Origin of the sequence: Streptomyces sp. NPDC002701 (genome assembly GCF_042889045.1) — a bacterium.
Taxonomy (GTDB): domain Bacteria; phylum Actinomycetota; class Actinomycetes; order Streptomycetales; family Streptomycetaceae; genus Streptomyces.
Genome location: NZ_JBIAQL010000003.1, coordinates 745,935 through 802,926 on the forward strand (window position 1 = coordinate 745,935; position 56,992 = coordinate 802,926).

The following is a 56,992-nucleotide window of genomic DNA, read 5'->3' on the forward strand; positions in this document are numbered from 1 at the left end:
TGGAAGAGCCGCAGGCGTACGCCGTAGCGGTGGGCGACGTCACGCAGCCGGCGCTGGGCGCGGTGGATCTCCCACTGGGAGGTGGTGATGCCACCGAACTTGGAGGAGTCGGAGTAGCCGAGCATGACCTCCTGCACGTCGCCGCGCAGGGCCACGAGCCGCCGGTAGGACGGGTCGGACAGCATGTCCTCAAGGATGGTGTCGGCGGCCTTGAGCTCGTCGGTGGTCTCCAGGAGCGGCACGATGCCGATCTTCGCCCAGCCGGCGTGCAGGTCGAGCAGTCCGGCCTCGCGGGCCAGCACGGCGGCGGCGAACACGTCGTCGGCGCCCTGGCACATCGAGATGATGTACGACTCGATGACCTCGGGCCCGAACACCTTGAGGGCCTTCTTGACGGTCTCGAAGACGCCGAGGGTCTTGGATCCCTCGGCGTCCAGCGGTGCGGGGGTCGGGCCGAGGGGCCGGCGGGAGCGCAGTTCCTTGGCGAGGAGCTTGTGCCGGTACTCGCGCGGCATGTCCTCGTAGCGCCAGGACTCCTCGCCGAGCCGGTCGAAGAGCTGCCCGAGCGCGTGGTGGTGGGCGTCGGCGTGCTCGCGTACGTCCATGGTGGCGAGCTGGAGGCCGAAGGCGGCGAGCGTGCGGATCGTACGGTTCATGCGGCCGTCGGCGAAGAGGGCGCCGCGGTGCTCGCGCAGGGAGGTCTGGATGAGCGTGAGGTCCTGCAGCAGTTCGGCGGTGCCGAGGTAGTCGCGGCCGTCCTCGTGCGGGATGTTCTTCGCCAGGCGCTGCTTGGTGTTCTCCAGCTTCTGCCGGATGCAGGTGGCCTTGAGCCGGTAGGGCTCCTCGGCGTTGAGGCGCTTGTAGCGGGGGCTGATCTCGGGCAGCCGCTCCAGGTCGCTCCGGAGTGAGGCGAGCAGCTCTTCCGTGGCGCCCGTGTAGCGGATCGAGTTGGACAGGAAGCCGCGCAGTTCGTCGATCAGTTCGAGCGCGTCGTTGATGCCGTGCTCGTGCTGGAGGATCAGGACGTCCCAGGTGACCTGCGGGGTCACGTTCGGGTTGCCGTCGCGGTCGCCGCCGATCCAGGTGCCGAAGGTGAGGGGGCGGGTGTCGTCGGGGAGCTGGACGCCGACGCGCTCCAGTTCCGCGGTGAGGTCCTCCAGGACGTCTCCGACGGCGCCTGCGTGCAGTTCGTCGAGGTAGTAGATGGCGTTGCGGGCCTCGTCGGCCGGTTCGGGGCGGACGACGCGCAGTTCGTCGGTCTGCCAGACCAGGTCGATGTTCTCGGCCAGACGGGTGTCGTAGCGGCGCCGGTCGGCTTCGATGACCGGGGTCTCCAGCAGGGCGGCGATACGGCGCAGCTTGTTCAGGACCGAGCGTCTGGCCGCCTCGGTGGGGTGCGCGGTGAAGACGGGGCGGACGTTGAGGTGCTGGACGGTGGCGCGCAGGTGCTCGGGGTCGGCGTCCTTGAGGCGGTCCGCCGTCCGGGCGAGGAGGCCGCCCTCGGCGGCGCGGCGGGCGCGCAGTTCGCGGCCGCGGTGCACCTGCTCGGTGACGTTGGCCAGGTGGAAGTAGGTGGAGAAGGCGCGGACCAGCTTGGCCGCGGTCTCCAGTTCGGTGCCGCGCAGTAGCTCGGCGGCGGCCTCGCCGTCCTCCCGGGTGAGGCGGCGGACCTTCTCGACCAGTTCGAGAAGCTCGGGGCCCTCCTGCCGTACGAGGGTCTCGCCCAGCAGGTCGCCGAGGCGGCGGATGTCGGCGCGCAGCTCACTGCCGGTTGTCGTCTGGTCGTCGGCACTGCTCACAGGTGCGGCTCCTTGCAGTGTTGAAGCTCGTCTGGAGGGGAACCCGTCAGCCCGAGGCGGCACGTACCGCGTCAGCGGCTGGGCATCCGGGAATGAAACGGAGCGGACCGCGCTGTCCGACCGAGACCAAGGATAGGTGTCCATCGGGACGCGCAGTCTCTCGGGCTCTTGCCCCGGAGGAACGCGCTGCCATACTTACGACGCCGTAGGTTACGGAACCGTAAGCGCCGTTTCCGGCTACCCCTAGCAACGGTTACCGGCCACACCCACACTCCTCGACCCCACAGGGGACGCCCCATGTCCACAAGCTCCGATGTGATCGACGACGCCCCGGAGGCGCGCGACAACGACCCCGCCGTCCCCTCCGCGACCGCCCCCTCCGCCACGCTGGGCGGCGAGAAGAAGCGGTCGATCGAGCAGGTCACCCTCCTCCTGTTCATCACCGTGCCGTTCCTGGCCGTCCTGGGGGCGGTTCCGCTGGCCTGGGGCTGGGGTGTGAGCTGGCTGGACCTCGGTCTGCTGGTGTTCTTCTACTTCCTGGGCTGCCACGGGATCACGATCGGATTCCACCGCTACTTCACGCACGGTGCCTTCAAGGCGAAGCGGCCGTTGCGCATCGCGCTCGCGATCGCCGGCTCCATGGCCGTGGAGGGGCCGCTGGTCCGCTGGGTGGCGGACCACCGCAAGCACCACAAGTTCTCCGACGCGGAGGGCGACCCCCACTCGCCGTGGCGTTTCGGGGAGACGGTCCCGGCGCTGATGAAGGGCCTGTGGTGGGCGCACATCGCGTGGATGTTCGACGAGGAGCAGACACCGCAGGAGAAGTACGCGCCGGACCTGATCAAGGACCGGGCGCTGCGGACGATCTCCCGGCAGTTCCTCCTGTGGGCGGGCCTGTCCATCGCGCTCCCCGCGGTGATCGGCGGCCTGGTGACGATGTCCTGGTGGGGCGCGTTCACCGGCTTCTTCTGGGGTTCCCTCGTCCGCGTGGCACTGCTGCACCACGTGACCTGGTCGATCAACTCGATCTGCCACGCGGTGGGCAAGCGGCCCTTCAAGTCGCGCGACCGTTCGGGCAACGTGTGGTGGCTGGCCGTGCTGTCGTGCGGCGAGTCCTGGCACAACCTGCACCATGCGGACCCGACGTCGGCGCGGCACGGGGTGGAGCGGGGTCAGGTCGACTCCTCGGCGCGGCTGATCCGCTGGTTCGAGCGGTTCGGCTGGGCGCATGACGTGCGCTGGCCGTCACGCTCACGTATCGATTCCCGGCGCAACCCGGACGGGAAGGGCGCCCGGCGGGGGGCGGAGACCGCCGAGGCTGCATGATGGACGGTGTGGCCGACTCCAGCACACCCAGCAATGACAAGCCGCGGCGCGTCCGCCGCACCCGGATGACCGGTGCGGAACGACGGGCCCAGTTGCTGGAGATCGGCCGCACCCTCTTCGCCCAGAAGGGTTTCGAGGCGACGTCGGTGGAGGAGATCGCGGCGAAGGCCGGGGTCTCCAAGCCGGTCGTCTACGAGCACTTCGGCGGCAAGGAAGGTCTGTACGCGGTCGTGGTGGACCGCGAGATGCGCCGTCTCCTGGACGGAGTGACGAGCTCGCTGACGGCCGGTCACCCCCGGGAGCTCTGCGAGCAGGCGGCGTTCGCCCTCCTCGACTACATCGAGGAGTACACGGACGGCTTCCGCATCCTGGTCCGCGACTCCCCGATCCCCCAGTCCACGGGCACGTTCGCGTCCCTCATCTCGGACATCGCCACGCAGGTGGAGGACATCCTGGGCCGCGAGTTCAGGCGCCGCGGCTTCGACTCGAAGCTCGCCCCGCTGTACGCGCAGGCCCTGGTCGGCATGGTCGCCCTCACCGGCCAGTGGTGGCTGGACGTCCGCCGCCCCAAGAAGGCCGAGGTGGCGGCCCACCTGGTCAACCTGGCCTGGCACGGCCTGGACGGCCTGGAGGCGAAGCCCCGGCTGATAGGCCGCCGGAAGAGCTGACGCACCGGCCACGGCATCGGCCTCGTGGTGCTCAACCGCTCTTCCGCGCCACCACGAACAGCCGGCGGAACGGCAGGACCGTGCCGTACGGGGCTGTCGGGTAGGCCGTGCGGAGCAGGTCGCGGTACTCCGCGGTGAACGCCTCCGAGGCTTCCGGGTCGTCGGCGAGCGCGGTCAGGACGGGGCGCATCCCCGTGCCCCTGGACCAGTCGAGAACCGGGTCCTCGCCGGTCAGGAGCTGCATGTACGTCGTCTCCCAGACGTCGACCGCGCAGCCGAGCCGTGCCAGCCGGTCCAGGTAGACCAGCGGGTCGTGGACCGAGTCCGGGCGGCGCAGGACTCCGGCGAGGCGCTCCTTCCACCGTGCGGAGGCGGCCAGTTCGCGCATCAGCGCGTGCAGCGGCGCGTCGATGGTGTGGGGCACCTGGAAGGCGAAGGTGCCGCCCGGCGCCACCGCGTCGAGCCAGGAGCCGAAGGCTTCGAGGTGGCCCGGCACCCACTGGAGCGCCGCGTTCGAGACGATCAGGTCGTACGTCTCCGCCGGTGCCCAGCCCGTGAGGTCCGCGTGGGCGAAGTCCAGGCGTCCGCCACCGGCCGTCGGCCCGGCGTGCTCCCCGGTCCGGACCAGCATCTCCGGGGAGTTGTCGTACCCGGTGACGTGCGCGGCCGGCCACCGCTCGGTCAGCTGGACGGTGACGTTGCCGGGTCCGCAGCCCAGATCGGCGATGCGGGCGGGGTCGCCGGGCAGCGCGGGAACGCGGGCGAGCAGGTCGGCGAAGGGACGGGCGCGGTGCTCCGCGTGGCGCAGATACTGGCCCGGGTCCCAGGTCGGAGTGGTGGCGGCGGACATCGGGGGCCTCCTGGAGGTCGGAGCGGGCTGGACTCCACCCCCACACCTTCACACCACAACTCTCTCGACGTCAAGAGACTTCACATCAAGAGACTTCATGTCGACACAACCACTACACTGATCGCCATGGAGGACGAGGTCGATCGGCTGGTCGCAGCATGGCGCCGGGAGCGCCCCGACCTCGACGTGGAACCGCTCGAGGTGCTCAGCCGCGTGAGCAGGCTCGCCCGGCACCTGGATCGCGCCCGCCGCATCGCGTTCGCCGAGCACGCCCTGGAACCCTGGGAGTTCGACGTGCTCACCTCGCTGAGGCGCGCCGGGGCCCCGTACCAGCTCTCCCCCGGGCAGCTCCTCACCCAGACCCTCGTCACCTCGGGCACGATGACGAACCGTATCGACCGGCTCGCGAAGAAGGGCCTGGTCGAGCGGCTCCCCGACCCCAGCGACCGGCGCGGCGTACTCGTGCGCCTCACCGAGGAGGGCCGCGACCGCGCCGACCAGGCCCTCGCCGGACTCCTGGACCAGGAGCGGGCGATCCTCGCGGAGCTCAGCCGGGCCCAGCGGGGCGAACTGGCGGCGCTGCTACGCCAGTTGACCGCCCCGTTCGACAACATCCCCGGTTAGGTCGACCGGCCCGACCCCGGCGCGGCGGGCGAGCGCCACGGCCGCGAGGGTCGAGTGCACGCCCAGTTTCCCCAGCACGTTCTGCATATGGGTGCGGACCGTGTGCGGGGAGAGGAACAGCCGCTCCGCGACGGCCTTGCGCCCGAGTCCGGCCACCATGCAGCGCAGCACCTCACGCTCGCGCGGCGTCAGCGACTCCACCAGCCGTTCGCTCTCGGTGCGGTGCTTGCGGGCGGCGGTCAGCTCGCGCAGCACGCCGGTGAGGAGCGCGGGCGGCAGATGCGTCTCGTCCCGCAGCACTCCGCGGATGACCGTCAGCAGCCGGGACAGTGAGCAGTCCTTGGCGACCCAGCCCGAGGCTCCCGCCTGCAGGGCGAGCGCCGCCCGCCGCGGATCGTCCTTCTCGGCGAGGACGACGGTACGGACGCCGGGCTGGCCCGAACGGACACCCGCCACCAGCGAGATGCCGTCGACCAGACCTTCTTCGTTGTTGTCGTGGACGGGCACGGCCGGGCGGGCGCCCGGCACGTTGCCGCCGAGGTCGGCGTCGACGAGCAGCACGTCAAATCTGCGGCCTTCCGCGACCGCCCGCTCCAGGCAGCGCAGCGCGGCAGGACCACTGCCGGCCGCGGACACGTCGACGTCGGGCTCGGCGGCCAGGGCGGCGGCGAGCGACTCGGCGAAGATACGGTGGTCGTCGACGACCAGAACACGGATGCGAACCACTGAAACCCCCACTGGTCGGGGGACGGACCGGCGCGGGTACGGCGCCCGAGGTGATCCCGAGCCTGCTGTCAGCTCGGAAAACGGGGTGCCGCAGCCGCACGGCCGCCGCCGTGCTGAAACTGCTACCCCCACTTCGGGCGTCGTACCCGACTGTCTCGCCCCCTGATCAGCACCGGCCCCCACCGGTGCTGTTCATCAGAGTACGGCTGGGCGGCTGGAGCGGAAGGTGATTTGCAGAACTGATTGGCCAGCACGTTTATGGTGAGCCGTATGTTTCGTATTGAGACAGAAGTCGACAAAGAGCGTAGCCAATTTCTGCGGTCCCGGCTGCGGGAGGCCAATACGGCGGCTTCTCCCGTGCTGCGCTCGCTGCGGGGAACCCCTGGTGAACGGGAGGTTCCGCTGCAGGTCTGGGCGTCGACGGAGGGCGGTGAGCTCGCGGGGGGCCTGATCGGGCACACCTGGGGGACGTGGCTGCATGTCGCCTGCCTGTGGGTCGACGAACGCCACCGCGGGTCGGGGCTGGGTTCGCATCTGCTGTCCCGGGCGGAGCGGCTGGCCGCGGCGTCGCGGGGCTGCCGTGCCGTTCGGCTGGAGACGTGGGACTTCCAGGCGCCGGACTTCTACCGCAAGCAGGGGTACGAGGTGGTGTGTGCGATCCCCGACTATCCGCCGGGGATCACGGAGTACACGCTGACGAAACGTCTGCCGTGACCGGGGGTTTTCTCGCCCCCGCCGCCCCTTCCCATTCCCGTCACTACTCGGGGGCGCTGCCCCCGAACCCCCGGTCCTCAAACGCCGGACGGGCTGCATTTCCAGCCCGTCCGGCGTTTGAGGACGAGCGCGCAGCGCGACCGCGGGGTCTGGGGGCGCAGCCCCCAGGGACGGGACGGGAAGGGGCGGCGGGGGCGAAACCAACCCCCGTCAGAGCACTCGCCGGGCGCCTTCCGAAGGGACCGCCGGGAACACCCGCGGCGCCGTGTACCCGGCCGCCGCGAACGCCTCCTCCACCGCCTTCGCGACCGTCCCGGCGTCCGCGGTCTCGACCAGGACGACCGCCGAGCCCCCGAAACCGCCGCCCGTCATCCGCGCCCCCAGCGCCCCCGCGGCGTTCGCCGTGGCGACCGCGAGGTCCAGTTCCGGGCAGGAGATCCGCAGGTCGTCACGGAGCGAGGCGTGGCCGGCCGTCAGGACGGGGCCGATCCCCCGGATGTCCCCCGCGTCGAGGAGCGCGATGACCTCCTCGACCCGGTGGTCGTCGGAGACCACGTGCCGTACGTACCGCCGCACCCGCTCGTCCGACAGGCGGTCGAGCGCCGCGTCGAGGTCCTCGTACGGGAGGTCACGCAGGAAGGGGACGCCGAGCTGCCGCGCGCCCTCCTCGCAGCCCTCGCGCCGCTCCGCGTACGCCCCGTCGCCCAGCGCGTGCTTGACCCGGCTGTCGACGACGAGGAGCTGGAGTCCCTGGGCGGGGAGGTCGAAGGGGACCTGGCGGATCGACAGGTCGCGGCAGTCGAGGTGCAGGGCGTGGCCCTCGGTGCAGCAGGCGGACGCCGTCTGGTCCATGACCCCGCAGGGCACGCCCACGAAGTCGTTCTCCGCGCGCTGGGCGACCCGGGCCAGTTCGGGCCCGGTGAGGCCGAGTGCGTACAGGTCGTTCAGGGCGAGGGCCGTCACCACTTCCAGGGCGGCCGAGGAGGACAGGCCGGCGCCCGTCGGGACCGTCGAGGCGAGGTGGATGTCCGCACCGGTGACGGCGTGCCCTGCCTCGCGCAGCACCCAGACGACTCCGGCGGGGTACGCGGCCCAGCTGGTGTTCGTCAGCGGCGCGAGGCCGTCGACGTGCAGCTCGACGACCGGGCCCTCGATGTCGGCCGAGTGGAGGCGCAGGACGCCGTCGTCGCGGCGCGAGACCGCCGCCACCGCCGTGTGCGGCAGCGCGAGCGGCATGACGAAGCCCTCGTTGAAGTCGGTGTACTCACCGATCAGGTTGACCCGGCCGGGCGCCGCCCAGATCCCGTCGGGCGGCGTCCCGTACAGCCTCTCGAACCCGCCACGGACCTGCTCGGCCGCTTCTTCCGCCCCCACTAGTGCCCCTCCGCCTTCACGCTGTCCGGCGCGGTGTCCCGCGCGATGTTCTGGGCGAACTCCCACGCGTCCGCGACGATTCCCGCGAGGTCCGCGCGGGACGGCTGCCAGCCCAGCCGGTCGCGGGCCGTGGCGGCGGAGGCGACCAGGACCGCCGGGTCGCCGGCCCGGCGCGGGGCCGCGACCTCGGGGATCGGGTGCCCGGTCACCCGGCGGACGGTCTCGATCACCTCGCGGACCGAGAAGCCGTTGCCGTTGCCGAGGTTGCAGATCAGGTGCTCGCCGGGCCGCGCGGCGGCGACCGCCAGCAGGTGCGCCTCGGCGAGGTCCGCCACGTGGATGTAGTCGCGGACGCAGGTGCCGTCCGGCGTCGGGTAGTCGTCGCCGTAGACGGAGATGGCCTCGCGGCGGCCCTGGGCGACCTGGAGGACGAGCGGGATGAGGTGCGACTCGGGGTCGTGCCGCTCGCCGCTGGTGCCGTACGCGCCCGCCACGTTGAAGTAGCGCAGCGAGACGGCGGCGAGCCCGTGTGCGGCCGCCTCACCCGTGATCATGTGGTCGACGGCCAGCTTCGAGGCGCCGTAGGGGTTGGTGGGGAGCGTCGGCGCGGACTCGACGATGGGGGTCGTCTCCGGCTCGCCGTACGTCGCCGCGGTGGAGGAGAAGACCAGCCGGCGGACGCCCGCCTCGCGCATGGCGGCGAGCAGGGCCATCGTGCCGCCGACGTTGTTGTCCCAGTACTTCTCGGGCTTCACGACCGACTCGCCGACCTGCGAGAACGCCGCGAAGTGCAGCACGGCGTCGTACGAGGGGTCGAGCCACTTGGCCGCGTCGCGGATGTCGCCCTCGATGAAGGCGGCGCCCGCGGGGACGCCCTCGCGGAAGCCGGTGGAGAGGTTGTCGAGGACGGTCACCTCGTGGCCCGCCTCCAGCAGGTGCTGGGCGACCACGCTGCCCACATAACCCGCACCGCCGGTGACCAGGTACTTACCGCTCATCAACTTGCTACCTCTCGCAGTCGCTGGGCCGCGGTCTCCGGCGGCACGTCGTTGATGAACACGTTCATGCCGGACTCGGAACCCGCGAGGAACTTCAGCTTGCCGGACGTCCGGCGGATGGTGAAAAGCTCGAGGTGGAGCGCGAAGTCCTCGCGCACCACGCCGTCGAACTCCTCCAGCGTGCCGAACGGTGCCTGGTGCCAGGCGGAGATGTACGGCGTCGCCGGCTCATCCTCGCCGAAGATCCGGTCGAAGCGCCTCAACAGTTCCAGATAGACCTGGGGGAACTCTGTGCGCGCGTCCTCGTCCAGGCCCAGCAGGTCCGGCACGCGGCGCCGCGGATACAGGTGCACCTCGTAGGGCCAGTGCGCCGAGTACGGCACGAACGCCACCCAGTGGCCGGTCTCCAGGACGACCCGCTCGCCGGCCAGCTCCCTCTCCAGCACGGAGTCGAAGAGGTTCTCCCCGCCGGTGGCCTCCTTGTGCGCCGCCAGCGAACGGAGCATCAGGGCCGTTCGAGGCGTCGTGAAGGGGTAGGCGTAGATCTGCCCGTGCGGGTGACCGAGTGTCACCCCGATCTCGGCACCGCGGTTCTCGAAACAGAACACCTGCTCCACGGAGGGGAGATGCGACAGCTCGGCCGTGCGGTCGGTCCACGCCTCCAGGACCAGGCCCGCCTGTTCCTCCGTCAGGTCGGCGAAGGACGCGTCGTGGTCCGAGGTGAAGCAGACGACCTCGCACCGTCCGCTGTCCCCGGCGAGCGAGGGGAAGCGGTTCTCGAAGACCGCGACGTCGTACGAGGAGTCCGGGATCTCGCTGAGCCGGTCGCCCTCGGACGGGCACAGCGGGCACTCACCGGCCGGCGGGTGGTAGGTGCGGCCCTGGCGGTGCGAGGCGATGGCCACCGCGTCACCGAGCAGCGGGTCGCGCCGTACCTCCGAAGTGGTGACCGTGCGGTCGAGCGGGCGCCGGTCCACCGCGTCGCGCACCGAGTCGTCGCGCGAGTCGTAGTAGATGAGCTCACGACCGTCGGCCAGCCGGGTCGAGGTCTTCTTCACGCCGGACTCCCCATCCCTAACCCGATCAAACCAGGAAACAGAACCAAACACATCAAACCACAAATCCCCACGCACGTCATCACCACAACCAAACAAAGACCACCAAGATGACGATCATCCACACGAAGTGAGCGCAGATGCAGACCCCCACACATCCAGCCTCCGCGTCGCCCGCGTACCTGGCCGCGGAACTGCGGCTCCCCACCAACTGGCTCGACTACACGATCCTGGCCATCTACTTCGTCGTCGTGCTCGGCATCGGCTTCGCGGCCCGCCGCTCGGTGAAGACCAGCCTCGACTTCTTCCTCTCCGGGCGCTCGCTGCCCGCCTGGGTGACCGGGCTCGCCTTCGTCGCCGCCAACCTCGGCGCGACCGAGATCCTCGGCATGGCCGCCAACAGTGCCCAGTACGGCGTGTACACCGTGCACTGGTACTGGATCGGTGCCATCCCCGCCATGGTCTTCCTGGGCCTGGTGATGATGCCGTTCTACTACGGGTCGAAGGTCAGGTCCGTCCCCGAGTTCCTGCTGCTGCGCTTCGACAAGTCGGCGCACCTGCTCAGCTCGGTGCTGTTCGCCTTCGCGGCGGTCCTCATCGCCGGCGTGAACCTCTACGCGCTGGCCATCGTCGTCGAGGCGCTGCTCGGCTGGCCCGAGTGGGTGTCGATCGTCGTCGCGGGCGCCTTCGTGCTCGGCTACATCACCCTCGGCGGCCTGTCGTCCGCGATCTACAACGAGGTGCTGCAGTTCTTCGTCATCCTCGCCGCGCTCATCCCGCTCACGGTGCTCGGCCTGATCAAGGTCGGCGGCTGGGACGGCCTGACCGACTCGCTCACCGCGAGCCACGGCGGTGACTTCACCACCGCGTGGGGCGGCACCGGCATCGGCAGCGACAACCCGCTCGGCGCCAACTGGCTCACCATCGTCCTGGGCCTCGGCTTCGTGCTCTCCTTCGGCTACTGGACGACCAACTTCGCCGAGGTGCAGCGCGCCCTGTCCGCGAAGAACCTGTCGGCGGCCCAGCGCACCCCGCTCATCGCCGCGTTCCCGAAGATCTTCATCGTCTTCCTGGTGATGATCCCCGGTCTCGTCGCCGCCGTGCTCGTACCGAAGATCGGGACGGCCGGCTCCGACCTCCAGTACAACGACGCGATCCCGTACCTGATGGAGGACCTGCTCCCCAACGGTGTCCTCGGCATCGCGGTGACGGGTCTGCTGGCGGCCTTCATGGCGGGCATGGCGGCCAACATCTCGTCCTTCAACACCGTCTTCACCAACGACATCTGGGGCAAGTACGTGAAGCGGGACGAGGAGGACGCGTACTACGTGCGCTTCGGCCGTCTCATCACGGCGATCGGCGTGCTGGCGTCCATCGGCACGGCGTTCCTGGCCTCCTCGTTCTCGAACATCATGAGCTACCTCCAGACGCTGTTCTCCTTCTTCAACGTGCCGATGTTCGTCGTCTTCATCGTCGGCATGTTCTGGCGGCGCGCGTCCATGAAGTCCGGGTTCTGGGGGCTGCTGGCCGGCACCACGGCCGCGATGGTGAACTACTTCGTCCTCTACAAGCAGGACATCATCGGCATCCCCTCCGACCAGGGCGCCAACTTCGTCTCCGCGATCGCCGGGTTCGTGGCCGGTGCGGTGGTCATGGTCGCCGTGTCGCTGTTCACCGCGCCGAAGCCGGCCGAGGAGCTGCGGGGGCTGGTGTACGGGACGAGCTCGCCCGGCATGGAGGAACCGGCCGGCGAGGGCGACGACGCCTGGTACCGCAAGCCGGCCCTGCTCGGCTGGGGCGCCGTCATCCTGGCCGCCGCCTGCTACATCCCCTTCTCCTTCTGACCCTTTCTCCTTCTGACGACCGGAGGGCTGATCACCCATGTCGGCACATCCCGAACGCCCCGACCGACCCGACCGCCCCGGACACAGCGGGCCCGGCGGGGACTCCGAGAGCGACGTCCAACGCGAGGTCACCGAACTGCAGGGCAGGTCGGCCACCGCGGCCCGGCTCTTCGACATCCGCCGGATCATCGGCGCTCTCTTCGTGGTCTACGGAATCATCGTGACGATCGCCGGGATCACCGCGTCCGACGCCGACATCGACAAGGCGGAGGGCGTCAACATCAACCTGTGGACGGGCCTGAGCATGCTGGCCCTCGGCCTGTTCTTCCTCGTCTGGCTGTGGCTGCGGCCCGTGGCACCGCCCACCCCGGCCGACGACACGACCGGGCCGCCGGCCTGACCCGGCGGCCGGCGGACGACGTGGGGAGAACCCCCGCCGACGTATGAGGACGACCGGATGGCCGGCCGGTACGCGCGTTCCTACGGTTGACGCATGCCGATCACCCGCAACAGCACCGCGCGTACCGGCCGCCCGCCCCCGCAGTGGGGGCATCACGGACCTCGTCGGCCACGCGCTCTGCGCCGCCCGGTGAAGCCGCCGCGGGACGGCGACCCGGGTGCGTCCTAGACCTCCGGCCCCGCGCCCGGCACCGGGTGCGGGGACACCGGTCCCGCCCGGTCGAGCAGACCCGTCCGGGCCGCCAGCGCCGCGGCCTCCAGGCGGGAGCCCACGCCCAGCTTCATCAGCACCCGCTGCACGTGGGTGCGCGCGGTGCTCGGCGCTATGCCCATGCCGGCCGCGATGAGCCGGGTGTCCTCGCCGTCGGCCACCCGCACCAGCACCTCGACCTCCCGGGGCGTCAGCATCTGGAGCAGCCGCTGTCCCTCGTCGTCGGGCTGCGCGGCCGGGTTGAGGAGTTCGCTGAAGGCGCCCTGGAGGAGCTGCGGTGCCACCGCGGCCTCCCCCGCGCGGGCCTTCATGATGGCCCGCTCGACACCCTCTATCCGCTCGTCGTGCCGTACGTAGCCGGAAGCGCCCGAGGCGAAGGCGGCGGCGATCCCACGCGGGTTGGGGACCGGTCCGAGGACCAGCACCGCGACCTGCGGACGCTCCCGTTTGATCTTCACCACCGGGTCGAAGATGCCCGGTTCGGCAGGCGTGGCCGTGCCGATCAGGCACACCTCCGGCGCCCTCGTGATCACCAGCTCCGCCGCTCCCGCGGCGGGCGCGGCCGCGGCCAGCACGCGGTGCCCGCGCAGTTTCAAGGCCGAGGCGAGCGCCTCGGCGAGCAGTCGGTGGTCGTCGACCACCATGAGCCGCACTCCCATCGAGCCCAACCCCCCAGTCCCCCCAAGGTTCTACTGGTACCCCATGGACAGGAGCCCCCCGGCTCTCCATCCCCCGGAAGCTACACGCTTGTTCGACGTTGCGCTCCCCCTACCGGAGAGAAGTGCCCCGGATTTCCGAAATTCCTCGCATTCGCGAGCGATGGGGGGTACGAGAACGGCCCCGCCCCTGAGCAGGGACGGAGCCGTGATCGACGGACGAACGCTTGACCGCCGTACTACCCGGGGCCGGTCGCCCGGCCCGAACGGTCGCGTCCGGTCATTCGGCGCCGAAACCGATCGCCGTGTAGTCCTTCTCGTCCTTCGAGTACGGCGCGCTGACCAAGTCCTCGGCGAGGAAGAGCCGGCCGCCGGAGTAGAGCATCTCCGACGTCTTGGGCACCATCCCGCTGATCGCGTTGCGGACCTGGTCGGTGGCCGGGGTCTCCAGGAGCTTGGTCTCCTTGAACGACGTGCCGTCGATGGAGACGACCTGCGAACCCTTGTCGTACGGGCCGTTCTTGAAGGCGATGATGTCGGTGCCGTCCATCCGGATCGGGAAGATCTCGTAGCCGTCGCCCGCGTCGGCGCGGTCACTGGTGGACTTGCCGGTGGCCAGCGAGAACGACACGATCTCGTTGACGCGGCTGTACTGCTCGGCACCCTCGTGCTGCTTGGTCGGCACGTACAGCTTGTCGTTGCCGACCGCGATCGACTTGCAGTCGTGGACCTTGTTCACCCCGCAGTCGTGCTCGTACTTGCCGTCCTCGAGCGTGATCTTCGTCCGCAGCTTGCCGCTGTCGTCCAGCGAGAAGACGTCGGTCGCGCCGGACGCGGTGATCTCACCGGAGTCCACGCCGAAGACGACCGGCTTGGTGGAGATGACCTTGGCGTTGTCGATGCCCGTGGGGAGCTTGTAGCTCCACTTGACGGTGCCCGTCTTCGGGTCGAGCAGCTGGACCTCGTACTTCTCGTTGCCGTAGTCGCCGCACTTGCGGACCGCGACCAGCTGCTCGCCGCCCGCGTAACCGACGTCCTCGCAGGTGTCGACCTTCGGCTGCCACAGGATCTTGCCGTCGGTGATGTCGAAGGCGGCGCCGCCGTTGAGGCCGGAGCCCGCCGCGACCGTGGTGCCGGTGATGCTGACCTCCTTGAAGGCGGCCTTCTCACCGCCGCCCGGGGCCACCGACTTCGTCCAGAGCGCCTTACCGGTGTTCACGTTGAAAGCGGTGACCTCGGTGCACTCGGGGTACGGGTCGGCCTTGGTGCGCGGGGCGTCCTCGGCGACCACCACGGCGACGCCGTCCTTGGTGACCTCGGGGGAACCGGCGCAGGTCAGACCGGTCAGCGGCAGGGACCAGGACTCCTTGCCGGTGTCCGGGTCATGGCCGACGACCTTGCGGACGCCCGCCTTGGCGTACACCTTGTCGGTCAGCCAGGAGCCCTCCACGCTCCAGACCTCCTTCTTGGGGACCTCCGGGGCGGGCAGCTGGAAGAGGACCTTCGCGCTGGTGCTGGCCGGGACCTTCTCCGAGCCGCCGCCTCCGCCGGCGTCCTCGCCGCCGCCGTCACCGTCCTTGCCCTCGGTGCCGCCGGGGCCCGCGGAGGTGTCCTTGTCGTCGTCCTTGCCGGACGAGTTCGCGTACAGGACACCGCCGCCGACGATCAGCGCGATCGCCACCACGGCCGCGACGATGATCGCCACCTGCGCGTTGCCCTTGCGCCCGCCCTGCGGGACCTGCGGCTGCATCGGCATGGTGTTCGGCTGCGGATAGCCGTACGGAGGCTGCTGCCCCGGGTAGCCGTAGCCCGTCTGGGGCTGCTGGCCCGGGTAGCCGTACCCCGGCTGGCCCTGCGGCTGCGGGGCTCCGGGGGTCTGCGGGTAGCCGTACGGCTGCTGCGGCGGGCCCGGCGGAGGCGTGCCGGGCGGGCCCGCCGGGGGCGGGGTCTGCGGTGTCTGCGGGTAGCCGTAGCCCGGCTGGGGCTGCTGGGGAGGCCCGGCCGGCGGACCGGCGGGCGGCGTGGGCGGCGGCGTGGGCGGGCCGAACCCGCCCGGAGGCGGGTCCTGCGGGGCGCCGAAACCGCCACCCTGGGGCGGCTGGCTGGGCGGGGGCGGCGGCTGGCTCATGGCGTGAGTACCTCTGATGCGAAGGGGACGGAGGTCGGGTGGAGGTGCGCGGGGCGGGGGCGGTGAGCGGTAGAAGGAGCGGGCCGCGTCACTTGCCGTAGGCCAGCATCAACTTCTCCTTGGACTGGTCGTTGCCCGTCAGCCGGGTGGTGGAGAGGTAGAAGCGCCCGTCCACGTAGGCGACGGCCTTCGAGAAGAAACCGTTCTCCACTTCCGCGGCGCCCTGCGGGTTCTGCAGCAGCGTCTTCGGCGTGTGCGCGCCGCCGCCGGTCGGGACCGAGACGACCCGCCCGCCCGCGTCGTAGGAGGGCCGCACGTACGCGATGAGGTTCGTGCCGTCCATCCGCAGCGGCATCATCGAGTCGTCCGCCGGGGACTTGGTGCGCCACTTCTCCTTGCCGGTCTCCAGGCTGATCGCGACGATCTCGTTGGCGCCGCTCTTCGCCTCGGTCGGCAGGTAGAGGGTGTTGGCGTCGGCGGCCACGCCGTCGCAGCCCAGCAGGTCACGCGAGAGGATCGCCCAGCCGCAGTCCGGCGCGAACGACTCGTCGACGTCGACCTGCGAGCGGGCCGTGCCGTCGTTCTTCAGCGCGGTGACGTTCCACTGCTTCTTGTCCGCGTTGGTGAGATAGAGGACGACGGGGTCGACGGAGTACGCCCGCTCGACGCGCCAGCCCTTGGGAATCTTCTTCGTCCACTTGACCTTGCCGGTCGCCGGGTCGAGCTCCTGCACCTCGTCGTGCTCGTCGTCGCCGCCGGCACCGCAGGAGGCGACGGAGAGCAGCTTGGCGCCACCGGCGAACGCCGACGGGAAGCAGGCGGTGCCGTACTTCTTCTTGTCGAAGAGCTTGTCGCCGCTGGCCGTGTCGTAGCCGACGCCGGACATCGAGCGGCCGACCATCAGCGTGTCCCCGGCGATGTTCAGGCTGAGGCTGAGGGAGCTGTCGAACAGGTCCCCCTTCGGGATCTCCTTGGTCCAGCCCTTCTTGCCGGTGGCGAGGTCGATCTCCACGACCTGGTTGCACTCGGCGGCGTCCTTGGAGCCTTCCTTGTACGCCACGAAGACCTTGTCGTCGGACGTCTTCTGGGCGGACGCGGCACAGATCGGCTGCGGGAACGTGATCGCGGGCCAGCTCACCCCGCCGTTGGCGACGTCGTAGGCGAAGACCTGCTTGTACGCGGCCTTCACGGCGACCTTGTCCGTGATCCACATACCGGGGGCGTCGGCGCCGGAAGCGGGCGCGTCGGGTGCCTCCTTGTACCAGAGCACCTTCGACTCGCCCGCCTGGCGGCCCTCGTTGAGGTCCTCGGAGCCGGCGTTGCCGTCGCCCTCGCCGTCACCGGGGTTGACCGGCGCGTCGGAGCCGGAGGGCTTGGCGTCCTGGCTCGCGTCGGCGACAGGCTGCTTCTCCCCGTCGTCACCGCCGCTGGTGACGGCCCACACGGTGCCGCCGATGACCAGCACCGCCGCCAGCGCCGCACCGATGATCACGGCGGGCCTGCCCTTGAACGGGCTGCCCGAGCCGCCACCCGGCGGGACACCGGGCCCGCCCGGGTACTGCGGCTGCGCCGGGTACCCGTAGCCGGGCTGCGGGCCGTACGGCCCCGGCTGCTGCGGCTGGCCGTACGGACCGGGCTGGGCGTACGGGCCGGGCTGCTGGGCGTAGGGACCGGGCTGGCCGTACGGGCCCGGCTGCTGGGGCTGGCCGTACGGACCGGGCTGCTGCGGATACCCGTAACCGGGTCCGGCCGGGGGCGGCGGGGTGCCGGGGGCGCCCTGCGGGGGCGGCGGGGTGCCGGGTGCCGCGCTCTGCGGGGACGCCGGGGCCTGGGCGGGCGGTGGCGGCATGGCTCCCCGCGGGTCCTGCGGGGGGCCGAAGCCGCCCTGCGGTGACGGGTCCTGCGGTGCTCCGGACCCGCCCTGCTGCGACGGCTCCTTGGGCGGCTGAGTCATCAGCGCGTCCCCCCTCTTCACTGATTTTTAGCCATGCCCTGCAGTACACACCGCGCCTGGCGATGCACTCACAGTGGTGGTCAGAAGACCTGAGACTGTTCCCAGACGGCTCTTTCTATCACCCTGCGGCGCTCGAACACGGGGCCGGATCTCTCCTTGTTCCCAAGGGAGAACCGGCCCGTGATGCCCTCGTTACGCTCCTTCACCCGCTCTTCACGCGTCGTCGGCGAGCTCCAGCCAGCGCATTTCCAACTCCTCGCGTTCGCTGGCCAGTTCGCGCAGCTCGCTGTCCAGTTTCGCCACTTTCCCGAAGTCCGTGGCGTTATCGGCGATCTGCGTGTGCAGCTTGCCCTCCTTCTCGGAGAGCTTGTCCAGCTGCCGTTCGATCTTCTGCAGTTCCTTCTTCGCCGCGCGGCTGTCCCTGGCCGACGCGGCGGTGGAGGAAGGGCTCTTCTCGGTCACGGAGGCCGGAGCCGAGGCCGCGGCGGCCTCCTCCATCGCGTGCCGCCGCTCCAGGTACTCGTCGATGCCGCGCGGCAGCATCCGCAGGGTCGCGTCGCCGAGGAGCGCGAACACCCGGTCGGTGGTCCGCTCGATGAAGAACCGGTCGTGGGAGATCACGATCATGGAGCCGGGCCAGCCGTCGAGGAGGTCCTCCAGCTGGGTGAGGGTCTCGATGTCGAGGTCGTTCGTCGGCTCGTCGAGGAAGAGGACGTTCGGCTCGTCCATCAGCAGCCGCAGCAGTTGCAGCCGGCGGCGCTCACCGCCGGACAGGTCACCGACGGGCGTCCACTGCTTCTCCTTGTTGAAGCCGAAGGTCTCGCAGAGCTGGCCCGCGGTCATCTCGCGGCCCTTGCCGAGGTCGACCCGGTCGCGGACCGCCTGGACGGCCTGCAGCACCCGCAGATTCGGGTCGAGTTCGGCGACCTCCTGGGAGAGGTAGGCGAGCTTGACGGTCTTCCCGGTGACGATCCGGCCGGCGGCGGGCTGCCGGTCGCCCTCGGAACGGGCGGCCTCCGCCATGGCCCGCAGCAGGGAGGTCTTGCCCGCGCCGTTCACCCCGACCAGACCGATCCGGTCGCCGGGACCGAGCTGCCAGGTCAGGTGCTTGAGGAGCACCTTCGGCCCGGCCTGCACGGTGACGTCCTCCAACTCGAAGACAGTCTTGCCGAGCCGGGTGGAGGCGAACTTCATCAGCTCGCTGCTGTCCCGGGGCGGCGGCACGTCCGCGATCAGCTCGTTGGCGGCCTCCACGCGGAACCGCGGCTTGGACGTCCGGGCCGGGGCGCCGCGGCGCAGCCAGGCCAGCTCCTTGCGGACCAGGTTCTGCCGCTTGACCTCCTCGGTCGCGGCGATGCGCTCCCGCTCGGCGCGTGCGAAGACGTAGTCGGTGTAGCCGCCCTCGTACTCGTACACGTCGCCCTTCTGCACGTCCCACATGCGGGTGCAGACCTGGTCGAGGAACCAGCGGTCGTGGGTGACGCAGACGAGCGCGGACCGCCGCTCGCGCAGATGCTTCGCGAGCCAGGCGATGCCTTCCACGTCGAGGTGGTTGGTGGGCTCGTCGAGGACGATCAGGTCCTGCTCCTCGATGAGCAGCTTGGCCAGCGCGATGCGGCGCCGCTCACCGCCGGACAGCGGCCCGATCACGGTGTCGAGCCCCTGCGGGAAGCCGGGCAGGTCGAGCCCGCCGAACAGGCCCGTGAGCACGTCCCTGATCTTGGCGTTGCCCGCCCACTCGTGGTCGGCCATGTCCCGGATGACCTCGTGCCGGACGGTGGCCGCGGGGTCGAGGGAGTCGTGCTGGGTGAGCACGCCGACGTTCAGGCCGCCCGAGTGCGTGACGCGCCCGGTGTCGGCCTCCTCCAGCTTGGCGAGCATCCGGATCAGCGTGGTCTTGCCGTCACCGTTGCGGCCGACCACCCCGATCCTGTCCCCTTCGGACACGCCGAGGGAGACTCCGTCGAGCAGCGCACGGGTTCCGTACACCTTGCTGACTGCCTCGACATTGACCAGATTGACGGCCATCGCACTCCTGACAAGGGGGATCGATCGACCTTCCAGGGTAGCCGCCCGCAGGGGTGCTCCTTCCGCCCGCCCGCCCGCCCGCCCGCAAGAAGGTTTCAGGGGCGCGGGGAACGGCGCGATCTTTCAGGGGCGCGGGGAACTGCGCGACCAGCCCCCACCCACCCGCACCCGACACTCCGCACCCGCACCCGAACCCGTCACAGCACGACAGCTCCGGGCACAGGCCCCACAGCCACGCGCGCAGCGCGACACGTCCCGGAGTCCACCAGCGCGTCGGCGACCCTCCGCGCGGCCCCCGCGTCCGGGACGAGGAACGCGGTCGTGGGCCCGGACCCCGACACGAGCGACGCCAGCGCCCCGGCCCCGCCGCCGACGGCCAGCGTCGAGGCCAGCGAAGGACGCAGGGACAACGCGGCGGCCTGGAGGTCGTTGGAGACCGCGGCGGCGAGCCCCGCCGCGTCCCCCGCCGCCAACGCCTTCAGCACCTCGTCGGAGGCGGCCGGCTCCGGCACCCGCACTCCCCTGGTGAGCCGGTCGAACTCCCCGTAGACGGCCGGCGTTGACAACCCCCCGTCCGCGACGGCGAACACCCAGTGGAAGGTCCCCCCGACCTCCAGGACCCGCAACTTCTCGCCCCGCCCGGTGCCGAGCGCCGCCCCGCCGACCAGACTGAACGGCACGTCGCTGCCGAGTTCGGCGCAGATCTCCAGGAGCTCGTCCCGCGAGGCCCCCGTACCCCACAGGGCGTCGCAGGCGAGGAGCGCGCCCGCGCCGTCGGCGGAGCCGCCCGCCATGCCACCGGCGACGGGGATGTCCTTGGCGATGTGGAGGTGTACATCGGCCCGGCGCCCGTAACGCGCGGCCAGCTTCTCCACGGCCCTGGCCGCGAGGTTCGTACGGTCCAGGGGCACCCGGGACGCGTCGGGCCCCTCACAGGTCACCCGGAGGGCGTCGGCGGGGGTCACCGTCACCTCGTCGTACAGGCCCACCGCGAGGAAGACGTTGGCCAGGTCGTGGAACCCGTCGGAGCGGGCGCCGCCCACGGCCAGCTGGACGTTGACCTTGGCAGGAACTCGTACCGTGACGCTCACTGCCGCTCCTCCGGGGGTTCGGGGGTCGCCCCACGAGCTGACGCGGCCTCCGCGATCCGTGCGAACTCCTCGACCGTCAGGGCCTCGCCGCGCGCCTGGGGCGAGACACCCGCCGCGACGAGCGCCGCCTCGGCGGCCGGCGCCGAACCGGCCCAGCCGGCCAGCGCCGCCCGCAGGGTCTTGCGCCGCTGGGCGAACGCGGCGTCCACGACGGCGAACACCTCGCGCTGGGAGGCGGTCGTCCTGACCGGCTCCGTGCGGCGGACCAGCGAGACGAGCCCGCTGTCCACGTTCGGCGCGGGCCAGAAGACGTTGCGGCCGATCGACCCGGCGCGCTTGACGTCGGCGTGCCAGTTCGCCTTCACGGAGGGCACGCCGTAGACCTTCGAGCCGGGCGGGGCGGCCAGCCGGTCGGCGACCTCCGCCTGCACCATGACGAGCGTGCGCTCGATGCTGGGGAAGGTGTCGAGCATGTGCAGCAGCACCGGCACGGCGACGTTGTACGGGAGGTTCGCGACGAGGGCCGTCGGGGCGGGGCCCGGCAGTTCGGTCACCCGCATGGCGTCCTCGTGGACGAGCGAGAAGCGCTCGGCGCGGGCCGGCATGCGGGCGGCGATCGTGGCGGGCAGCGCGCCCGCGAGGGCGTCGTCGATCTCGACGGCGACGACGCGGTCGGCCGCCTCCAGGAGGCCCAGGGTCAGGGACCCGAGGCCCGGTCCGACCTCGACGACCACGTCCTCGGGGCGGACGCCGGCGGTCCGGACGATGCGCCGCACGGTGTTGGCGTCGATGACGAAGTTCTGACCGCGCTGCTTGGTGGGCCGTACGCCGAGGGCCTCCGCCAGTTCGCGGATGTCGGCGGGGCCCAGGAGGGCGTCGGAGGTGGGGCTGGTCACGCCCCAAGGGTACGGGTGACCGACCCCACAACCGTTTCATGCCCCCACCGCCCCCGGCCAGGCTGAAGGACTGGGGCGCAGCCCCGTCCTTCAGGGGCGCGGGGAACTGCGCGACCAGCCCCCACCGGCCCGCACCCTCAAACCCGCAGAACCCTTACCCGTGCAGCCGCCCCCCGCAGTGCGGCCACGGACTAGCCCCGCGCCGCACGTACAGCTTCTTCGCGCGATACGTCTGCTCCGCGGCGGACGCCTCCTGCGGGCGTCCCGCCCCGCCGAGGCTGTGCCAGGTCTGGGTGTCGAACTGGTAGAGCCCTCCGTACGTCCCGGACGGGTCGACCGCCCTCGGGCGCCCCCCGGACTCGCAGTGCGCGAGCCCCTGCCAGTTGAGGTGGTCCGCCCCCTGCACGGAGAGGGGCAGCGGCTTCGTGCCCACCTTCACGATCTGGGTGCGCGGCTCGTGCACCACCTCGCTGCGCAGCCGCCGCGGCTTCTGTCCGACGCCGTTGACCGTCCGCAGGGAGTACGTGACGCGCCGCAGCCCGGGCTGCCCCTCCTGCTCCACGACCTCGGTGCCCCGGAACAGCTCGGGGTCCTCGGCCCGCCGTACCTCGAAGGGGATCGACTCCTCGCGGACCTCCTTCGTACCGGTGATCCGCAGGACCGTGACGGTCTGCCCGTCGCGCGGGAAGCTCTCGGCGGGCACGGACGTGGTGTCCTGCGCGTACAGCGTGATCCCGGCCTCCTGGACGGTCTCGCGGACCGTCGCCGCGTTCGTGCGGACCGTCCGTGCCCGCCCGTCCGCCATGACCGTCACCGTCCGCTCGGTACGGACGTCGAGCGCGAGGCCCGCCCGCCCGATCCGCCGGGCCCGCGGCGCCGACACGTACGCGCCCTCCGCCCGTACCCCCAGCTCGCGCAGCGCCTCGTCCACGGTGAGCGCCGTCGTCCACACGTGGCTGCGCTGCCCGTCGAGGGTGAGCCGTACCGGCCGCCCGTACCGCACGGCGATCTCCTCGCCGCTGGACAGGGCTGTTCCGGGGGCGGGGACCACCTCGTCGTGGGCGCCCACCCCGACCCCCTCGTCGGCGAGCAGTTCGCCGACGTCGTCCGCGAAGGTGTGCAGGGTGCGGGGCGTGCCGTCGACGGTCAGCTCGATCGCCTTGTCGTCGGCGACGAACGCGGAGGTGCCGCCCGCGAGGAACGCCACGACCAGTGCCTGCGGGAGCAGTCTGCGGACGTCGGGCCGTTCGGCGCTCCTGCGCCGGCGGGCGGCCCGTCGCGCCTCGACCCGCCCGCCGGGCAGCGGCGTCCCGGTGGCCGGGGCGAGGGGCGTCGCCTGCCGCGGCAGCGTCGGCGCGCCGGAGGGCCAGGGCTCGCCGCAGTGGTCGTGGTCCCGGCCGTGACCGTCCCCGTACACGGGCTCGTGCTCGTACGCGGGCTCGTAGGCGTGCTCGTAGGCGGGTGCGTGCTCGTACGGGGACGCGTACCCGTGCTCGTACGCGGGCCGGTACGTGTCCGGGTGTCCGTGGCCGTACGGCCCGGGGTTCCCGTAGGCCGGGCCGTACGTCTCGTACTGCGAACTGCTCACGACGACACGCTCCAGAAGACCGGTGGAGAGAGGTACGCCCGCGGTGCTCCTTCAGGTGGGGGAGGCGGGTGGCAGGCAGGTGGGCGGACAGAACCTAGCGGAGCGCCGGTCACTCTCCAAAGCGGCACGGACACGCTGGGTGACGAAGTTCTCCCGGCCGGTCCCCGGGGGCGCGTCGCCCGTTACGCCTCAGTAATCGAACGCGCGGGCAGTGTTCGCCGAGAGTGCCGTCGCCAGCGCGTCCTCGTCCATGCCCCGTACGGCGGCCATGGCGCGGACCGTGACCGGAATGAGATACGGGGCGTTGGGCCGTCCGCGGTACGGCACGGGGGTCAGGAAGGGCGCGTCGGTCTCGACGAGGACGAGTTCCAGCGGGGCCACGGCGAGGGCGTCCCGCAGCGGCTGCGCGTTCTTGAAGGTCATGTTCCCGGCGAACGACATGTAGTAGCCGGCGCGGGCGCAGACCTCCGCCATCGCCGCGTCCCCGGAGTAGCAGTGGAAGACGGTCCGCTCGGGCGCGCCCTCCTCCTTCAGGATCCGCAGCACGTCCGCGTGGGCGTCCCGGTCGTGGATGACCAGCGCCCTGCGGTGCCGCTTGGCGATCTCGATGTGGGCGCGGAAGGACCGCTCCTGGGCGTCCTTGCCCTCGGGACCGGTGCGGAAGTAGTCGAGGCCGGTCTCGCCGACCCCCTTGACCTGCGGGAGGGCGGCGAGCCGGTCGATCTCGGCGAGCGCCTCGTCCAGCGCCCCGTCGCCCCCCGCCCGCCGGGCCCTCTGCCGGGACCGGCCTCCCTGGGCCCCAGAGGGCTGGGAGGTGCCCCCAGGGGCACCGTGCACGATGCGCGGCGCCTCGTTCGGGTGGAGGGCGACGGTCGCGTGGACGGCGTCGTACGCGGCGGCCGTCTCGGCGGCCCAGCGCGAACCGGCCAGGTCGCAGCCCACCTGCACGACCGTCGTCACGCCGACCGACGCGGCCTTGGCGAGGCCCTCCTCGACCGTGCCGGTCTGCATGTCGAGATGGGTGTGCGAGTCGGCCACCGGCACCCGCAGGGGGTCCGGCAGCGGCGGGGCTTCGGTGGTGGAAGGCATGCCCCGATCCTACGAAGGGCGCCGGGGCGCCCCCGCGTCAGACCGCCTTGCGGTGGTGGAACGGGTGCAGCAGGTCGGAGAGGTGCCAGTGGTGACGGGCCCTGGGCGCCTCGGGCACCCCCGTGCGCTCCGGCTCCCGCGCCGACGTCTGCTCCGGCACCGCGAGCGCCTCGGCCGTCTTGCGCGGCCGTACGGGCGTCGGCCCGTGCAGCCGGTTCTGCGCCGAGGACACCTGGCCGGCCCGCATGATGCGCACGACGTGGCCGTCGCAGTTCAGGCAGCTGGGCCGGCTCAGCGGCGACGGCACGACCAGGCCGTTTGCGACGTACGTCACGAACTCGGCCCCCTGGGCGTCGAAGTGGTGCTCGATCTCGTACGACTGCTCCCAGCCGTGCCCGCAGCGCATGCAGGCGAAGGAGTACGACTCCTGGACCGTGTCGGCGGCCGTGGTGCGGGGGGCGGGTCCGCCGGTGATGTGACCGGTCTGCCCTGCGATCTCACTCATGCCGGCTCCTCTTGTCCGCTGGACGAGGACGGGTGCGTCCTTCCTCCAGTGGACGCTTCCACCGGGGCGAACGCACCGGACCTGTCGAGAGTTGGAGCCGTCTTGGCCGTTCCTTGCCGGACGGCCCCCGACACCGGGTCCGGGCTTTGCCTTTCACGACAGTCCTTTGCCCGCGCATGGGAGCCGTGCGCTCCCCCGTGACATCGCGCGCTCCCCGCAGGGAGCCGTGTGCTCCCCCGTGGGTCCGGCGCCCGGCCTCAGGGGGCGGCGGGGCGGAAGGCGTTCTTGGCGGCGACGACCGCGTCGAAGACCTCCCGCTTGGGCACCCCCGCGTCGGCGGCGACCGCGGCGATCGCCTCCTTGCGCCGCTCCCCCGCCTCCTCGCGCACCCGCACCCTGCGCACCAGCTCGTCGGCGTCGAGCGACTCGGTGACGTCCGGCGCGCCCTCGACGACGACGGTGATCTCCCCGCGCACGCCCTCGGCGGCCCAGGCGGCCAGCTCCCCGAGGGGCCCCCGCCTGACCTCCTCGTACGTCTTGGTCAGCTCGCGGCAGACGGCGGCCCGCCGGTCGGCGCCGAACACCTCCGCCATCGCGGCGAGGGTGTCGTCGAGCCGGTGCGGCGCCTCGAAGTACACGAGCGTGCGCCGCTCGCCGCCGACCTCCCGCAGCCGGGACAGCCGCTCGCCGGCCTTGCGCGGCAGGAAGCCCTCGAAGCAGAACCGGTCGACGGGCAGCCCGGACAGGGCGAGCGCGGTGAGCACGGCGGACGGTCCCGGCACGGCCGTGACCTTGATGTCCTTCGCCACGGCGGCGGCGACCAGCCGGTAGCCGGGGTCGGACACGGACGGCATCCCGGCGTCCGTCACGAGCAGTACGCGCGCGCCCCCCACCAGCGCCTCGACCAGCTCGGGCGTCCGCGCGGACTCGTTGCCCTCGAAGTACGACACGACCCGCCCGGACGGCTGTACGTCGAGGCCCTGGGTCAGCCGCCGCAGCCGCCGGGTGTCCTCGGCGGCGATGACGTCGGCCCCCGCCAGCTCCGCCGCGAGGCGGGGCGGTGCGTCCGCGATGTCCCCGATGGGCGTGCCGGCGAGTACGAGGGTTCCTGTCACGGTTCCATCCTCGCAGGGCGGCCCGCGGGACTCACACAGACCTGTTCCCTACGATGGCGCGGTGACAAGTACCGCGTCCTCCACGGACACCCGGCAGGGACAGGGCGTCGCAGAGCAGCGGCCGTCGTGGCAGCAGCGGCTGCGCAGGTTCGGCTACCCGGCCGGGCCCCGAGACGACGTCCGCGACCGCCTCGTGCCCGCGTACACCGAGCCAGGCCCGCGTCTGTGGGCGGCGGTCGGGCTCCGCAAGGAGGCCGCCGCGCGCGTCGTCCGCTGGTCGGCGTGGGGCGGCCCGCTGCTGATCACGCTGCTGGCGGGCCTGATGCGGTTCTGGAACCTGGGCAGCCCGAAGGCGGTGATATTCGACGAGACGTACTACGCGAAGGACGCCTGGGCGCTCATCCACCGCGGGTTCGAGGTCAACTGGGCGAAGGACGCCAACGACCTGGTCCTGCAGAGCGGCGGCGACGTCACCATCCCGTCGGAGGCCGCGTACGTCGTGCATCCGCCGGTCGGCAAGTACGTCATCGGGCTCGGCGAGTGGATGTTCGGGTTCACCCCGTTCGGCTGGCGTTTCATGACGGCGCTGCTCGGCACGCTGTCCGTGCTGATGCTGTGCCGGATCGGCCGCCGGCTGTTCCGCTCGACGTTCCTCGGCTGCCTGGCGGGCGCGCTGATGGCCGTGGACGGCCTGCACTTCGTGATGAGCCGCACCGCGCTGCTCGACCAGGTGCTGATGTTCTTCGTCCTCGCGGCCTTCGGCTGCCTGGTCGTCGACCGCGACAAGGCCAGGGAACGTCTCGCCGCGGCCCTGCCGCCGGACGCCGACGGGATCGTCCGCCCCGACGCGGCGGTCGCCGAGAGCACGCGCCTCGGTCTGCGCCCCTGGCGCCTGGCGGCCGGAGTGATGCTGGGACTGGCCTTCGGCACCAAGTGGAACGGCCTGTACATCCTCGTCGCGTTCGGCCTGCTGACGGTCCTGTGGGACGTGGGTTCCCGGCGGGTGGCGGGCGCCCGCCGCCCCTACCTGGCGGTCCTCCGGCGTGACGTGGGCTGGGCCTTCCTGTCCACGGTGCCGGTGGCCGTCGGCACGTACCTCGTGTCGTGGACGGGCTGGTTCCTGTCCGCCACCGACGGCAAGGGCGGCTACTACCGGAACTGGGCCACGGCCGACGGCCGCAGCAGCGACTGGTCCTGGCTGTTCCCCGACTGGTGGCTCAGCCTGTGGCACTACGAGACGCAGGTGTACGACTTCCACGTCGGCCTGCACTCCCCGCACACCTACCAGTCGAACCCGTGGAGCTGGATCGTCACCGGCCGCCCGGTCTCGTACTTCTACGAGTCGCCGCTGCCCGGCAAGGACGGCTGTCCGACGGACGCGGGCGAGAAGTGCGCCCGTGAGGTCCTGGCCCTCGGCACCCCGCTCCTGTGGTGGGCGGCGGCCTTCGCGGTCCTGTACGTCCTGTGGCGCTGGTTCTTCCGCCGGGACTGGCGCGCGGGCGCGATCGCGTGCGGCATCGCGGCGGGCTACCTCCCGTGGTTCTTCTACCAGGAACGCACGATCTTCTTCTTCTACGCGGTCGTCTTCCTCCCGTTCCTGTGCCTGGCGGTGGCGATGCTGGCCGGCGCCCTCCTCGGCCCGCCCGGCTCCACCGAACGCCGCCGTGTGGTCGGCGCGGCGGCGACCGGCGTCCTGGTCCTGCTGATCGCCTGGAACTTCATCTATTTCTGGCCGATCTACACGGGCCAGGCGATCCCCATCGACTCCTGGCGCTCCCGGATGTGGCTGGACACCTGGGTCTAACGATTCGGGGAACACCGTCACCACCCGTCCCCCCTCCCGCATACAGTGCGAGGGATGAGCACCTTTCTGAACGCGTTCAGAACGTGTTCGGGGAGGTTCACGGGAGGGGGGCGCACGATGCGGAACGGGGTCAAGGCCACCATCGTCGGCGGGGTGTTCGCGGTCATGGTGGGGGGCGCCGGGTACGGCGCGTACAACATAGTGGGCGCGGTCAGCGGGGACGAGGGCTCGTCGTCGGCCGGGGCGCGGAGGACCGGGCCGCCGTCCGGCGACGAGGTCCGGGAGACCTCGGAGAAGTTCTTCGCGGCCTGGGAGCGGGGGGACGCCGCCGCGGCCGCGGACCTGACCGACAACGCCGTGGCCGCCAGGGAACTGCTCGTCGCCTACGGGGGCCAGGCGCACATCGGCAGGGTGAAGGTCACGCCGGGGACGGCGGCGGGCCCGCGCGTCCCCTTCTCGGTCTCGGCCACGGTGTCGTACGAGGGGAAGAGCAAGCCGCTCACCTACGAGGGCGAGCTGGCCGTCGTGCGCGGGGAGACCACGGGCCGGGCGCTCGTCGACTGGCGGCCGTCCGTCCTGCATCCGGACCTCAAGACCGGCGACACGCTGGTCACGGGTGAGTCGGCGAGCCCGCCCATCGAGGCGGTGGACCGCGACGGCGTCGTCCTCACCAAGGCGAAGTACCCGTCGCTCGGCCCCGTGCTCGACGCCCTGCGCGACCGGTACGGCGACAAGGCCGGCGGCACCCCCGGTGTCGAGCTGGCGATCCGGCACGCGAGCGAGACCGCGGGCGACACCCCGCTGGTGACGCTCGCCGAGGGCCGGGCCGGGAAGCTGCGTACGACGATCGGCGCGGACGTGCAGGCGGCGGCGGAGAAGGCCGTCGAGGGGTACGCCGAGTCGTCCGTGGTCGCCGTGCGGCCGAGCACCGGCGAGGTGCTGGCGGTCGCGAACCACCGCGAGGACGGGTTCAACGCGGCGTTCCAGGGCAAGGTCGCCCCCGGCTCCACCATGAAGATCATCACTGCGGCGATGCTCATCGACAACGGCGTCACCGCGATGAACGGCCCGGCGCCCTGTCCGGCGACCGCCACCTGGCAGAGCCAGCAGTTCGGGAACCTCACCGGCATGGAGCCGAATGAGGGTGCCACGCTCGCCAACAGCTTCATGCGCTCGTGCAACACGGCGTTCATCAAGCTGATCGACGGCTCCGACGAGCGGCCCCTCACCGACGAGTCGCTCACCACCGAGGCGCAGGAGCGGTTCGGTCTCGGCAAGGACTGGAAGACGGGCATCGTCTCCTTCGACGGGAGCGTCCCCGCCTCCGGCGGTCCGAACCGCGCGGCCAACGCCATCGGCCAGGGCGAGGTCCAGATGAACCCGCTGAACATGGCGTCCGTCACGGCGACCGCGGTCACGGGCACGTTCCGCCAGCCCTACCTCGTGTCGCCGAAGCTGGACGGCCGGCGGCTGGCCACCGCCCGCGGCCTGCCGAGCGGCACCGCGGCGCAGCTGAAGCAGATGATGCGGCTCACCGCGACCAGCGGCACCGGCGCCCGGGCCATGGCCGGCCTCGGCAGCGACATCGGCGCCAAGACCGGCTCCGCCGATGTCGACGGCCAGGAGCTGTCCGACAGCTGGTTCACCGGTTTCCGGGGCGACCTCGCGGCCGCGGCCATGGCGGAGCGCGGCGGACACGGCGGGGACGCGGCGGGTCCGATTGTCGCAGCTGTGCTACGGACAGGTGGCTGAACTCACCCTCACAGGGCGGGACTCTAGGGTGGTGGCTCTCGTTCTCACAGAGAACCGCCGAGGGCGTCGGGGAAGCAGCGAAGGAACGGAAGCCGTGGGGAACAGAAGGCGCGCGCCTGAGCGCGGCAGGACGAAGAAGCCCGCCGTCATCGGCGGGGTGATCGCCGTTGTCGTCGGCGGCGCGGGGCTCGGCGGCTACGCCCTGTACAGCGGTGGATCGGCGGCCGACGCCGGCGCGTCCTCCGAGGCGAAGGCCGTCAGGAGCGGCCCGCTGTCGGCGGCGGAGGTGACGTCCACGGCCACCGCGTTCCTCGCGGCCTGGCAGGGCGGTGACGTGCGGACGGCCGCGGCCGCGACGAACGACACCGCGGCGGCGGCCGCCCTCCTCACCGGCTACGGCAAGGAGGCGTACGTCAAGGACGTGACGCTCACCGCCAGGAAGCGCACCGGTGACACCGTCCCGTTCGCCGTCAAGGGCACGGTCGCCCACAAGGGCCTGTCCAAGCCCCTCGCGTACGAGTCCGAGCTGACCGTCGTGCGCCGCGCCAAGGACGGGAAGCCGCTGGTCGACTGGCACGCGGCGGTCGTGCACCCGGAGCTGGAGGACGGCGACAAGCTGGTCACCGGCGCGGCCGGGACGCCCCCCGTCAAGGCCCTGGACCGGGACGGCGGCGAGCTGACGACCGCCGAGTACCCCTCGCTGGGGACGGTCCTAGACGGCCTGCGGGAGAAGTACGGCAAGAAGGCCGGCGGCAAGGCGGGCGTCGAGCTGCGGGTGATCCGCGCCGGGTCCGAGGACGCCCAGGGCGCCGGGGGCTCGAAGAAGACCAAGGCGTCCGCCGCGGGCAAGAACCCCGACAAGACGCTGCTGGAGCTGAGCGAGGGCACGCCGGGCACGGTCCGTACGACCCTCAGCCCGGGTCTCCAGGCGGCCGCGGAGAAGCAGGTGGCGGCGAAGTCCAAGGCGTCGGCCGTGGTCATCAGGCCGTCGACGGGCGAGATCCTGGCCGTGGCGAACTCGGGGCACGGCTTCAACACCGCGTTCCAGGGCTCCCTGGCCCCCGGCTCGACCATGAAAATCGTCACGGCCTCGCTGCTCATCGACAAGGGGCTCGCGTCGACGGACAAGGAGCACCCCTGCCCCAAGTACTTCACGTACGGCGGCTGGAAGTTCCAGAACGACGACAAGTTCGAGATCAAGGGCGGCACGTTCAAGGCGAGTTTCGCGCGCTCCTGCAACACGGCCTTCATCAGCCAGGCGAAGGAGCTGAGTGACGACGACCTGACCGAGCAGGCCCAGCAGGTGTTCGGTCTCGGTCTGGACAACTGGGCCATCGGGGTGCCGACCTTCGACGGCTCGGTGCCGGTGCAGTCGCAGGCCCAGATGGCGGCGTCGCTGATCGGCCAGGGCGGGGTGCGGATGAACCCGCTGAACATGGCGTCGGTCGTCGCGACGGCCAAGACGGGCACGTTCCACCAGCCCTACCTGGTTTCTCCGACGGTCGACGACCGGACCCTCGCGACGGCGCCCCGCTCCCTGTCGGCCGGCACACGGGCCCAGCTCAAGGAGCTGCTCCAGTACACGGCGGCGGCCGGGACGGCCGCCGAGGCGATGGCGGGGCTCGGCCCCGACTTCGGGGCGAAGACCGGTTCGGCGGAGGTCGACGGCCAGAAGAAGCCCAACGGCTGGTTCACGGCCTGGAAGGGCGACCTGGCGGCCGCCGGCGTGGTCCAGCAGGGCGGCCACGGCGGTGAGACGGCCGGCCCGATCGTGGCGGCACTGCTGAAGGCGGGCAGCTGACCCGGGGCGGGCCCGGCCGGACACCGGCGCGGAACTAGCCGGCCACCGGCGTGGCCGAGTACGTCCGGCGCAGGAAGCGGATCAGGGTCTTCGTGTCGAACTGCACGACGGCCACGCCCGCCGTCGAGTGGAACTCGATGACGGCCTGGACCCGGCCGCACGGCCAGATGCGGACGTCGCCGGCCGCGGCCGGCGCCCGGAGCCCCTGTTCGAGCAGGTCGCGGGCGAAGACCCACTCGTGGTGGCCGGGCAGCATTATGTGCACCAGGCGGGGGTCGTTCTCGGGGTCGTAGCGGAGGGCCACCGGCACGGCGGGCGGGTCCTGCGCCTCGTCCGTCACGATATGGGCGCGCGCGTACTGCTCAACGGCGGACATCGATCGCTCCCTCTTTGTGCTGTTTCTCCTCTAATGTCGCATATTTTCCGATATGCGCTCCCAGATGAGCCGTCGTCGTATTTCGTGGTCACCTCGCTCTTGCAAGCTGTTCGCATTAAGCCACTATCATCGAACGGTTGTCGCCAGTCGGCCTGCCCCCGGAAGCGGAGCCCTCCATGCACGTCCCCGACGGATTCATCAACGCGCCCGTCTCCGTCGCCGCCGGAGTCGTGGCCGCCTCGGCTGTCGCGGTGAGCCTGCGCGGCGCCCGACGTGAACTCGAGGGCGCCTCCCTCTCCGGCGGAGCCGGGAGCGGGTCGGAGCGCACCGCCCCGCTCGCGGGACTGGTCGCCGCGTTCATCTTCGCCGTGCAGATGCTGAACTTCCCGGTCGCGGCCGGCACCAGCGGACATCTGCTCGGAGGCGCGCTCGCCGCGATACTCGTCGGCCCCTTCACCGGGGTCCTCTGTGTCTCGGTCGTGCTCCTCATGCAGGGCATCCTCTTCGCCGACGGCGGCCTCACCGCGCTCGGCGTGAACATCACCGTCATGGCGGTCGTCACCACGGTCGTGGCCTACGCCGTCTTCCGCGGCCTCGTAAAACTCCTGCCCAGGAAGCGTCGGTCCATTACCGTCTCGGCGTTCGTCGCCGCTGTGATCTCCGTCCCTGCCGCCGCCGTGGCCTTCACGCTCGTCTACGCGATCGGCGGCACCACGGACGTCCCGATCGGCCAGGTCTTCACCGCCATGGTCGGCGTCCACGTCCTCATCGGCATCGGCGAGGCCACGATCACCGCCCTGACGGTCGGCGCCGTCATCGCCGTACGGCCGGACCTCGTGTACGGGGCCCGCGGCCTGACCGCGCCGCTGAAGCTGCGGGTCAACGGCGAACTGGTCGACACCCCCGCCGCCGAGCCCGCCCCGGCCGCCGCCCGGTCCCACCGCCGCGTGTGGCTGGCTGGCCTCGCCACCTCGCTCGTCCTCGCCGGCTTCGTCAGCTTCTACGCCTCCGCGAGCCCCGACGGCCTGGAGAAGGTCGCCGCCGACAAGGGCATCGACGCCAAGGCCGAGGACCACGCCGCCGCCGACTCCCCCCTCGCCGACTACGGCGTCGAGGGCCTCACCGACGCCCGTATGTCCGGCGGCCTCGCGGGCGTCATCGGCGTGGGCGTCACGGTCGTCGCGGGCACGGGCGTCTTCTGGGCCGTCCGCAGGCGCCGTACGTCCGAGCCGCAGCCCGGGTCCTCACAGGCCGGTCCCTCCGGGGTCGGTCCTTCCGAGGCCGGGAAATCCGTCTGACATGGGCGCGGGCCACGCACACAAGCTCTACCGGCACGGGCACTCGCCCGTGCACGGTCTGCCGCCGCACACCAAGCTCGTCGCCGTCCTCGCCTTCGTGCTGGTCGTCGTGTCCACCCCGCGCGAGGCGATGTGGGCGTTCGGGCTGTACGCACTGCTGCTGGGAGCCGTGGCGTACGCGGCCCGCGTCCCGGCCGGCTTCGTACTGAGACGCCTCCTGATCGAGGTGCCGTTCGTGGCCTTCGCCGTGCTGATGCCGTTCGTGGCGCAGGGCGAGCGGACCGACGTGCTCGGGGTGTCCCTGAGCGTGAACGGCCTGTGGGGCGCCTGGAACGTGCTCGCCAAGGGCACGCTCGGGGTCGCCGCGTCCGTGCTGCTCGCCTCGACGACGGAACTGCGCGAACTGCTGCTGGGCCTGCAGCGGCTGAAGCTGCCACCGCTCCTCGTACAGATCGCGTCCTTCATGATCCGGTACGGGGACGTCATCGCCGACGAGATGCGGCGGATGCGGATCGCCAGGGAGTCGCGCGGCTTCGAGGCGCGGGGCGTCCGGTCCTGGGGCGTCCTCGCCAGGTCCGCGGGCGCCCTCTTCATCCGCTCCTACGAGCGCGGGGAGCGAGTACACCTCGCCATGGTCAGCCGGGGGTACACCGGTTCGATGCCGGTCATCGACGAGGTGACCGCGTCCCGGGCGCAGTGGTCGTACGCCTTCGCCCTGCCGGTCGCCGCGCTCGTCGTCTGTCTGCTGGGATGGACCCTGTGACCTCGCCCTCGCTTCCCTCCCCGCCCCCGCCGCCCTCCCTCGAAGTGGCCGGGCTGGCCTTCGCCTACCCGGACGGCCATCAGGCCCTGTTCGGGGTGGACTTCGCCGTCGGGCGGGGCGAGCGGGTGGCCCTGCTCGGTCCGAACGGCGCCGGCAAGACGACCCTCGTGCTCCACCTCAACGGCATCCTGACCGGCGGCGCCGGGACCGTGACGGTCGCCGGGCTGCCCGTCGGGAAGCAGCACATGGCACAGATCCGGCGGAAGGTCGGCATCGTCTTCCAGGACCCGGACGACCAGCTCTTCATGCCGAGCGTCCGCGAGGACGTGGCCTTCGGGCCCGCGTCCGCCGGGCTGAAGGGACCCGAGCTGGAGGCGCGGGTGCGCACCGCGCTGGAACGGGTCGGCATGGAAGGCTTCGCCGACCGCCCGCCGCACCACCTCTCCTTCGGCCAGCGGCGCCGGGTGGCGGTCGCGACCGTCCTGGCGATGGAGCCGGAGATCCTCGTCCTGGACGAGCCGTCGTCCAACCTCGACCCCGCCTCGCGGCGCGAACTCGCCGACATCCTGCGCTCGTTGGACGTCACCGTGCTGATGGTCACGCACGACCTGCCGTACGCCCTCGAACTGTGCCCCCGTGCCCTGATCCTCAGCGACGGCGTCATCGCGGCGGACGGCAGGACCGGTGAGCTGCTCTCCGACGACGAGCTGATGCGGGAGCACCGGCTGGAGCTGCCGTTCGGCTTCGACCCGCGCTCGGTGACAATGGGCGCGTGACGCGCGTGACCCGCGCGGCGCACCGTGAACGGCGAGGAGTACGGGCGTGGGTGTGGGCGTGGACGTGAACGGCACAGTGGCCGAGGGCTTCGAGCCGGTCAGGACGGCGTTCGTACGGAACTTCGAGGTGCTCGGGGACCGGGGCGCGGCGGTCGCCGTGTACCGGGACGGGCACAAGGTCGTCGACCTGTGGGCCGGGACGAAGGACATCGACGGGGCCGGTACGGGGTCCGGTGCGCAGTCGGGTACGCAGCCCGGTACGGGGCCCGAGCCGTGGGAGCGCGGTACCGCGCAGATCGTACGGTCGGCGACCAAGGGGGTCGCCGCGGCCGTGCTGCTGCTCCTGCACCAGCGCGGGCAGGTGGATCTGGACGCCCCGGTGGGCGAGTACTGGCCCGAGTTCAAGGCGGCCGGCAAGGAGCGGGTGCTGGTCCGGCACGTGCTCTCGCACCGGGCCGGACTGCCGGTCCTGGACCGGCCGCTGACCGCGGAGGAGTCGCTGGACCCGCTGCGGGGCGCCGAGGCCGTCGTCCGCCAAGCCCCCGTGTGGGAGCCCGGCACCGAGCACGGCTACCACGCCTTGACGTACGGCTGGCTGACGGGTGAGCTGGTGCGGCGGGTCACGGGCGCCGGAATCGGTGACTGGATCGCCGGGGAGATCGCCGGGCCGCTGGGCGCGGACCTGTGGGTCGGGCTGCCGGCGCGGGAGGCGGGGCGGGCCGGCCGGGTGGGCCGGATCGAGACGCCGGAGGCGGACGGCGGCGGGGCGCTGCGGGCGCGTCCGAAGCGGTCGGTGGTGGCGGCGTACGAGGACCCGGACTCGCTGACCCGGCGGGCCTTCGCCGCGATCAGCCCGTTCCCGGACCAGAACGACCCCGCGTACCGGGCGGCCGCGCTCCCCGCGACGAACGGCGTCGCGACGGCGGACGGGCTGGCCCGCTTCTACGCGGCGCTGATCGGCGAGGTCGACGGCGGCGCGCGCCTGTTCACGCCGGAGACGCTGGCGGCGGCCCGCGCCGAGGAGTCCGCCGGACCGGACCGGGTCCTGGTCATCACCACCCGCTTCGGCCTCGGCTACATGCTGCACGGCTCGGCCTCGCCGTTCCTCGGCACCGGTTCCTTCGGTCACCCGGGGCGCGGCGGTTCCCTCGGCTTCGCCGACCCCGGGTCGGGCATCGCCTTCGGCTATGTGACGAACGGCTTCCGCAAGACGGTGACGGCGGATCCACGGGCGCAGGCCCTGGTGCGGGCGGTGCGGACGGCCCTGTCGTCGTCCTGAGGTGTCCCGACCCGTGTGGCCGTGTGGCCGCGTCGTGGGCGGGCTGCGGGGCAGGAGTTCTGCATCCACGGGTGCCCTCAAGGGCCTTCCGTCCGCCGGTGCCCCTTTGTTGTGCTGGTCAGTCAGCTCCTGCCCAGCTGCCGAGGGAGAGATTTCTTTGCAAGGCCACGAAGAGAAGTTGCACAAGGACACTCGGCCTGGCGGTGTCAGAGGGCGGCAGCTCACCTCGCAGGCGCGTTCCACCGCCTCTCCCGTCTCGGCACCCTCCCTGGCCACCGGCGCGGGAGCGGCCGGCCGGAGCCCGGCGTCGGTGCTGGCGTTGCAGCGGTCCGTGGGCAACGCCGCCGTCGTCCAGCTGCTGGCGAACGAGCGGCACACGCACTCCTCGTCGTGCGGGCACTCCACCGTGGACGCGGCGGGACCGGACGTGCAGCGCCGGATGCGCGCACCCGAGCACCACGAGGAGACCGAGCAGCAGCTCCAGGCCGACGCCGTGCGTGAGGTGCTGAAGTCTCCGGGGCGCCCGCTGGACGAACCGACGCTCAACGAGATGCAGGCACGGCACGGCGGCGTGGACTTCTCCTCGGTGCGGGTGCACGACGACATCAGGGCGCAGCGGTCGGCAGCCGCGATCGGGGCCCGCGCGTACACCTCGGGCGAGAACATCGTGCGCGGCAAGGACGGCTTCGACAAGAAGACCCTCGCGCACGAGCTCAAGCACGTCCTCCAGCAGCGCCAGGGCCCGGTGGCGGGGACTCCGACCGGTGGCGGACTGACCCTGAGCAGCAAGAACGACCAGCACGAGCGGGAGGCCGAGGCGTCCTCGAACGAGGTCATGGCCGGACCTGTGCCCGTCCAGTCGGCGCCCGCGAAGGACGGTGCGGGCGTTGAGGCCGGGGCGGGGGCCGGGTCCCTGAACGTGCAGCGGGCCAGGACCAAGGAGGAGTCGCGGGGGTCGCGGAGTTCGGGCAAGCGGAAGGCGGACCGGGAGAAGGGGGAGAGCCCGCCGCGCGAGCGACGCAAGACCCGTGGCAGCGAACGTCCCGCGGCGGATCTGGACCGGCCGATCCTGGCCTTCACCTCCGCGTACACCGGCGATGCCGTCCAGAATCTCGACTACGACGCGAACATCGGGTTCCAGCAGACCGCCACCCTGCACAACCCCGCGAACTCGACGTCGACCGTCGCCGCCAACTACCACTTCTGGCAGGAGGTCTCCGACTCCAGCGTGCAGGTCGTCGAGTCCATGGGCCTGAAGAAGAACAACCGTGTACGCCGGAACTGGCAGGTGGACGGCCCGTACCGGCCGAACTACGACGACTGGAGCATCCACAACGGGGCTCAGGCCATCTCCTTCACCGACTCACCCGGCTTCACCGGTTCCTCGCGCATGTCCCCCGGGTACTTCCTGAAGTCCTACGAGGTCCAGTTCCGCTGGAAGGTCGCCAAGAACACCGGGCAGAGCTTCAGGAACACGACGGCCGGCTGGACCAGCCCCGTCATGACGCACACGGTGACGGCGGCCTTCGATCCCGAGAACCCGCGGGAATCGGCCCATGTCGTCCACCAGGCGGCCGGTGACGCCACGTGGCAGGTCGACCTCTCCGGCACGTAGGAAGCGGGACGGGCGGGCGCGGCGGGGCGCTGCTGGCGCGGCGGAGGCCGCGGCTAGGTGGCGCGGGGGCCTTCCGGCTGCTCGCGGACGTCCGCCAAGGTGCCGCCCGCGTGGTGGATCAGGGTCTTGGGGTCCATCGGGAACACGGCGTACGGGGTGCCGGCCGCGGCCCAGACCGTGTCGTGGTCCAGCAGGGAACGGTCCGCCAGCACGCGGGTCTTGGTGCGGTGTCCGAAGGGGGGTACGCCGCCGATGGCGTAGCCGGTCGTCTCCCTGACCAGGTCCGCGTTGGCCCGGGTGACCTTTTCCGCGCCGAGTTCCTGGCGTACGCGTTCGAGGTCCACGCGGGACGCGCCGTCCATGAGGACGAGGACCGGGACGCCGTCCGCCGCGAAGACGAGGGACTTGCAGATCTCGCTGAGGTCGCAGCCGAGTGCGGCGGCGGCTTCGGCGGCGGTGCGGGTCGAGTCGGGGAAGCGGCGGACCTGTGACCGGAGGTCGTCCAGGCCCAGGGCGTGGAGGGCTTCGGCGAAGCGGGGGTGGGCTGCGGTCGGTTCTTCTGCGGCGGTCATGGAGGGCACGCTAGTCGGTCGCCGTGGGAGGGCACATCCCGATTCCGGGGTGCGGGTGGGTGCGGGTGCGTGCGGGCGCGGGTGCGGGGCCGGGGGCTCGCGTCGTGGGGCGGGGCTGTGCCGGTACGTCGAGTTCGCCGCAGCCGGGCGTACTGCCCTCCGCTGTCATGGTGGGCTGGGTTGGGAAGAGCTACGCGGCGAACTGCGGCGTACCGGCACAGCCCCTCGCGTCGTTCGTCCGCCTTCGCGCCGTGGTGTGGCACGACGGAGCCGGTGAGGGCGCCCGTTCCTACGGGGTCCTCACCGGCTGGTCGTGGGGTCAGGCGTTCACCAGGTGTCGGTCCTCGTCCTTCGGGGTGGTGTCCAGGGACTTGAGGGCCTCGCCCTCCACGTCCACGTTCGGAAGGGCCCGGTCCAGCCACCGCGGAAGCCACCAGGCTTTCCTGCCCAGGAGGGCCAGGACCGCCGGGACGATCGCCATGCGGACCACGAAGGCGTCGAAGAAGACGGCGATCGCGAGGCCGAAGCCGATCATCTTGATCATCGAGTCGCTCGCGCCGATGAAGCCGCCGAAGACCGCCATCATGATGATCGCGGCCGCGACCACGACCCGGGCGCTGTGCCGGAAGCCGGTGACGATCGCCTGGCTCGGGGATTCGCCGTGTACGTACGCCTCGCGCATGCGGGTCACGAGGAACACCTCGTAGTCCATCGCCAGGCCGAAGACCACGCCCACCATGAAGATCGGCATCATCGACATGATCGGGCCGGTCTCCTCGACGCCGATCAGACTTGCCAGCCAGCCCCACTGGAAGACCGCGACCACTGCGCCGAGCGCCGCCAGCACGCTCAGCAGGAAGCCGAGTGCCGCCTTGAGCGGGACCAGGACGGAGCGGAAGACCACGATCAGGAGGAGGAAGGCCAGGCCCACCACCAGGGCCAGGTAGGGCACGAGGGCGTCGTTGAGCTTCTGGGAGAAGTCGATGTTCATCGCCGTGGTGCCGGTGACCAGGACCTGCGCGCCGGTGTCCGCCTTGACGTCGGCGCCTTGGTCGCGGATCGCGTGCACCAGGTCCTCGGTCTGCGTCGAGGACGGCTTGGAGTCCGGGATCACGGTGATGGTCGCGGTGTCGCCGGCCTTGTTGGGCGCCGGCGGGGTGACCGTGACGACGTCCTCAAGACCCTTGATGCCGTCCGCGACCGAGGCGAAGGCCGCCTTGGGGTCGTCGCCGGCCTTGGCGTCGACCACGATCATGAGGGGGCCGTTGAAGCCGGGGCCGAAGCCCTCCGAGAGGGTGTCGTAGGCGCGGCGCTGGGTCGTGGACGTCGGCTGGGAGCCGTCGTCGGGCAGGCCCAGTTCCAGCTGGGTGGCCGGTACGGCGATGACGCCCAGGCCGACCACGCCGAGCAGCAGCACGGCGGCGGGGCGGCGGATGACGAAGCTCGCCCAGCGGGTGCCCATGTTGGGGCGGGCGGTGGAGGGGTCGCCGGCTTCCGTGCCGGTTCCGCGTGCCCGCTTCCTGCCCTTCTCGCCTGCCGGGCGGATCTTCTTGCCCGCGTATCCGAGCATCGCCGGGATCATCGTCAGGGCGATGAGGACGGCGATCACGACCGTGCCGGCCGCGGCGAGGCCCATCTTGGTCAGCATCGGGACGTTGACGACCGCGAGACCGGCCAGGGCGATGACGACGGTGAGGCCCGCGAAGACCACCGCCGAGCCCGCGGTGCCCGTGGCGCGGCCCGCCGCCTCCTCGCGGTCGCGGCCCTCGGCCAGCTCGGCCCGGTAGCGGGAGACGATGAACAGCGCGTAGTCGATGCCGACCGCCAGGCCGATCATCAGCGCGAGCGTCGAGGTGGTGTCGCCGAGGTCGAGCGCGTTGGCGAGCGCGGTGATCGTGGAGACGCCGATACCGACGCCGATGATCGCGGTCAGCAGGGGCAGTCCGGCGGCGACCAGCGAGCCCAGGGTGATGACGAGGACGATCGCGGCGAGGGCGAGGCCGATGATCTCGCCGACCGCGCCCATCTCGGCCCCGGCCTCCAGCGCGTCGCCTCCGACGTCGACGGTCAGCCCGGCGGCCCGGGCGTCGTCGCCGGCCGTCTCCAGGGCCTCCCTGGTCGGATCCGCGAGTTCCATCCCGGGGACGTCGTACCGTACGGACGTGTAGGCGACCGTGCCGTCCCTGCTCACCGCGTTCGTCGTGAACGGGTCGGTGACGGAGACGACCTCGGAACCGTTGCCCAGGGTCTTGACGGTCTTGTCGACGGTCGCCCTGTTGTCGGCGTCCGTCATCTTCTCGCCCTCGGGCGCCTTGAAGACGATGCGACCGGTCGCTCCGTCGGCGCTGGCGCCGGGGAAACGCTCTTCGAGCAGGTCGAAGGCTTTCTGCGCCTCGGTGCCCGGGATGGAGAAGGAGGTGGTGCCCGCGGCGGGCGCGGAGGCCGCGCCGACACCCGCGAGTGTCAGCAGCGCCACCCATATCAGGACGGCGAAGTGCCGTCGCCTGAAGGCGGTCCGGCCGAGTGTGTAGAGGAACGTTGCCACGGGGGCGTACTCCCGATCAGGTCGGTGATGCAGGTGGTGACGGCTGGCGTCGGCGCCGGCATCAGGGCAGGGATCATCGGCCCGACGACGTGAGCGGTCGCGTCAGGAAGGGGTGGTGCGGGGTGGGTCGGGGGGGGACCCTGGGGCGGGCTTGTCTCAGGCGACCAGGGCGGGGAGGACCACTGCGTCGATGTACGAGGACAGGAATGCCTGCGTCGGTGGCTCGTCGTCGATCATCGTGCGGGCCACGAAGGCCCCGATGATCATGTGCAGTACGTAGTCGATCGCCGCGTTGTCCGCACGGACCTCGCCCCGGTCGACGGCGCGCTGCACCACCTGGCGCATCTCTGCCAGCTCCGGTTCGACCAGCCATTCCCGCAGGGCGGTCAGCAGGTCGGGGTTGGCGTGCACCGCCATGCCCAGGGCTCGCATCAGGGCGGAGTTCTGCTCCATCTCGCAGTCGTCCTGGCGGGTGGTCATCGCCTGCAGGTCACCCCGCAGGGAGCCGGTGTCCACGGTGCCCATGTCGACCGGCTTGTGATGCCGGATCGCCCTCGCCACCAGCTCGGCCTTGCCGCCCCACTGGCGGTAGAGCGTGGCCTTGCTGGACCGGGTGCGGGCCGCCACGGCGTCCATGGTCAAGGAGTCGTAACCGACCTCCCGGAGCAGGTCGAGCACGGCGTCGTACAACTCGGCCTCGCGCTCGGGCGTGAGCCGGCTGCGACGCGTCGTTGCTGTCTCAGCCATCCCGTGCACCGCTTCCTCTCGAACGAAACCGTCCCGTACACCAATGAAGATACCCCGAGCGCGAGCGAAACGAAACCGTTTCGTACGTGTGCCACATCACGCGTCTCCCGGGAACCACGAGTTGCCGGGCCCCGGCCACCGGAAAAACATGGGGAGGTGAGCGACGAGCACGAGAACCAGGGCGAGTGCGAGAACCAGGGCGGGTACCGGAACCAGGGCGGGTACGAGCGCGGGTCCGCCGCCTATCTGCGGTTCCCGCACCTCAGCGGTGACCGGCTGTGCTTCGTGGCCGAGGACGACGTCTGGGTGGCCCCCCTCGACCGGGCCGGCCGCGCCTGGCGGCTCACCGCCGACCGTACGAAGGTGAGCCACCCGCGCTTCTCCCCCGACGGGCGGCACCTCGCGTACACGACCTGGCGCAGTCACGTGCCGGAGATCCAGCTCGCGCCCGTCGACGGCGGCCCGGCCCGGCGGCTCACCTACTGGGGCAACGCCGACACCCAGGTCTGCGGCTGGTCGCCCCCCGACCAGGACGGGAACTGCGACATCCTCGCCGTCGCCTCGCACGGCGAACCCTTCTCCTACTTCACCTGGGCCTACAGCGTGCCGGTCGACGGCGGCCCGGGCGGCAAGCTCCCGTGGGGCCCGGTCTCCGACATCGCGGTCGCCGACATCGCGGGCGAACGCAGGACGCTGCTGCTCACCGGCACGCCTCCGCACGAACCCGCCGCCTGGAAGCGCTACCGCGGCGGCGCCACCGGGCGGCTCTGGCTGCACGGGCGGCGCATCCTGGAGGACCTCGGAGGGCACCTGCACTCACCGATGTTCGTCGGCGGGCGGATCGCCTTCCTCTCCGACCACGAGGGCATCGGCAACCTGTACTCGTGCCTGCACGACGGCTCCGGCCTGCGGCGCCACACCGACCACGACTCCTTCTACGCCCGGCACGCGTCCAGCGACGGCAGCCGTGTCGTCTACCAGTGCGCGGGCGAGCTGTGGATCGTCGACGACCTGGCCGCGGACGCCCGGCCCCGCCGGCTCGACGTACGGCTCGGCGGACCGCGGACCGGACGCCGGCCCTACCAGGTGCCGGCCGCCCAGCACGTCGACGGGATCTCCGTGGACAGGACGGGCCGGGCCAGTGCCGTCGTCGTACGCGGCAGCCTGTACTGGCTCACGCACCGCGACGGGCCGGCCCGCACCATCGCGGACACCCCGGGCGTCCGCGTCCGGCTGCCGGAGATGCTCGGACCCGGCGGGCAGGTGGCGTACGTGACGGACGCGGACGGGGAGGACGCCGTCGAGGTCGCCCACCTCCCGCGGGCGACAGGGGAGCGCGGGCCGCGCCGGCTGGCGTCGGGCGCGCTGGGGCGCGTCCTCGAACTCGTCTCCGACCCGAAGGGCGACCGGCTCGCCGTCGCGTCGGACGACGGCAGACTGCTGCTGCTCACCGTGTCCGACCCGGAGGCCGACGAGGCCGGTGGACCCGGCGCGGTCACCGAGCTGGTCCGGTCCGTCAACGGGCCGGTGCGCGACCTCGCCTTCTCGCCGGACGGGACCTGGCTGACCTGGTCGCATCCCGGCATCGGCCGCACGCTCCGCCGGATCAGGATGGCGCGGATCACGGCGGCGGGCGCGCCCGTGGTCGTCGACGTCACCGACGGCCGCTTCGAGGACGAGAACCCGGTCTTCACCTCGGACGGCCGCTTCCTCGCCTTCCTGTCCTGGCGCGGCTTCGACCCGGTGTACGACGTCCACACCGGCGACCTCTCCTTCCCGCTGGGCTGCCGCCCGTACCTGGTGCCGCTGTCCTCGGCGACCCCGTCCCCGTTCGCGTTGACCCCCGAGGGCCGCCCGGCCGCCGGCGGTTCCGACGACGAGGACGCGGGCGCGGGGAACGGCGCGGTGACCGTCGAGACCGAGGGGCTGGAGAGCCGGGTGACGCCCTTCCCCGTCACCGCCTCCAAGTACTCGGCGCTGTACCCGGTCGCCGGCTGCGGCCTCGTCTGGCTGCGCTGGCCGATCTCGGGGGCACTGGGCGAGACGTTCGCGAACCCGGACGACACCAGCGGCCGGCCGACCCTCGAGTACTTCAGCCTCACCAAGGCGAAGAAGTCCGAACTCGTCGAGCACCTGGACTGGTTCGCCCTCAGCGGTGACGGCAGCCGGCTCGTCGTGGTCGACGAGGGGGAGCTGCGGGCCGTGCCGTCCACCGAGTCCGGCGACGGCGACACGACCGTCTGGATCGACCTGCGCCGCATCCTGCACGAGGTCGACCCGGCCGCCGAGTGGCGGCAGGCGTACGCGGAGGCGGGCCGCCTCGTCCAGGCGTACTTCTGGGAGCCCGGCATGTGCGGCGTCGACTGGCAGGGCGTCCTGGACCAGTACCGCCCGCTGGTCGAACGGGTCGCGTCCCCCGACGAGTTCGCGGACCTCCTCCGCGAGGTGCTGGGCGAACTGGGCACCTCGCACGCGTACGTCTCCGCCGCGCGCCGCAACGAGGGTCCGGCGCACTACCAGCGGCCGCAGGGCGTGCTCGGCGCGAACTGCGTACGCAGGGACGGCGGCTGGGTCGTCAAGCGCATCCTGCCCGGCGACTCCAGCGACTCCAAGGCGCGTTCACCGCTGGCCGGTACCGGCATCCGCGAGGGCGCGCGGCTCACGCATGTGGACGGCCGCCCGGTGGATCCCGTCACCGGGCCGTTCCCGCTGCTCGCGGGCGCGGGCGGTACGACGGTGGAGCTGACGTTCACCCCGGCGGCCTCGGCGGAGGATCCCGGGGGTGCGGGGCGGTCGCGCCGGGTGGCGGTGGTCCCGCTCGTCGACGAGCGCCCCCTGCGCTACCAGGACTGGGTGGCCAAACGCCGTGCGGTGGTACGGGAGCTGAGCGGCGGCCGGTGCGGTTACCTGCACATCCCGGACATGGGCGGCTCGGGCTGGGCGCAGTTCAACCGCGACCTGCGCATGGAGGTGTCGCGGCCGGCGCTCATCGTCGACGTGCGCGGCAACGCGGGCGGCAACATCAGCGAGCTGGTCATCGAGAAGCTCACCCGTACGATCATGGGCTGGGACCTGACCCGTAACGCGCAGCCGGTGTCGTACACGTCCAGCGCCCCGCGCGGGCCGGTGGTCGCCCTGGCCGACGAGGCGACCTCGTCGGACGGCGACATGATCACGGCGGCGTTCAGACTGCTCGGTCTCGGGCCGGTGGTGGGGCAGCGCACGTGGGGCGGAGTGGTGGGCATGACCGGCCGGCACTCCCTGGGTGACGGGACGGTCATCACGGTGCCGATGAACGCCGCGTGGTTCGAGGCGTACGGGTTCTCCGTGGAGAACCACGGGGTCGCTCCTGACCTGGAGGTCCTGCGTACGCCGCTGGACTGGGCGGAGGGCCGCCACGCCCAACTGGACGACGCGGTCCGCCTGGCCCTGACCCTCCTCTCCACCCACCCCCCGTCCACCCCACCCCGCACCCCCACCCCACCCACCAACACCCGCCCCGCCCTCCCCCCACGCACATCCCCAGCCTTTTAGGGCCGCGGGAAACTGCGCACCCCTACCAACAGGGCCCACTTGCCTTAGGGGCGCGGGGAACTGCGCGACCAGCCACAACGCACCCGCACCCGCACCCGACACGCAACGCCCCCACGACCACGGCAACAAAGAAACGCGGGGCGCCCCAGAGAAGAAAGGGCACCCCACGTCACTTCCGGCCAAGGCCGAACACAAGCGCCGGCTCAGACCTCGAACTCGTCCAACCGCTCCCGCACACCCTGCTGCCGCTGCGCACCCTCAGGCGCCCGCCGCTCAGCACGCTCAGAGCGCTCGGCGCGCTCACCACGCTCAGGACGCTCCGACCGCTCGGGCCGCTCACGCTCCGGCCGCTCCGAGCGCTCCGGCCGCTCACGGTCGGGCCGCTCGGGCATCCGCCCGCGCTCACTCGCGTCGTCGCGACGCTCACCGAACTTCTGCTTCGCGTTGCGCTGAAGTTCGTCGGACTTGTCCTGGAACTGGTCCTTGATGGCCATGAGGTTCACTCCCGTTTGTGGGTGAGGGGATCGGGCCTCGACCAGCGTGACACGCCCGGACATAATGCGCATTTCGCACAGTTACGATCGGTGACGCACCGTGTCCCCGGCCAGGTCGGCCACCGTGTCACCCCCCGTGCCGCGCCCACTCTCGTCGGCCGCACCACCGGCCCCGACGAGCCCCGTCCCCACGCTCCCGAGCCGCGGCGCGAACCGCCGCATCTCCCGCTGCCCGACCGTCCCGATGAGCGCCGGAAGACACCCGCGCACCCCCTGCATCCCCCGCAGCCACCACTGCCCGTAGACGTGGCTTGAGCGCCGTTCGATGCCGGCCACGATCCGGTCGACGGCCGGTCCCAGCGGGTACGTCCTGTTGGCGGGCCACGGCAGCCGCTGCCTCAACTCCCGCATGACGTCGTCCTGATCGGCCCCGCGCACCATGTCGGTGTCGGTCCACGACAGGTACCCGACCCCGACCCGTACGCCCTTGTACCCGACCTCGGCCCGCAGGCTGTGCGCGTACGCCTCGACGCCCGACTTGGACGCGCAGTACGCGCTCATCATCGGCGCGGGCGTGATCGCGGCGAGCGAGGCGATCTGCAGCAGGTACCCGCGGCTCTCCATGAGCGCGGGCAGGAAGGCGCGGGCGGTGACCGCCGATCCGATGAGGTTGACCTCGACGACCCGCCGCCACGCGACCGGGTCGGAGTCGACGAACGGCCCGCCGTTGGCGACGCCCGCGTTGGCGACGACGATGTCGACCTTCCCGAATCGCTCCTTGACTTCCCGCGCGACCTGCGCCATGGCCTCGTGGTCGGTGACGTCGGCGTGCCAGTGCCCGCTCTCGCCGTGCAGCCGTTCGGCGACGCGCTTCAGCTCCACCGGTTCGAGACCGACGAGCGCGACGACGGCGCCGCGGGCGGAGAGCTTGCGGGCGAGGAGTTCCCCGACGCCCCGTGCGGCCCCCGTGACGACGGCCACCTGTCCTTCCAGACCGACCCTGCTCATGCGCCCTCCTTGATCACTGCGTACGTGGCGACGAGGTCCCGTATCCGGGCGGTGACCAGGTCGGGTGCCTCGATCGGGGTCATGTGCCCGATCCCGGGAAGCTCGGTGGAGCCGACGCAGTTCGGCAGCGCGGCGACCAGCGAGCGTGCGTGCACGGCGGGTGTCAGCCGGTCGGCGGTTCCGACCACCACCGCGGTCGGCACGTGCAGCTCCCGTACGGCGTGGTCGAGATCGAGCAGGTCGAGCACCTTCGACCAGGAGTGCCGCACCTGCCGGGGGCACGCGTGCACGATCCGCGCGCACGCCTCGACCATCGCCGGCGCCGCACCGGAGCCCATGGTCCCGTAGCGGAGGATCCGGCGGGCGAGCGGAGTGACGGGGCCGAGCGGCGCCCGCGATCCGAGGACCTTCTTGGTGAGCCAGGTCCGTGCCCGTCCGGCCCGCATCGGCAGCACCAGCGACTCGTCGACCAGCCGCGAACTGCCCGTGCTGCACAGCAGTACGGCGGCGGCGTGCTCCCGGAAACCGGCCCGCCCCGACGCGGCCATCAGCGTCATCCCGCCCATCGAGTGCCCGACGAGGACCGCCTTCTCGCCAGGTGCGAGGGTGGCCGCGAGCACCGCCTCCAGGTCGTCGGCGAGCGCGTCCGTGCTGCACGCGGGGCTCGCGGGACTGCGTCCGTGCCCCCGCTGGTCGTACACGACGACCCGGTGGCCGGCGGCCAGGTCCCGTATCTGCGCGGCCCAGAAGGCGGTCGAGCAGGTCCATCCGTGCGCGAGCACCACCGCGGGGGCGGCGGGGTCGTCCACGGCTCCGTGCACCTCGACGTGCAGCCGTGCCCCGTCGGCCGAGACCGCCGTCAGTTCGCGCGCGGCGGCGGGCGGCGCGTAGGGGCCGGCGGCTTCCCGCGTCAGCCGGCTCATGCGTCCGCCTCGGCCTTCTTCTCCGTACGGCCGGCGGCGCGCGCGGCCGGCACGGCGGTGGCCGGCCGGGGTTCCGGTGCCGTGCCCGGCGGCCGGACCAGGTCGTACTCCGCCAGGTCGACGCGCCGGGTGGCGCCGCGGAACTCCGTGGTCGTACCCGGCCAGACAGTCGTGTTGACGCCGTTCTCGTCGAGGTACCAGCTGGTGCAGCCGCCGGTGGACCAGACCGTGCGCTTCATGCGCTCCTGGACGCGGTGGTTCCAGGCGTCGACCGCGCCGGGCCGCGCGTCGAGGGCGGCCCGGCCGCCGAGCACGTCCAACTGCCGTACGTAGTCGGCCATGTAGTTCAGCTGGGACTCGATCATCAGGATCATGCTGGAGTTGCCGAGGCCCGTGTTGGGGCCGATGATCGTCATCCAGTTGGGGAACCCGGCGGCGGTCGCGCCGCGCAGCGCCCGCATGCCGGACGACCACGTCTCGGCGAGCGTCCTGCCCCCGGCGCCGACGACCCGCTCGGCGATGGGCATGTCGGTGACGTGGAAGCCCGTACCGAAGACGATCGCGTCGACCTCGGCCTCGCTGCCGTCGGCGGCGACGACGGTGGAGCCGCGGACCTCGCGGAGCCCGCTCGCGACCACGTCCACGTTGGGCTTCGCGAGGGCCGGGTAGTACGTGCTGGACAGCAGGATGCGCTTGCAGCCGATGCGGTAGTCCGGAGTCAGCCTGGCCCGCAGGGCCGGGTCCTTGATGGCACGGAACATGTTCCGCTTCGCCAGCTGCTCGACCACGCCCAGCGCGTCGGGGTACTTCGTGAACGCCTGGACCTGCAGCTCCCGGATGCCCCACAGGACTCCGCGCCGGAGCTTGGTGGTGGCGGGGAGCGATCGGTGCAGCAGCCGCTCGGCGCCGCCGACGGACCGGTCCATGCGCGGCATCACCCAGGGCGGGGTGCGCTGGAAGAGGGTGAGTTTCGCGACCTCCGGCTGGATCGCCGGCACGATCTGGATGGCCGAGGCCCCGGTGCCGATCATCGCGACCCGCTTGCCGCGCAGGTCGTAGTCGTGGTCCCAGCGCGCCGAGTGGAAGACCTTGCCGGGGAAGGTGTCGAGCCCGGGGACGTCCGGCACCTTCGGGTCGGAGAGCGGCCCGGTGGCGGACACGACGATGTCGGCGGAGAGGGTTCCGCTGCTCGTCTCGATCACCCACCGCAGCTGCTCGCCGTCCCAGGTCATCAGCTTGACCTCGGAGTTCAGGCGCAGGTGCGGCCGCAGTCCGAAGGTGTCGGTGACGTGTTCCAGGTAGGCCCGGATGTGTCCCTGCCCGGAGAAGGTGCGCGGCCAGTCGGGGTTGGGCGCGAACGAGAAGGAGTAGAGGTGCGAGGGCACGTCACAGGCACAGCCGGGATAGCTGTTGTCGCGCCAGGTCCCGCCCACAGTGCCGGCCCGTTCCAGGACGACGAAGTCGGTGACGCCCTCGCGGCGCAACCGCACGGCGGCGCCGAGCCCCCCGAAACCGGAGCCGATCACCGCCACCCGTACATGTTCGTGCTCGGTCATCCCGATGCCTCCATGCCGCCTACGACCGCGCCAGTGAACACTGGCGCAATGGGGAGACTAGAGCAGCTCCGTACTGATGGGTAGGGGTTGCACGCAGGAAAGTTACCGACGGTACGTCGTAGGGTGCCGGTGTGGCGGACAAGCGGGAGTACCGAATGGAGGAGCTGGCCGGGGAGGCCGGCATCACCGTGCGCACCCTGCGCTTCTACCGGGAGCGGAAGCTGCTCCCGCCGCCGCGCCGCGAGGGCCGGATCGCCTGGTACGACGAGGACCACCTCGCCCGCCTGCGCACGATCGCCGCCCTCCTGGAGCGCGGCCACACGCTCAACGGCATCGCGGAACTGGCCGAGGCTTTCGACCACGGCCGTGACGTGGGCGAGCTGCTGGGCCTCGGCGTACCCACCGAGGAGACCCCGGTCCGCCTCTCCCCCGAGGAACTGGCCGACGTCTTCGCGGGCCAGGACACCCCGGAGAACCTCGCCGCGTCCCTGGACCTCGGCTATCTCGCCACCGACGGCACGGACATCGTCCACATCAGCCGCCGGCTCCTGGAGACCTCGGCGGCCCTGGTCCGCGAGGGCATCCCGCTGGCGGACATCCTCGCCGCCGCCCGCCGCGTACGTGAACACGCCGACGCCCTGGCCGAGTTGTTCACCGATCTCGTCCTCACCCCGGACCGCGGCCCGGAGGACCTCCGGCGTCTGCGTCCCCTGGCGAAGAGCGTGGTGGAGGCGGAACTGTCGATGGCTCTGGACCGACGCCTGCAGAAGCGGCCGTAGACAATCGTCACCGGCCGTGGCCTACGAGCGGTCACCGGCGTAGACCACGGGTCACGATCCGCGGACCACGGTCACCGCTCGTAGACCACGGTCACCGGCGCATGGTCGGACCAGCGCTCCCCATGGGTCGCCGCCCGCTCCACGTACGCCTTGACGGCCCCGGCGGCGAGTCCCGGCGTGGACATCTGGTAGTCGATCCGCCAGCCCGAATCGTTGTCGAAGGCCCGCCCCCGATAGGACCACCACGAGTACGGCCCCGCGACGTCCGGGTGCAGCGCGCGGACCACGTCCACGTATCCGCCGTCCGCCGCGTCGAGGACCTGCCCCAGCCAGGCCCGCTCCTCCGGGAGGAAGCCGGAGCTCTTCTGGTTGGCCCGCCAGTTCTTCAGGTCGGCCGGCTGGTGGGCGATGTTCCAGTCGCCGCACACCACGACCTCGCGCCCGTCGGCGGCGGCCCGCTCGCGCAGCCCCTTCAGATAGGGGAGGAACTCGGCCATGAAGCGGACCTTCTCGTCCTGCCGCTCGGTCCCGACCTCACCGGAGGGCAGGTACAGACTGGCGACGGTGACGCCGGGCAGGTCGGCCTCGGCATAGCGTCCGCTGCCGTCGAACTCCGCGGAGCCGAAACCGACCTGGACACGGTCGGGCTCGCGGCGCGTGTAGAGGGAGACGCCGGCCCGCCCCTTCGCGGCGGCGGGCGCGTGCAGGACGTGCCACCCCTCCGGCTGCCGTACGCCCTCCGGGAGCTGCTGGGGCTCGGCCCGTACCTCCTGGAGGCACAGCACGTCGGCGGAGGTTCCCGCCAGCCACTCCACGAAGCCCTTCTTGGCGGCGGCGCGGAGCCCGTTCACGTTCACAGAGGTCACAGTCAGCACCCGGGCACGATACCGGCACACTGGAGAGGCACACCGCGCCCCACCCTCTCCCGCCCGAACGACAGAAATACGATGCTCAGCGTGGATATACGTCCGGTCGCCTTCGACCACCCCGACGCCGTCAAGCTCAACGACCAGGTGCAGGCCGAGTACGCCGTGCGCTACGGGGACGAGGGCGATGTCACCCCGCTCGACCCCTCGATGTTCAGGCCGCCGGCCGGCCTCTACCTGATCGCGTACGACACCCTGGACCGGCCCGTGGCCACCGGCGGCTGGCGCACCCAGGACGAGAACGACGAGGGCTACTCGGACGGCGACGCGGAACTGAAGCGCATGTACGTGGTCGAGGAGGCCCGCGGCAACGGCCTCGCCCGCCGCATCCTGGCCGCCCTGGAGGCCGACGCCCGCGCGGCCGGCCGCACCCGCATGGTCCTGGAGACCGGCAACAAGCAACCCGAGGCCATCGCCCTGTACGCGTCCAGCGGTTACGAGCCCTGCGTCAAGTTCGGCCACTACCGCTTCCACGAGGACAGCCGCTGCTACGCGAAGCCGCTGTGAGGACACCGGTCCGGCACGGACGCGACCACTGACCCACCCACACCGAAGAACCCCTGCCGGGTCTCCCCGGCAGGGGTTCTGAGCTGCGGTGGACCTGTGGGGATTTGAACCCCAGACCCCCTCGATGCGAACGAGGTGCGCTACCAGACTGCGCCACAGGCCCTTGCAACGAGTGAAACTCTAGCATCCCGGCCGGGGTGCTCGGTAATCCGTTCCCGGGGGCTCTCCCGCTGGTCAGGGGCAGGGCTTCCGGTGTGCTGCTGAGGTGTCGTCACTCGTTGGCGGCGCGCGGCCGGTCGCCGTCCTCGTACTGGTCGAAGAGGGGCGTGCGGCCCCGTTCGCGGGCGCGGCGGGCCGCGGCCGCTCGCCGGGCGTCCGCGGCGCCGTCCGGGCTGTCGTCGCCGTCGGGCTCGCCCAGCTCCTCCCCCGCCTCGAACGTCTCGTGCGCCTCGGCCGCCCCGCCCGTCGTCTCCGCGTTCGGCTCGATCGTGCTGGACCTGGCCGAGCTCCACGCGTCGGGTGCGCCCAGGTCGACGCCGGACGTGGCACGCGGGGCGACCGGCGCCGTCACGTACGTCGGCAGGGGGACCGGGACGGGGTCCCAGCTCTCGCCCCGGGCGGGCCCGTTCCGGCGTTCGCGCTGCTGGTCGACCCACTCCGCGTGGTCGGTCTGCTCGACGAGGGCACGCCGGTCGGCGGCGAGCGCGGACATACCGGGGTCGGTGTCCGGCTCGGGCCCGTCCTCCGGCTCGTCGGCCGTGCCCGGCTCGCCCGGGGGCCGCCGGCGCGGCTGCCGCTCCCGCAGCCGCTGCGCCGCCGCCTCGGCCCGCCTGCGGTCCATCACGTACGTGAAGCGCCGCCGCTCCTGGGAGCGCAGGTACGCGATGTAGGTGCTCAACAGCACGGCGGGCACCCCGGGCGCCCACAGGAACGCGAGTCCGCCGACGGCTGCCACGATCGTCCCGAGCGTGAAGGCGAAGAAGAGGACGACGGTCGTACGCCGCCGGCGCGCGAGCACCTTCGAGCGCCGGGCGCGGGCTGCGGCCTCCGCCGCGGCGGCCCGCCGCGCGCGGGACGACGCGGGTGCCTCGTCCGACGAGGCCGGGGCCGAACCCGACGAGGACGTGCCGCCCTGCTCCGCCTGCTGCGGTACGGGCCGGCCGCGGCCCGCACGGCGCTGCTTCGGCGCCGGATGGGCCGCGCCGTGGGAGCCCGATTGGGGGGACCCGGATTGCGGGGAGCCGGACCGCTCCGCCGCGTGGGTCTGCCGCGACGGATGGCGCGCCTCGCGTTCGGGCGCCTGCTCGGCCGCCTGTCTGGAAGCCGGCGGCGCCTGCCGCTCGGACCGGGCGCCGTCCCGCGCGTCCCGGTCGTCACGGGAATCCCGCGCCTCCCGGGCATCGCGGGCGTCACGCCCGCCGCGGGGCTCACGTCCGCCGCGGGCGTCACGCGCCTCGTCGACGTTCGCCCGTACTTCCCGGCGGGTCGGAGGCATGGCGAAGGCCCGGACGTCCACCGAGTCGGTGACGCCTTCCGGGTCGGCGCGGTACTCCCCCTCTTCGGCGGAGCGCGCTTGCAGGTCCTTGGCGTATCGGCGCTCCATGCCCGCCCGTCCGGACAGAAGCCGGATGGCGGTGCTGAAGCGTTCCGTCGGACGGGCCTCGTTCAGCTCGTCCTGCCTACGGAGCCACATCGGCACCAAGTAGGCGGCCCAGGCCCCGACAATGACTGCGTAGATGAGGCCGCTGCTGCTCACGCCTCACACGGTAGAGGGGTTTCCATGAGGCCATCTGCCAATTGAGCCGGTGTGTCGCACGATCTGGCTGATATTTCGAGCTTTTTTTGTGACCGATGCGATCAGCAGGCCGCCGAGACCGCGAAATTAATGCCCGAGGATGGTCGATCGCCGATCACTTTCGAACACCTATTTCATTTACGCGGTGTTCCGGGGCGTGTCCCTTGGTGAGTTTTCGGACGCGTTCCTCGAGCGTGTCCGACGCCATCGGGTCAGCAGTCCTTCGGGGATCTCCTCGGCCGTGAGCGCGAAGACGAGGTGGTCGCGCCAGGCGCCGTCGATGTGGAGATATCGCGGACGCATGCCCTCGTCCCGGAATCCGAGTTTCTCGACGACCCGCCGGCTCGGCCCGTTCTCGGGCCGAATGCAGACCTCGATGCGGTGCAGACCAACGGTGCGGAAGCAGTGGTCCGAGGCGAGTGCCACGGCGGTCGGCATCACTCCGCGTCCCGCCACCGCCTCGTCCACCCAGTAGCCGATATGACCCGAACACATGGAGCCCCAGGTGATTCCCGCGACCGTCAGCTGTCCGACGAGACGCCCCTGGTACTCGATGACGAACGGCAGCATCCGCCCCGAGTTCGCCTCGGTGCGCAGATGCCGGACCATCTGCCGGTACGTCGGCCGGTGGGCGATCGGCCCGCTGGGCGTGGGCGGCGGGATGGTCGCCTCCCAGGGGCGCAGCCAGTCCCGGTTGCGCCGGTTGACGTCACGCCAGGCCCGCTGGTCGCGCAGCTTTATGGGCCTGAGGACCACATCGCCGTCCACCAGCTCGACCGGCCAGGATGGGCTGTTCAGCTCGCACCCCCGCTGCCGCCGGTTCTGGTGTGGTCGCCGCCGCGGAGCTGGTCGACGGCGTGCGTCAGGAGCGGTTCGAGGACGGCCAGGCCGTCCCTGACCCCTCCGGTGGAGCCCGGCAGGTTCACGATCAGTGTCCCTTCCGCGACGCCGGCGAGGCCACGGGAGAGCGCCGCCGTCGGTACCTTCTCCCGTCCGAACGCCCTGATGGCCTCGGCGATGCCCGGCACCTCGTGATCGATGACCTTCCGCGTGGCCTCCGGGGTGCGGTCGGTGGGCGAGATGCCCGTGCCGCCGGTGGTCACGACGACGTCGTACCCAGCCCGGGCGCCCGCGCGCAGTGCGTTCTCCACGGGGTCACCGTCGGGGACCACCCAGGGGCCGTCGACGGCGAAGCCGAGTCTTGCGAGCCCTTCGGCGATCAGGGGGCCGCCCCGGTCCTCGTAGACGCCCGCCGCGGCGCGGTTGGAGGCCGTCACCACGAGCGCGCTGTACGGGGCGGTCAGCGCGCCGCCGACCGACTCCGGCAGCGGAATCGGCTCCGGCGGCGCGGCCGGGTCCGGTGGCGGGGTCGACTCCGACGACGGGGTCGGCTCCGGCGGCCCGGCCGGTACCGGTGGCGAGGTCGGGTCCGGTGGCGAGGTCGGTTCCGGTGATGAGGTTGTCATGTCCGGCTCCAGTCGCCCGACTTGCCGCCCGTCTTCTCCTCCACGCGCACGTCCGTGATGACCGCCCCCTTGTCGACCGCCTTGACCATGTCGATCACGGTGAGAGCGGCCACGCTGACCGCGGTCAGGGCCTCCATCTCGACGCCCGTGCGGTCGGTGGTCCGCACGGTGGCCAGGATCTCCACCGCGTCGTCCGCGACCGACAGGTCGAGCTTGACACCCGACACCGACAACGGGTGGCAGAGCGGGATGAGATCCGGTGTGCGCTTGGCGCCCATGATGCCCGCGATGCGCGCGGTGGCGAGGGCGTCGCCCTTGGGCACTCCCTCGCCGCGCAGCAGTTCGATCACACGGGGCGAGACGAGGACGCGGCCGCTCGCGCGGGCGGTACGGGCCGTCACGTCCTTCTCGGACACGTCGACCATGCGGGCGGCACCCGCCTCGTCGATGTGGGTCAGTCTGTCCTGCGTACTCATGCCGTACTCATGCTGTGGCGGCGCTCCCGGTCGTGCCTGTCGTGCGCGACACGGTACCCCCAACCGGGCGCTACCGGCCGAGGAGGACCACGTCGACCTCGGTGCCGGGCTCCACGGACTCGACGGACTCCGGGACCACGATCAGCGCGTCGGCGTGCGCGAGGGCCGCGATCAGGTGAGATCCGGCGCCTCCCACGGGGGTCACCTCCCCCTCCGTGTACCGGCCGCGCAGGAATTGACGGCGTCCGGCGGGCGAGGTCAGCGCCTTCTCCGTACGGAGGGTCGCCCTGACGGTGGGCCGGTGGACGTCCGCCACGCCCATCAGGGTGCGGATCGCGGGGCGCACGAACAGCTCGAAGGACACGTACGACGAGACGGGGTTGCCCGGGAGGGCGAGCAGCGGGGTGTGGTCGGGGCCGATGGAGCCGAAGCCCTGGGGCTTGCCGGGCTGCATGGCGAGCTTGCGGAACTCGATGCCGCCGCCCGCCTCGTCCTCGTCGCCGACCGAGGAGAGCGCCTCCTTGACCACGTCGTACGCGCCGACGCTGACGCCGCCGGTGGTGACGAGGAGGTCGGCGCGGATGAGCTGGTCCTCGATGGTTGCGCGGAGTGTCTCGGCGTCGTCGGCGACCGCGCCCACCCGGTAGGCGATCGCTCCGGCGTCCCGGGCGGCGGCGCACAGCGCGAAGCTGTTGGAGTCGTAGATCTGGCCGGTCTCCAACGTGCCGTCGGGCTGGACGAGTTCGCTGCCGGTGGACATGACCACCACGCGCGGGCGCGGCCGTACGCGGACGGTCCCGCGGCCGATCGCGGCGAGCAGGCCGATCTGCGGGGGGCCGAGGACGGTGCCCGCGGACAGGGCGCGGTCGCCGGCCTGCACGTCGCTGCCCTTCGCGCGCACATGCGCGCGTGCCTGCGCCGGGCGGTGGACGTGCACCTGTCCCGTGGCTCCCTCGGGGGACGCGCTGCGGGCCCGCATCCCGGTGACGGGGCCCTCCCCGAGCCCGCCGTCGGTCCACTCCACGGGGACGACGGCCTCGGCGCCGGACGGCAGCGGGGCGCCCGTCATGATGCGGGCGGCCTGGCCGGGGCCCACGTGGAGCGACTCGGCCTGGCCCGCCGCCACGTCACCGACGACCGTGAGGACCGCGGGGTACTCCTCGCTCGCGCCCGCCACGTCCGCGACCCGGACCGCGTACCCGTCCATCGAGCTGTTGTCGAACGGCGGCAGGGACATCGGCACCGTGACGTCCTCGACCAGGACGCAGCCCTGGGCGTCGAGGAGTTGCAACTCGATGGGGTCGAGGGGGCGCACGGTCGCGAGGATGTCCTCGAGGTGCTCGGACACCGACCAGAGGTGGTCCTGGCCGGTGACACGGGTCGCGGCGCTGCTCAAGTGCTACATCTCCTCGGTGACGTAACTGCGAAGCCAGGTCCGGAAGTCCGGGCCCAGGTCTTCACGTTCGCACGCGAGTCGGACAATGGCACGCAGGTAGTCCCCGCGGTCGCCGGTGTCATAGCGGCGGCCGGTGAAGACGACGCCGTGCACCGGACCGCCGACCTTCTCGTCGTCCGCGAGCTGCTGGAGGGCGTCGGTGAGCTGGATCTCGCCGCCGCGGCCGGGCTCGGTCTCACGGAGTATGTCGAAGACGTGCGGGTCGAGGACGTAGCGCCCGATGATCGCGTAGTTGCTGGGGGCGTCCGCCGGGTCGGGCTTCTCGACGAGGCCGGTCACCTTGACGACGTCGCCGTCCTCGGTGGCCTCGACGGCCGCGCACCCGTAGAGGTGGATCTGCTCGGGCGCGACCTCCATGAGCGCGATGACGCTGCCGCCGTGCTGCTCCTGGACGTCGACCATGCGCTTGAGGAGCGGGTCGCGCGGGTCGATCAGGTCGTCGCCGAGGAGCACCGCGAAGGGCTCGTGACCGACGTGCGGTGCGGCGCACAGCACGGCGTGGCCGAGGCCCTTGGGGTCGCCCTGGCGGACGTAGTGCATGGTGGCGAGGTCGCTTGACTCCTGCACCTTGGCGAGCCGTCCGGCGTCGCCCTTCTTCTGAAGGGCCGATTCCAGCTCGTAGTTGCGGTCGAAGTGGTCCTCGAGCGGGCGCTTGTTGCGGCCCGTGATCATGAGGACGTCGTCGAGGCCCGCGGACGCGGCCTCCTCGACCACGTACTGGATCGCGGGCTTGTCCACGACCGGCAGCATCTCTTTGGGAGTGGCCTTGGTGGCCGGCAGGAACCGGGTGCCGAGACCTGCTGCGGGGATGACAGCCTTGCTGATCCTTGGGTGCGACTGAGTCATGCCCGACACCATATCCGGTGCCTTTGTAGTGAATCTGTGGCTCCGGTTAATTCGCTCTCATATGAGCGCATTATGAAGGGTACGGAACAATCCTATGAGTCACCTGGGACCCGAAGAGGAGTCTCGCAAGCGATCGTTGCGGCGAGAGCTCCTGGAGGTGAGGAGCGGGTTGACGGCGGATGACGTGCGGGAAACGGGGA

General features: G+C 71.7%; 49 protein-coding genes and 1 tRNA gene (2 of these 50 only partly in view). 18 read left to right on the top strand and 32 right to left on the bottom strand.

The genetic code is table 11. The annotated features are described in order from the left end of the window. Window positions 1-1,799, bottom strand: partial view of a phosphoenolpyruvate carboxylase gene (gene ppc, locus ACFYXC_RS11715; RefSeq protein WP_388918852.1) — the 5' portion only. 931 nt of this gene lie to the left of the window's left edge; only the first 1,799 of its 2,730 coding nucleotides appear in the window; it begins with the start codon at window positions 1,797-1,799; its stop codon lies beyond the left edge, outside the window. Between the two features lie 297 nt (window positions 1,800-2,096). Between ppc and ACFYXC_RS11720 the strand changes: the two genes are divergently transcribed. Together ACFYXC_RS11720 and ACFYXC_RS11725 are read left to right on the top strand one after the other, a co-directional pair. Continuing rightward, a complete protein-coding gene (locus ACFYXC_RS11720; protein ID WP_389549673.1) occupies window positions 2,097-3,125 on the top strand; it encodes an acyl-CoA desaturase in 1,029 nt (342 codons plus the stop codon). Further along, entirely contained in the window at window positions 3,122-3,793 is a 672-nt protein-coding gene (locus ACFYXC_RS11725) for a TetR family transcriptional regulator (RefSeq protein ID WP_389549676.1), read from the top strand. Before ACFYXC_RS11720 ends, ACFYXC_RS11725 begins: the two co-directional genes overlap by 4 nt. A 31-nt stretch (window positions 3,794-3,824) precedes the next feature. Here the strand turns inward: ACFYXC_RS11725 and ACFYXC_RS11730 are convergent, their stop codons facing one another. Then, window positions 3,825-4,643, bottom strand: coding sequence for a trans-aconitate 2-methyltransferase (locus ACFYXC_RS11730; protein ID WP_389549679.1), 819 nt, complete (start codon window positions 4,641-4,643; stop codon window positions 3,825-3,827). A 126-nt stretch (window positions 4,644-4,769) separates the two neighbouring features. On the opposite strand from ACFYXC_RS11730, the gene ACFYXC_RS11735 reads away from it, so the two are divergent. Next, window positions 4,770-5,267 carry a MarR family transcriptional regulator gene (locus tag ACFYXC_RS11735; protein WP_314413000.1) on the top strand — a complete coding sequence of 166 codons (498 nt, stop codon included), beginning with the start codon at window positions 4,770-4,772 and terminating at the stop codon, window positions 5,265-5,267. Here ACFYXC_RS11735 and ACFYXC_RS11740 read toward each other — a convergent pair. Beyond that, the gene (locus tag ACFYXC_RS11740) at window positions 5,226-5,993 is read right to left on the bottom strand and encodes a LuxR C-terminal-related transcriptional regulator (RefSeq protein ID WP_388918865.1); all 768 of its coding nucleotides are present in this window, start codon (window positions 5,991-5,993) and stop codon (window positions 5,226-5,228) included. The genes ACFYXC_RS11735 and ACFYXC_RS11740 overlap by 42 nt on opposite strands. Window positions 5,994-6,251: 258 nt before the next feature. On the opposite strand from ACFYXC_RS11740, the gene ACFYXC_RS11745 reads away from it, so the two are divergent. Then, the gene (locus ACFYXC_RS11745; RefSeq protein WP_389550036.1) at window positions 6,252-6,707 is read left to right on the top strand and encodes a GNAT family N-acetyltransferase; all 456 of its coding nucleotides are present in this window, start codon (window positions 6,252-6,254) and stop codon (window positions 6,705-6,707) included. A 210-nt stretch (window positions 6,708-6,917) separates the two neighbouring features. Here the strand turns inward: ACFYXC_RS11745 and galK are convergent, their stop codons facing one another. From galK to galT, 3 genes are read right to left on the bottom strand one after another with little or no spacing between them, the layout of a single operon-like run. Continuing rightward, a complete protein-coding gene (gene galK, locus ACFYXC_RS11750) occupies window positions 6,918-8,081 on the bottom strand; it encodes a galactokinase (protein WP_389549684.1) in 1,164 nt (387 codons plus the stop codon). Next, window positions 8,081-9,079, bottom strand: a complete 999-nt coding sequence (galE, locus tag ACFYXC_RS11755) for a UDP-glucose 4-epimerase GalE (RefSeq protein WP_388918871.1) — start codon at window positions 9,077-9,079, stop codon at window positions 8,081-8,083. The genes galK and galE overlap by 1 nt, the downstream gene beginning before the upstream one ends. After that, window positions 9,079-10,137, bottom strand: coding sequence for a galactose-1-phosphate uridylyltransferase (galT, locus tag ACFYXC_RS11760; protein WP_389549688.1), 1,059 nt, complete (start codon window positions 10,135-10,137; stop codon window positions 9,079-9,081). The genes galE and galT overlap by 1 nt, the downstream gene beginning before the upstream one ends. Before the next feature lie 137 nt (window positions 10,138-10,274). On the opposite strand from galT, the gene ACFYXC_RS11765 reads away from it, so the two are divergent. Next, window positions 10,275-11,978 (top strand): sodium:solute symporter family protein, encoded by a 1,704-nt coding sequence (locus ACFYXC_RS11765; RefSeq protein ID WP_388918877.1) that lies wholly within the window; start codon window positions 10,275-10,277, stop codon window positions 11,976-11,978. Window positions 11,979-12,015: 37 nt separating this feature from the next. After that, window positions 12,016-12,378, top strand: coding sequence for a hypothetical protein (locus ACFYXC_RS11770; protein WP_388918880.1), 363 nt, complete (start codon window positions 12,016-12,018; stop codon window positions 12,376-12,378). 224 nt (window positions 12,379-12,602) lie between these two features. On the opposite strand, the gene ACFYXC_RS11775 is transcribed toward ACFYXC_RS11770, so the two are convergent. From ACFYXC_RS11775 to rsmI, 10 genes are all read right to left on the bottom strand, one after another. Beyond that, window positions 12,603-13,307: a LuxR C-terminal-related transcriptional regulator gene (locus ACFYXC_RS11775; protein ID WP_389549693.1), complete on the bottom strand. Its 705-nt coding sequence runs from the start codon at window positions 13,305-13,307 to the stop codon at window positions 12,603-12,605. 277 nt (window positions 13,308-13,584) lie between these two features. Further along, window positions 13,585-15,432, bottom strand: coding sequence for a PQQ-binding-like beta-propeller repeat protein (locus tag ACFYXC_RS11780; protein ID WP_389549695.1), 1,848 nt, complete (start codon window positions 15,430-15,432; stop codon window positions 13,585-13,587). Between the two features lie 88 nt (window positions 15,433-15,520). Continuing rightward, a complete protein-coding gene (locus tag ACFYXC_RS11785) occupies window positions 15,521-17,386 on the bottom strand; it encodes a PQQ-binding-like beta-propeller repeat protein (RefSeq protein WP_389549697.1) in 1,866 nt (621 codons plus the stop codon). 213 nt (window positions 17,387-17,599) lie between these two features. Next, entirely contained in the window at window positions 17,600-19,414 is a 1,815-nt protein-coding gene (locus tag ACFYXC_RS11790) for an ABC-F family ATP-binding cassette domain-containing protein (protein WP_388918895.1), read from the bottom strand. A 197-nt stretch (window positions 19,415-19,611) separates the two neighbouring features. Further along, window positions 19,612-20,505, bottom strand: a complete 894-nt coding sequence (locus ACFYXC_RS11795) for a 4-(cytidine 5'-diphospho)-2-C-methyl-D-erythritol kinase (protein WP_389549700.1) — start codon at window positions 20,503-20,505, stop codon at window positions 19,612-19,614. Continuing rightward, window positions 20,502-21,401: a 16S rRNA (adenine(1518)-N(6)/adenine(1519)-N(6))-dimethyltransferase RsmA gene (gene rsmA / locus ACFYXC_RS11800; protein ID WP_389549703.1), complete on the bottom strand. Its 900-nt coding sequence runs from the start codon at window positions 21,399-21,401 to the stop codon at window positions 20,502-20,504. The genes ACFYXC_RS11795 and rsmA overlap by 4 nt, the downstream gene beginning before the upstream one ends. 154 nt (window positions 21,402-21,555) lie before the next feature. Further along, window positions 21,556-22,989 carry a ubiquitin-like domain-containing protein gene (locus tag ACFYXC_RS11805; protein ID WP_389549706.1) on the bottom strand — a complete coding sequence of 478 codons (1,434 nt, stop codon included), beginning with the start codon at window positions 22,987-22,989 and terminating at the stop codon, window positions 21,556-21,558. A 189-nt stretch (window positions 22,990-23,178) separates the two neighbouring features. Beyond that, window positions 23,179-24,078, bottom strand: a complete 900-nt coding sequence (locus ACFYXC_RS11810) for a TatD family hydrolase (RefSeq protein WP_389549709.1) — start codon at window positions 24,076-24,078, stop codon at window positions 23,179-23,181. Window positions 24,079-24,115: 37 nt separating this feature from the next. After that, entirely contained in the window at window positions 24,116-24,583 is a 468-nt protein-coding gene (locus ACFYXC_RS11815; protein WP_389549711.1) for a hypothetical protein, read from the bottom strand. A gap of 257 nt (window positions 24,584-24,840) precedes the next feature. Further along, window positions 24,841-25,698, bottom strand: coding sequence for a 16S rRNA (cytidine(1402)-2'-O)-methyltransferase (gene rsmI / locus ACFYXC_RS11820; protein ID WP_388918913.1), 858 nt, complete (start codon window positions 25,696-25,698; stop codon window positions 24,841-24,843). 61 nt (window positions 25,699-25,759) lie between these two features. Here rsmI and ACFYXC_RS11825 point away from each other — a divergent pair, with 61 nt between their 5' ends. From ACFYXC_RS11825 to ACFYXC_RS11835, 3 genes are all read left to right on the top strand, one after another. Beyond that, complete coding sequence (locus ACFYXC_RS11825; RefSeq protein WP_389549715.1) at window positions 25,760-27,502, top strand: dolichyl-phosphate-mannose--protein mannosyltransferase; 1,743 nt, start codon at window positions 25,760-25,762, stop codon at window positions 27,500-27,502. A 117-nt stretch (window positions 27,503-27,619) separates the two neighbouring features. Further along, window positions 27,620-29,254 carry a penicillin-binding transpeptidase domain-containing protein gene (locus ACFYXC_RS11830; protein ID WP_389549718.1) on the top strand — a complete coding sequence of 545 codons (1,635 nt, stop codon included), beginning with the start codon at window positions 27,620-27,622 and terminating at the stop codon, window positions 29,252-29,254. A 94-nt stretch (window positions 29,255-29,348) separates the two neighbouring features. Further along, entirely contained in the window at window positions 29,349-31,055 is a 1,707-nt protein-coding gene (locus tag ACFYXC_RS11835; RefSeq protein ID WP_389549721.1) for a penicillin-binding transpeptidase domain-containing protein, read from the top strand. 34 nt (window positions 31,056-31,089) lie between these two features. Here the strand turns inward: ACFYXC_RS11835 and ACFYXC_RS11840 are convergent, their stop codons facing one another. Then, entirely contained in the window at window positions 31,090-31,431 is a 342-nt protein-coding gene (locus ACFYXC_RS11840; protein WP_389549724.1) for an SsgA family sporulation/cell division regulator, read from the bottom strand. 176 nt (window positions 31,432-31,607) lie between these two features. Here ACFYXC_RS11840 and ACFYXC_RS11845 point away from each other — a divergent pair, with 176 nt between their 5' ends. The 5 genes from ACFYXC_RS11845 (at window position 31,608) to ACFYXC_RS11865 (ending at window position 37,162) form a co-directional block, all read left to right on the top strand. Beyond that, window positions 31,608-32,729: an energy-coupling factor ABC transporter permease gene (locus ACFYXC_RS11845; RefSeq protein WP_389549727.1), complete on the top strand. Its 1,122-nt coding sequence runs from the start codon at window positions 31,608-31,610 to the stop codon at window positions 32,727-32,729. Window position 32,730: 1 nt separating this feature from the next. Next, entirely contained in the window at window positions 32,731-33,492 is a 762-nt protein-coding gene (gene cbiQ / locus ACFYXC_RS11850; RefSeq protein WP_388918931.1) for a cobalt ECF transporter T component CbiQ, read from the top strand. Next, window positions 33,480-34,268, top strand: coding sequence for an energy-coupling factor ABC transporter ATP-binding protein (locus ACFYXC_RS11855; protein ID WP_388918934.1), 789 nt, complete (start codon window positions 33,480-33,482; stop codon window positions 34,266-34,268). Before cbiQ ends, ACFYXC_RS11855 begins: the two co-directional genes overlap by 13 nt. A gap of 58 nt (window positions 34,269-34,326) precedes the next feature. After that, a complete protein-coding gene (locus ACFYXC_RS11860; RefSeq protein WP_389550040.1) occupies window positions 34,327-35,547 on the top strand; it encodes a serine hydrolase domain-containing protein in 1,221 nt (406 codons plus the stop codon). Window positions 35,548-35,725: 178 nt separating this feature from the next. After that, window positions 35,726-37,162, top strand: a complete 1,437-nt coding sequence (locus tag ACFYXC_RS11865; protein ID WP_389549730.1) for a DUF4157 domain-containing protein — start codon at window positions 35,726-35,728, stop codon at window positions 37,160-37,162. A 53-nt stretch (window positions 37,163-37,215) separates the two neighbouring features. Here the strand turns inward: ACFYXC_RS11865 and ACFYXC_RS11870 are convergent, their stop codons facing one another. The 3 genes from ACFYXC_RS11870 to ACFYXC_RS11880 form a co-directional block, all read right to left on the bottom strand. Further along, entirely contained in the window at window positions 37,216-37,734 is a 519-nt protein-coding gene (locus ACFYXC_RS11870) for a YbaK/EbsC family protein (RefSeq protein WP_389549733.1), read from the bottom strand. A 319-nt stretch (window positions 37,735-38,053) separates the two neighbouring features. After that, window positions 38,054-40,279, bottom strand: coding sequence for an MMPL family transporter (locus tag ACFYXC_RS11875; protein WP_389549736.1), 2,226 nt, complete (start codon window positions 40,277-40,279; stop codon window positions 38,054-38,056). Between the two features lie 156 nt (window positions 40,280-40,435). Next, window positions 40,436-41,026, bottom strand: a complete 591-nt coding sequence (locus ACFYXC_RS11880) for a TetR/AcrR family transcriptional regulator (protein ID WP_389549739.1) — start codon at window positions 41,024-41,026, stop codon at window positions 40,436-40,438. Between the two features lie 246 nt (window positions 41,027-41,272). On the opposite strand from ACFYXC_RS11880, the gene ACFYXC_RS11885 reads away from it, so the two are divergent. Continuing rightward, the gene (locus ACFYXC_RS11885) at window positions 41,273-44,560 is read left to right on the top strand and encodes a S41 family peptidase (protein ID WP_389550043.1); all 3,288 of its coding nucleotides are present in this window, start codon (window positions 41,273-41,275) and stop codon (window positions 44,558-44,560) included. 203 nt (window positions 44,561-44,763) lie between these two features. Here ACFYXC_RS11885 and ACFYXC_RS11890 read toward each other — a convergent pair whose 3' ends face one another. The 4 genes from ACFYXC_RS11890 to ACFYXC_RS11905 form a co-directional block, all read right to left on the bottom strand. Then, window positions 44,764-45,054: a hypothetical protein gene (locus ACFYXC_RS11890; protein WP_389549742.1), complete on the bottom strand. Its 291-nt coding sequence runs from the start codon at window positions 45,052-45,054 to the stop codon at window positions 44,764-44,766. A gap of 81 nt (window positions 45,055-45,135) precedes the next feature. After that, window positions 45,136-46,062, bottom strand: coding sequence for an SDR family oxidoreductase (locus tag ACFYXC_RS11895; protein WP_389549743.1), 927 nt, complete (start codon window positions 46,060-46,062; stop codon window positions 45,136-45,138). Next, complete coding sequence (locus tag ACFYXC_RS11900; RefSeq protein ID WP_389549746.1) at window positions 46,059-46,985, bottom strand: alpha/beta fold hydrolase; 927 nt, start codon at window positions 46,983-46,985, stop codon at window positions 46,059-46,061. The genes ACFYXC_RS11895 and ACFYXC_RS11900 overlap by 4 nt, the downstream gene beginning before the upstream one ends. Continuing rightward, complete coding sequence (locus ACFYXC_RS11905) at window positions 46,982-48,541, bottom strand: flavin-containing monooxygenase (RefSeq protein ID WP_389549748.1); 1,560 nt, start codon at window positions 48,539-48,541, stop codon at window positions 46,982-46,984. Before ACFYXC_RS11905 ends, ACFYXC_RS11900 begins: the two co-directional genes overlap by 4 nt. Before the next feature lie 155 nt (window positions 48,542-48,696). Here ACFYXC_RS11905 and ACFYXC_RS11910 point away from each other — a divergent pair, with 155 nt between their 5' ends. After that, window positions 48,697-49,320: a MerR family transcriptional regulator gene (locus tag ACFYXC_RS11910; RefSeq protein ID WP_388919079.1), complete on the top strand. Its 624-nt coding sequence runs from the start codon at window positions 48,697-48,699 to the stop codon at window positions 49,318-49,320. Window positions 49,321-49,391: 71 nt separating this feature from the next. Here the strand turns inward: ACFYXC_RS11910 and ACFYXC_RS11915 are convergent, their stop codons facing one another. Beyond that, the gene (locus ACFYXC_RS11915; RefSeq protein WP_389549751.1) at window positions 49,392-50,216 is read right to left on the bottom strand and encodes an exodeoxyribonuclease III; all 825 of its coding nucleotides are present in this window, start codon (window positions 50,214-50,216) and stop codon (window positions 49,392-49,394) included. Between the two features lie 51 nt (window positions 50,217-50,267). On the opposite strand from ACFYXC_RS11915, the gene ACFYXC_RS11920 reads away from it, so the two are divergent. Next, window positions 50,268-50,753: a GNAT family N-acetyltransferase gene (locus ACFYXC_RS11920; protein WP_388918962.1), complete on the top strand. Its 486-nt coding sequence runs from the start codon at window positions 50,268-50,270 to the stop codon at window positions 50,751-50,753. Between the two features lie 89 nt (window positions 50,754-50,842). On the opposite strand, the gene ACFYXC_RS11925 is transcribed toward ACFYXC_RS11920, so the two are convergent. The 7 genes from ACFYXC_RS11925 to galU all read right to left on the bottom strand — a co-directional run bounded on the left by ACFYXC_RS11925 (window position 50,843) and on the right by galU (window position 56,792). Beyond that, window positions 50,843-50,916, bottom strand: a tRNA-Ala gene (locus ACFYXC_RS11925). A 108-nt stretch (window positions 50,917-51,024) separates the two neighbouring features. Continuing rightward, a complete protein-coding gene (gene glpR / locus ACFYXC_RS11930; protein ID WP_389549754.1) occupies window positions 51,025-52,509 on the bottom strand; it encodes a gephyrin-like molybdotransferase receptor GlpR in 1,485 nt (494 codons plus the stop codon). A gap of 177 nt (window positions 52,510-52,686) precedes the next feature. Next, entirely contained in the window at window positions 52,687-53,316 is a 630-nt protein-coding gene (locus ACFYXC_RS11935) for a GNAT family N-acetyltransferase (protein WP_388918968.1), read from the bottom strand. Between the two features lie 26 nt (window positions 53,317-53,342). Further along, window positions 53,343-53,882, bottom strand: coding sequence for a molybdenum cofactor biosynthesis protein B (locus tag ACFYXC_RS11940; protein ID WP_388919082.1), 540 nt, complete (start codon window positions 53,880-53,882; stop codon window positions 53,343-53,345). A 128-nt stretch (window positions 53,883-54,010) separates the two neighbouring features. After that, entirely contained in the window at window positions 54,011-54,490 is a 480-nt protein-coding gene (moaC, locus tag ACFYXC_RS11945) for a cyclic pyranopterin monophosphate synthase MoaC (protein WP_361051903.1), read from the bottom strand. Window positions 54,491-54,560: 70 nt separating this feature from the next. Next, a complete protein-coding gene (glp, locus tag ACFYXC_RS11950; RefSeq protein ID WP_389549758.1) occupies window positions 54,561-55,886 on the bottom strand; it encodes a gephyrin-like molybdotransferase Glp in 1,326 nt (441 codons plus the stop codon). A gap of 3 nt (window positions 55,887-55,889) precedes the next feature. Beyond that, window positions 55,890-56,792, bottom strand: coding sequence for a UTP--glucose-1-phosphate uridylyltransferase GalU (gene galU, locus ACFYXC_RS11955; RefSeq protein WP_388918976.1), 903 nt, complete (start codon window positions 56,790-56,792; stop codon window positions 55,890-55,892). Window positions 56,793-56,886: 94 nt separating this feature from the next. Between galU and ACFYXC_RS11960 the strand changes: the two genes are divergently transcribed. Continuing rightward, window positions 56,887-56,992, top strand: partial view of a 5-formyltetrahydrofolate cyclo-ligase gene (locus tag ACFYXC_RS11960; RefSeq protein ID WP_389549762.1) — the 5' end (the start) only. The gene runs 530 nt beyond the window's last position; the window shows 106 of its 636 coding nt (coding positions 1-106); the start codon lies at window positions 56,887-56,889; the stop codon falls past the right edge of the window.

Excerpts from the sequence above, each read along its gene's own strand:
- ACFYXC_RS11720 (WP_389549673.1), top strand. The coding sequence starts at position 2,097 with ATGTCCACAAGCTCCGATGTGATCGACGACGCCCCGGAGGCGCGCGAC.
- ACFYXC_RS11725 (WP_389549676.1), top strand. The coding sequence starts at position 3,122 with ATGATGGACGGTGTGGCCGACTCCAGCACACCCAGCAATGACAAGCCG.
- ACFYXC_RS11730 (WP_389549679.1), bottom strand. The coding sequence starts at position 4,643 with ATGTCCGCCGCCACCACTCCGACCTGGGACCCGGGCCAGTATCTGCGC.
- ACFYXC_RS11735 (WP_314413000.1), top strand. The coding sequence starts at position 4,770 with ATGGAGGACGAGGTCGATCGGCTGGTCGCAGCATGGCGCCGGGAGCGC.
- ACFYXC_RS11745 (WP_389550036.1), top strand. The coding sequence starts at position 6,252 with ATGGTGAGCCGTATGTTTCGTATTGAGACAGAAGTCGACAAAGAGCGT.
- galE (WP_388918871.1), bottom strand. The coding sequence starts at position 9,079 with ATGAGCGGTAAGTACCTGGTCACCGGCGGTGCGGGTTATGTGGGCAGC.
- ACFYXC_RS11765 (WP_388918877.1), top strand. The coding sequence starts at position 10,275 with ATGCAGACCCCCACACATCCAGCCTCCGCGTCGCCCGCGTACCTGGCC.
- ACFYXC_RS11770 (WP_388918880.1), top strand. The coding sequence starts at position 12,016 with ATGTCGGCACATCCCGAACGCCCCGACCGACCCGACCGCCCCGGACAC.
- ACFYXC_RS11775 (WP_389549693.1), bottom strand. The coding sequence starts at position 13,307 with ATGGGAGTGCGGCTCATGGTGGTCGACGACCACCGACTGCTCGCCGAG.
- ACFYXC_RS11780 (WP_389549695.1), bottom strand. The coding sequence starts at position 15,432 with ATGAGCCAGCCGCCGCCCCCGCCCAGCCAGCCGCCCCAGGGTGGCGGT.
- ACFYXC_RS11785 (WP_389549697.1), bottom strand. The coding sequence starts at position 17,386 with ATGACTCAGCCGCCCAAGGAGCCGTCGCAGCAGGGCGGGTCCGGAGCA.
- ACFYXC_RS11790 (WP_388918895.1), bottom strand. The coding sequence starts at position 19,414 with ATGGCCGTCAATCTGGTCAATGTCGAGGCAGTCAGCAAGGTGTACGGA.
- ACFYXC_RS11810 (WP_389549709.1), bottom strand. The coding sequence starts at position 24,078 with ATGCCTTCCACCACCGAAGCCCCGCCGCTGCCGGACCCCCTGCGGGTG.
- ACFYXC_RS11815 (WP_389549711.1), bottom strand. The coding sequence starts at position 24,583 with ATGAGTGAGATCGCAGGGCAGACCGGTCACATCACCGGCGGACCCGCC.
- ACFYXC_RS11830 (WP_389549718.1), top strand. The coding sequence starts at position 27,620 with ATGCGGAACGGGGTCAAGGCCACCATCGTCGGCGGGGTGTTCGCGGTC.
- ACFYXC_RS11840 (WP_389549724.1), bottom strand. The coding sequence starts at position 31,431 with ATGTCCGCCGTTGAGCAGTACGCGCGCGCCCATATCGTGACGGACGAG.
- ACFYXC_RS11845 (WP_389549727.1), top strand. The coding sequence starts at position 31,608 with ATGCACGTCCCCGACGGATTCATCAACGCGCCCGTCTCCGTCGCCGCC.
- cbiQ (WP_388918931.1), top strand. The coding sequence starts at position 32,731 with ATGGGCGCGGGCCACGCACACAAGCTCTACCGGCACGGGCACTCGCCC.
- ACFYXC_RS11855 (WP_388918934.1), top strand. The coding sequence starts at position 33,480 with ATGGACCCTGTGACCTCGCCCTCGCTTCCCTCCCCGCCCCCGCCGCCC.
- ACFYXC_RS11870 (WP_389549733.1), bottom strand. The coding sequence starts at position 37,734 with ATGACCGCCGCAGAAGAACCGACCGCAGCCCACCCCCGCTTCGCCGAA.
- ACFYXC_RS11880 (WP_389549739.1), bottom strand. The coding sequence starts at position 41,026 with ATGGCTGAGACAGCAACGACGCGTCGCAGCCGGCTCACGCCCGAGCGC.
- ACFYXC_RS11890 (WP_389549742.1), bottom strand. The coding sequence starts at position 45,054 with ATGGCCATCAAGGACCAGTTCCAGGACAAGTCCGACGAACTTCAGCGC.
- ACFYXC_RS11895 (WP_389549743.1), bottom strand. The coding sequence starts at position 46,062 with ATGAGCAGGGTCGGTCTGGAAGGACAGGTGGCCGTCGTCACGGGGGCC.
- ACFYXC_RS11900 (WP_389549746.1), bottom strand. The coding sequence starts at position 46,985 with ATGAGCCGGCTGACGCGGGAAGCCGCCGGCCCCTACGCGCCGCCCGCC.
- ACFYXC_RS11905 (WP_389549748.1), bottom strand. The coding sequence starts at position 48,541 with ATGACCGAGCACGAACATGTACGGGTGGCGGTGATCGGCTCCGGTTTC.
- ACFYXC_RS11910 (WP_388919079.1), top strand. The coding sequence starts at position 48,697 with ATGGAGGAGCTGGCCGGGGAGGCCGGCATCACCGTGCGCACCCTGCGC.
- ACFYXC_RS11920 (WP_388918962.1), top strand. The coding sequence starts at position 50,268 with ATGCTCAGCGTGGATATACGTCCGGTCGCCTTCGACCACCCCGACGCC.
- moaC (WP_361051903.1), bottom strand. The coding sequence starts at position 54,490 with ATGAGTACGCAGGACAGACTGACCCACATCGACGAGGCGGGTGCCGCC.
- galU (WP_388918976.1), bottom strand. The coding sequence starts at position 56,792 with ATGACTCAGTCGCACCCAAGGATCAGCAAGGCTGTCATCCCCGCAGCA.